At 66.1% G+C, this 43024-nt stretch carries 42 protein-coding genes, 1 tRNA gene and 2 pseudogenes (1 of these 45 running past the window's edge); 29 read left to right on the forward strand and 16 right to left on the reverse strand.

Translation table 11 applies throughout. From position 1 onward, the window contains the following. Positions 1–1134 carry the 3' portion of an FAD-dependent oxidoreductase gene (locus tag BGP17_RS08085; protein ID WP_286711615.1) on the forward strand. Its footprint begins 528 nt before the window's first position, so only the last 1134 of its 1662 coding nucleotides appear in the window; the start codon falls outside the window, past its left edge; the stop codon is at positions 1132–1134. A 16-nt stretch (positions 1135–1150) separates the two neighbouring features. Next, positions 1151–1423: a DUF3297 family protein gene (locus tag BGP17_RS08090; protein ID WP_167301262.1), complete on the forward strand. Its 273-nt coding sequence runs from the start codon at positions 1151–1153 to the stop codon at positions 1421–1423. 229 nt (positions 1424–1652) lie between these two features. On the opposite strand, the gene BGP17_RS08095 is transcribed toward BGP17_RS08090, so the two are convergent. The 3 genes from BGP17_RS08095 to BGP17_RS08105 form a co-directional block, all read right to left on the reverse strand. Continuing rightward, positions 1653–2420 (reverse strand): isocitrate lyase/PEP mutase family protein, encoded by a 768-nt coding sequence (locus tag BGP17_RS08095; RefSeq protein ID WP_208413773.1) that lies wholly within the window; start codon positions 2418–2420, stop codon positions 1653–1655. Between the two features lie 437 nt (positions 2421–2857). Further along, entirely contained in the window at positions 2858–3664 is an 807-nt protein-coding gene (locus tag BGP17_RS08100) for a LytR/AlgR family response regulator transcription factor (protein WP_086128202.1), read from the reverse strand. Further along, positions 3661–4698 (reverse strand): sensor histidine kinase, encoded by a 1038-nt coding sequence (locus BGP17_RS08105; RefSeq protein ID WP_086128473.1) that lies wholly within the window; start codon positions 4696–4698, stop codon positions 3661–3663. The genes BGP17_RS08100 and BGP17_RS08105 overlap by 4 nt, the downstream gene beginning before the upstream one ends. A 235-nt stretch (positions 4699–4933) precedes the next feature. Between BGP17_RS08105 and BGP17_RS08110 the strand changes: the two genes are divergently transcribed. Then, positions 4934–5488 carry an HD domain-containing protein gene (locus BGP17_RS08110; protein ID WP_380925878.1) on the forward strand — a complete coding sequence of 185 codons (555 nt, stop codon included), beginning with the start codon at positions 4934–4936 and terminating at the stop codon, positions 5486–5488. Between the two features lie 180 nt (positions 5489–5668). Here the strand turns inward: BGP17_RS08110 and BGP17_RS08115 are convergent, their stop codons facing one another. Next, positions 5669–8461: a TonB-dependent receptor gene (locus tag BGP17_RS08115; protein WP_286711617.1), complete on the reverse strand. Its 2793-nt coding sequence runs from the start codon at positions 8459–8461 to the stop codon at positions 5669–5671. Between the two features lie 169 nt (positions 8462–8630). Next, entirely contained in the window at positions 8631–10760 is a 2130-nt protein-coding gene (gene ligA / locus BGP17_RS08120) for an NAD-dependent DNA ligase LigA (protein WP_286711618.1), read from the reverse strand. Positions 10761–10835: 75 nt separating this feature from the next. Between ligA and BGP17_RS08125 the strand changes: the two genes are divergently transcribed. Then, positions 10836–11993, forward strand: a complete 1158-nt coding sequence (locus tag BGP17_RS08125) for an MBL fold metallo-hydrolase (RefSeq protein ID WP_286711619.1) — start codon at positions 10836–10838, stop codon at positions 11991–11993. A 92-nt stretch (positions 11994–12085) separates the two neighbouring features. After that, entirely contained in the window at positions 12086–12544 is a 459-nt protein-coding gene (locus tag BGP17_RS08130) for a hypothetical protein (RefSeq protein WP_167301267.1), read from the forward strand. Positions 12545–12591: 47 nt separating this feature from the next. Here the strand turns inward: BGP17_RS08130 and BGP17_RS08135 are convergent, their stop codons facing one another. Next, complete coding sequence (locus BGP17_RS08135; protein WP_286711620.1) at positions 12592–13161, reverse strand: DUF3617 domain-containing protein; 570 nt, start codon at positions 13159–13161, stop codon at positions 12592–12594. A gap of 53 nt (positions 13162–13214) precedes the next feature. Here BGP17_RS08135 and uvrB point away from each other — a divergent pair, with 53 nt between their 5' ends. The 4 genes from uvrB (at position 13215) to BGP17_RS08155 (ending at position 17849) form a co-directional block, all read left to right on the forward strand. Beyond that, positions 13215–15407: an excinuclease ABC subunit UvrB gene (uvrB, locus tag BGP17_RS08140; RefSeq protein WP_286711621.1), complete on the forward strand. Its 2193-nt coding sequence runs from the start codon at positions 13215–13217 to the stop codon at positions 15405–15407. A 171-nt stretch (positions 15408–15578) separates the two neighbouring features. Continuing rightward, positions 15579–16985, forward strand: a complete 1407-nt coding sequence (locus tag BGP17_RS08145) for a pentapeptide repeat-containing protein (RefSeq protein ID WP_286711622.1) — start codon at positions 15579–15581, stop codon at positions 16983–16985. Positions 16986–17073: 88 nt separating this feature from the next. Then, entirely contained in the window at positions 17074–17616 is a 543-nt protein-coding gene (locus tag BGP17_RS08150; RefSeq protein WP_167301271.1) for a hypothetical protein, read from the forward strand. 41 nt (positions 17617–17657) lie between these two features. Beyond that, positions 17658–17849, forward strand: a complete 192-nt coding sequence (locus BGP17_RS08155) for a hypothetical protein (protein ID WP_286711623.1) — start codon at positions 17658–17660, stop codon at positions 17847–17849. Positions 17850–18345: 496 nt separating this feature from the next. On the opposite strand, the gene BGP17_RS08160 is transcribed toward BGP17_RS08155, so the two are convergent. Next, the gene (locus BGP17_RS08160; protein WP_286711624.1) at positions 18346–19098 is read right to left on the reverse strand and encodes an energy transducer TonB; all 753 of its coding nucleotides are present in this window, start codon (positions 19096–19098) and stop codon (positions 18346–18348) included. Between the two features lie 124 nt (positions 19099–19222). Here BGP17_RS08160 and BGP17_RS08165 point away from each other — a divergent pair, with 124 nt between their 5' ends. After that, positions 19223–19540 (forward strand): hypothetical protein, encoded by a 318-nt coding sequence (locus tag BGP17_RS08165; RefSeq protein WP_167301274.1) that lies wholly within the window; start codon positions 19223–19225, stop codon positions 19538–19540. A gap of 3 nt (positions 19541–19543) precedes the next feature. Here the strand turns inward: BGP17_RS08165 and BGP17_RS08170 are convergent, their stop codons facing one another. After that, positions 19544–20608, reverse strand: a complete 1065-nt coding sequence (locus BGP17_RS08170) for an alanine racemase (protein WP_286711625.1) — start codon at positions 20606–20608, stop codon at positions 19544–19546. An 83-nt stretch (positions 20609–20691) separates the two neighbouring features. On the opposite strand from BGP17_RS08170, the gene BGP17_RS08175 reads away from it, so the two are divergent. The 18 genes and pseudogenes from BGP17_RS08175 to BGP17_RS08260 all read left to right on the forward strand — a co-directional run bounded on the left by BGP17_RS08175 (position 20692) and on the right by BGP17_RS08260 (position 32864). Beyond that, the gene (locus BGP17_RS08175) at positions 20692–22488 is read left to right on the forward strand and encodes an aminopeptidase P family protein (protein WP_286711626.1); all 1797 of its coding nucleotides are present in this window, start codon (positions 20692–20694) and stop codon (positions 22486–22488) included. Further along, positions 22455–22604, forward strand: a complete 150-nt coding sequence (locus BGP17_RS08180) for a hypothetical protein (RefSeq protein WP_167301277.1) — start codon at positions 22455–22457, stop codon at positions 22602–22604. The genes BGP17_RS08175 and BGP17_RS08180 overlap by 34 nt, the downstream gene beginning before the upstream one ends. A gap of 244 nt (positions 22605–22848) precedes the next feature. Beyond that, a tRNA-Thr gene (locus BGP17_RS08185) sits at positions 22849–22923 on the forward strand. 274 nt (positions 22924–23197) lie between these two features. Further along, on the forward strand, positions 23198–23605 hold the full coding sequence (locus tag BGP17_RS08190; RefSeq protein ID WP_286711627.1) for a hypothetical protein: 408 nt from the start codon (positions 23198–23200) through the stop codon (positions 23603–23605). 69 nt (positions 23606–23674) lie between these two features. After that, on the forward strand, positions 23675–24028 hold the full coding sequence (locus BGP17_RS08195) for an ArsR/SmtB family transcription factor (RefSeq protein ID WP_286711628.1): 354 nt from the start codon (positions 23675–23677) through the stop codon (positions 24026–24028). A gap of 17 nt (positions 24029–24045) precedes the next feature. Further along, positions 24046–24432, forward strand: a pseudogene (locus BGP17_RS08200) (arsenate reductase ArsC); the annotation flags it as partial. A gap of 66 nt (positions 24433–24498) precedes the next feature. Continuing rightward, on the forward strand, positions 24499–24975 hold the full coding sequence (gene arsC / locus BGP17_RS08205; RefSeq protein ID WP_286711647.1) for an arsenate reductase (glutaredoxin): 477 nt from the start codon (positions 24499–24501) through the stop codon (positions 24973–24975). Beyond that, on the forward strand, positions 24972–25649 hold the full coding sequence (locus tag BGP17_RS08210) for an aquaporin (protein WP_286711629.1): 678 nt from the start codon (positions 24972–24974) through the stop codon (positions 25647–25649). Before arsC ends, BGP17_RS08210 begins: the two co-directional genes overlap by 4 nt. Further along, the gene (gene arsH, locus BGP17_RS08215; RefSeq protein WP_286711630.1) at positions 25646–26422 is read left to right on the forward strand and encodes an arsenical resistance protein ArsH; all 777 of its coding nucleotides are present in this window, start codon (positions 25646–25648) and stop codon (positions 26420–26422) included. The genes BGP17_RS08210 and arsH overlap by 4 nt, the downstream gene beginning before the upstream one ends. A gap of 423 nt (positions 26423–26845) precedes the next feature. Further along, a complete protein-coding gene (locus BGP17_RS08220) occupies positions 26846–27595 on the forward strand; it encodes a LuxR family transcriptional regulator (protein ID WP_286711631.1) in 750 nt (249 codons plus the stop codon). Positions 27596–27677: 82 nt separating this feature from the next. After that, positions 27678–28304, forward strand: a complete 627-nt coding sequence (locus BGP17_RS08225) for an acyl-homoserine-lactone synthase (protein ID WP_286711632.1) — start codon at positions 27678–27680, stop codon at positions 28302–28304. A 9-nt stretch (positions 28305–28313) separates the two neighbouring features. Then, a complete protein-coding gene (locus BGP17_RS08230) occupies positions 28314–29198 on the forward strand; it encodes a phytanoyl-CoA dioxygenase family protein (protein ID WP_286711633.1) in 885 nt (294 codons plus the stop codon). Then, the gene (locus tag BGP17_RS08235) at positions 29195–29773 is read left to right on the forward strand and encodes a GntR family transcriptional regulator (RefSeq protein ID WP_286711634.1); all 579 of its coding nucleotides are present in this window, start codon (positions 29195–29197) and stop codon (positions 29771–29773) included. The genes BGP17_RS08230 and BGP17_RS08235 overlap by 4 nt, the downstream gene beginning before the upstream one ends. 93 nt (positions 29774–29866) lie before the next feature. Next, the gene (locus BGP17_RS08240) at positions 29867–29998 is read left to right on the forward strand and encodes a benenodin family lasso peptide (RefSeq protein WP_286711635.1); all 132 of its coding nucleotides are present in this window, start codon (positions 29867–29869) and stop codon (positions 29996–29998) included. Between the two features lie 79 nt (positions 29999–30077). Further along, the gene (locus BGP17_RS08245; protein ID WP_286711636.1) at positions 30078–30209 is read left to right on the forward strand and encodes a benenodin family lasso peptide; all 132 of its coding nucleotides are present in this window, start codon (positions 30078–30080) and stop codon (positions 30207–30209) included. A gap of 60 nt (positions 30210–30269) precedes the next feature. Then, positions 30270–30401 (forward strand): benenodin family lasso peptide, encoded by a 132-nt coding sequence (locus tag BGP17_RS08250; RefSeq protein WP_286711637.1) that lies wholly within the window; start codon positions 30270–30272, stop codon positions 30399–30401. Between the two features lie 79 nt (positions 30402–30480). Then, entirely contained in the window at positions 30481–31116 is a 636-nt protein-coding gene (locus BGP17_RS08255; protein ID WP_286711638.1) for a lasso peptide biosynthesis B2 protein, read from the forward strand. 341 nt (positions 31117–31457) lie between these two features. Further along, positions 31458–32864 carry an asparagine synthase-related protein gene (locus tag BGP17_RS08260; protein ID WP_286711648.1) on the forward strand — a complete coding sequence of 469 codons (1407 nt, stop codon included), beginning with the start codon at positions 31458–31460 and terminating at the stop codon, positions 32862–32864. On the opposite strand, the gene BGP17_RS08265 is transcribed toward BGP17_RS08260, so the two are convergent. The 7 genes and pseudogenes from BGP17_RS08265 to BGP17_RS08290 all read right to left on the reverse strand — a co-directional run bounded on the left by BGP17_RS08265 (position 32853) and on the right by BGP17_RS08290 (position 40625). Further along, a complete protein-coding gene (locus tag BGP17_RS08265) occupies positions 32853–34919 on the reverse strand; it encodes an Atxe2 family lasso peptide isopeptidase (RefSeq protein WP_286711639.1) in 2067 nt (688 codons plus the stop codon). The two genes, BGP17_RS08260 and BGP17_RS08265, sit on opposite strands and share 12 nt — an antisense overlap. Positions 34920–34960: 41 nt before the next feature. Then, on the reverse strand, positions 34961–37894 hold the full coding sequence (locus BGP17_RS08270; RefSeq protein WP_286711640.1) for a TonB-dependent receptor: 2934 nt from the start codon (positions 37892–37894) through the stop codon (positions 34961–34963). 98 nt (positions 37895–37992) lie between these two features. Then, complete coding sequence (locus BGP17_RS08275) at positions 37993–38745, reverse strand: FecR family protein (protein WP_286711641.1); 753 nt, start codon at positions 38743–38745, stop codon at positions 37993–37995. Between the two features lie 102 nt (positions 38746–38847). Beyond that, positions 38848–38997: pseudogene (locus tag BGP17_RS23865) on the reverse strand (FecR/PupR family sigma factor regulator); the annotation flags it as partial. Continuing rightward, the gene (locus tag BGP17_RS08280; protein ID WP_286711642.1) at positions 38997–39554 is read right to left on the reverse strand and encodes an RNA polymerase sigma factor; all 558 of its coding nucleotides are present in this window, start codon (positions 39552–39554) and stop codon (positions 38997–38999) included. The pseudogene BGP17_RS23865 and the gene BGP17_RS08280, both read right to left, overlap by 1 nt. A gap of 738 nt (positions 39555–40292) precedes the next feature. Further along, positions 40293–40427, reverse strand: coding sequence for a hypothetical protein (locus tag BGP17_RS08285; protein WP_286711643.1), 135 nt, complete (start codon positions 40425–40427; stop codon positions 40293–40295). A 39-nt stretch (positions 40428–40466) separates the two neighbouring features. Next, complete coding sequence (locus BGP17_RS08290) at positions 40467–40625, reverse strand: hypothetical protein (protein ID WP_286711644.1); 159 nt, start codon at positions 40623–40625, stop codon at positions 40467–40469. Positions 40626–41043: 418 nt separating this feature from the next. Between BGP17_RS08290 and BGP17_RS08295 the strand changes: the two genes are divergently transcribed. After that, the gene (locus tag BGP17_RS08295) at positions 41044–41787 is read left to right on the forward strand and encodes a TorF family putative porin (protein ID WP_286711645.1); all 744 of its coding nucleotides are present in this window, start codon (positions 41044–41046) and stop codon (positions 41785–41787) included. Between the two features lie 155 nt (positions 41788–41942). On the opposite strand, the gene BGP17_RS08300 is transcribed toward BGP17_RS08295, so the two are convergent. Then, on the reverse strand, positions 41943–42980 hold the full coding sequence (locus BGP17_RS08300) for an XRE family transcriptional regulator (RefSeq protein WP_286711646.1): 1038 nt from the start codon (positions 42978–42980) through the stop codon (positions 41943–41945). Positions 42981–43024: the final 44 nt, after the last annotated feature.

Below are 43024 nucleotides of genomic sequence, written 5' to 3' on the forward strand. Positions count from 1 at the left end.
CGCCGCAACGGGCTGCCCCATCGCCAGATCGACACCGAGACCGATGCCGATGCCGGCGGCTTCCTCGAATGCTTCCGGCTCGCTCCGGAGGACCTGCCTGTGGTGGTGGTCCGGGGCCAGGCGCTGCGCCGGCCGAGCAACGGCCAGGTGGCGGACGCGCTTGGCCTCACCGTCGAGCTCGATCCCGCCCATGTCCATGACGTCGCCGTGGTCGGTGCCGGCCCCGCCGGGCTTGCCTCCGCCGTCTATGCCGCCTCGGAGGGGCTCGACACGATCGTCGTCGAATCGATCGCGCCGGGCGGGCAGGCCGGGACCAGCTCCAAGATCGAGAATTATCTCGGCTTCCCCACCGGCATCTCGGGCCAGGCGCTGGCCGGACGGGCCCAGGTGCAGGCGCAGAAGTTCGGCGCGCGCCTGCTGGTCTCGCGCGGCGCGGTGGGGCTCGATTGCGCCGCAACGCCGTTCGTCGTGCGGCTCGACGACGGGACCGAGATCCGCTCGCGCGTCGTGGTGGTCGCCACCGGCGCCCGCTATCGCAAGCTCGACTTGCCGCGCTATGCCGAGCTGGAGGGCAACGGCATCTATTATGCCGCCACCAACATGGAAGCCGGGCTCTGCGCCGGGCAGGAAGTGGTGGTGGTGGGCGGCGGCAACTCGGCCGGGCAGGCGGCGATCTACCTCGCCCGCAGCGCGGGGCATGTCCACATCCTGGTCCGCGGCAAGGGGCTGGCCGAGACGATGTCGCGCTATCTGATCGACCGGATCGAGGCTTCGGACCGGATCACGCTGCACCCCTTCACCGAAGTGACCGCGCTGGAGGGCGAGCGGCACCTGACCGGCCTGGGCTGGACCGACCGCAAGAGCGGCGAGGCGAGCCGGCGCCGCGTGGGCGCGCTGTTCGTGATGATCGGCGCGGTGCCCGCGACCGACTGGCTGGACGGCTGCCTCGACCTGGATCCCGCCGGCTTCGTGCGGACGGGGAGCGGCGACACCTTCTTCTGCTCGTCCAGGCCGGGCATCTTCGCGGTCGGCGACGTCCGCTCGGGCTCGGTCAAGCGAGTCGCGTCGGGCGTGGGCGAGGGATCGGTGGTGGTCTCTTCGATCCACCGTTATCTTGAAAGCCTGCGCCAATAGCGGCAAAGGGCTGCCCATGAGTGACACGCCCCCGGACCGCCTGTCGGTCAACCAGAACAGCCCCTATTTCCAGCGCGAACTGCTGGAGCGCGGCATCGGCATCCGCTTCAAGGGCAATGAGCGCCGCGACGTCGAGGAATATTGCATTTCCGAAGGCTGGGTCCGCGTCGCGCTCGGCAACAAGGTCGACCGCAAGGGCAACCCGCTGACGATCAAGCTGGTCGGCCCGGTCGAGGCATGGTTCGAGCGGCCCGCCGAAGGCAGCGCGGAAGAAGGCGCCGAGGGCTGATCCGCAATCCTCCCTTGGGAGGTTCTTCGACTCCGCCGACGCACTTTCATCGATGACGCCGATGTTTGTGCTTATCCCTTGAGACAAGTAGCCCTTTCGTCATCCCCGCGCAGGCGGGGACCCAGGGTCTCTCTGCCGTATCGCCCGTGACTCTGGACCCCCGCCTGCGCGGGGATGACGATTATGGGACCACCCTTGTCTCAAGGGGGCAAACGCGTTCAGCACGAAGCTACGCCGAAAACGCCGCCCGGGCCGCATCCTCGAACGCCTTGAGCGCGGCCAGGTGCGGGAAGGGGCCGTGGCTGATCCGCGCGATGCCCGTCTCCGCCACGGCCCGGGCATCCGGGGCACCGGGAAAGGCCATGAAGTTCACCGGCAGCGGCACCGCCTTCGCCACCCGCTCGAGCAGCGCGAGATCGGCGAGGCCGGGGACGAAGAAGCCGCTCGCGCCGGCATCGGCATAGGCCTTGCCGCGCGCGATCGCCGCATCGGCCATCGCCGCGTCATGCGTATCGCCGGGCGCGATCAGGAAGATGTCGGTGCGGGCGTTGAGGAAGAAATCCGGGCCCACCGTCCAGCGGATCGCCGCGATGCGGGCGGCCTGTTCCTCGATGCCATGCAGGGCGCGCGCGGCAGTGCCGTGGCTGGCCACGATCTGATCCTCGAAATTGCAGCCGATCGCGCCCGTGGCGGCAAGCTTCTCGACATTGGCGGCAACCGCATCGGGATCGACCGCATAGCCGCCCTCGAAATCCACGCTCACCGGCAGCGCCACCGCCGCCACGGTGCGCCGCGCATTGGCCAGGGCGAGATCGAGCGGCAGCGCCTCCGCATCGTCATAGCCATGTGCGGTGGAGACCGAGGCGCTGCCCGTGGCGATTGCCCGGGCGCCGGCGCGCTCCGCCGCGCGTGCGCTGCCCGCATCCCATATGTTGAACAGGATCACCGGATCGCCGGGCACATGAAGCGCGGCAAAGCTCTGATACTTGGCGGACATGACGGAACCCCTCTTGTTCATGTATTGTTCTAGAAGGGTAACGGCGCCGCGGCAAGGGGGTCGTAGCGCCGTCTCGTAACCATGCTGACAAGATCTTGTCACTTGGCCCGGCGCCCACGGGCGCGGCGGATCCAGGCTCTGGACCTGTGCCCGTTGGGGATCCCCAGGAGGCAAGGATAGCCTCATGACCGTCATCCCCGCCTGCACGGGGATGACGATTGAAGGAATATCAGCCCTCGACCTAGGGTTAGAACCCGATCAAGGCCTTGATTTCGTTCGTCATCCCCGCGGAGGCGGGGATCCAGGGCCAAGGGTGGGGTGCGTGCGGCAGGTCCAGCCCTCTCCGGAGAGCGTTCGCGTGATGGCATCGATATCCCGCACTACCCCGGATCCCCGCCTGCACGGGGATGACAAGGTTTGCTGAACGAGTCTTGACCCTAGTGGACGAACCGCGCCACCACGTCGCGATAGGAGCGGCTCACCTTCACCTGCGCGCCCGAATCGAGCACGAGGAAGCATTCGCCATTGGTGTGCGGCTTGACCTGGCGGACCAGGTCGAGATTGACGATGGTCGAACGGTGCACGCGCTGGAAGCGGCGCGGATCCAGCCGCTTCTCGAGATCCTTCATCGTCTCGCGCAGGATCAGCGTGTTGTCGCCGGTGTAGATGCACATATAGTCGCCGGCGGCGTCGATCCGCTCGATCGTGTCGACGTCGACGCGGAAGATCTGGCCGCGATCCTTGATGTTGATCAGCTTCTCGAAACGGTTCGATGCCATCTCGCCGTCCATGGCCGAGGCGGCGATCTCGTCGACCGCTTCGGGAGCCACTTCGGCAAGCACTTCCTTCAGCTTCTCGATCTCCTCGACGCCGCGCTTCTCGCTGAGGCGCTGGCGGACGCGCTCGATCGTATCGGCCAGCCGGGCGGGTTCGACCGGCTTCATCAGATAGTCCACCGCCTGCGCCTCGAAGGCGCGGATCGCGTGATCGCTATAGGCGGTCACGAAGACGAACAGCGGCGGCTCGACTTCCATCAGCCCCTGGACGACCGAGAAGCCGTCGAAACCGGGCATCTGGATGTCGAGGAAGACAAGGTCGGGCTTGTGGGTCTTGATCGAACGGATCGCTTCGCGCCCGTTCGAGCATCTGTCGATGATCTCGACGTCGTCATGTTCCTGAAGCCTCAGCTCGAGCCCCTGGATGGCCAGGGATTCGTCGTCGACCAGAATAGTACGGATGGTCATGCGGCCTCTCGATTAGGTTCCTCGATCTGGAACGGTATCTCGATCTCAACGCTGAACCCCTTCCCTGGGTCCGAACGCGTCTCAAATCGATGGTCAGGCCCGAAAGCCTGGGCCAACCGTTCCTTGATATTGGCGAGCCCCACGCCGGTTGAAAGGGTCGGCCGCTGCTTGGCCTCGATCAATCCCGGACCCGTATCGGATACGGCGATCTGCACTCGTTCTCCGGCGAGCCGAGCGGAGACGGTGATATCGGCGCCCTCTTCCTGGGGCGTGACGGCATATTTGATCGCATTCTCGACGAGCGGCTGGAGCAGCAGCGAAGGCAGCCGCGCCTTGGCGACGCGCTCGTCGATGTCGAAATGCGGGCGCAGGCGCTCGTCGAAGCGCATCTTCTCGATCTCGAGATAGAGCTTCAGCGTCTCGGCCTCCTGGGCGAGCGTGACGTGCGCGGTGGGCTCGTTCGCCAGCGTGTAGCGCAGGAAGGAGGAAAGGCGGGAGAGCATGATGTTCGCCCGCTCGGTCTGCTTCAGCAGCACCAGCGTGGAGATCGAGTTGAGCGTGTTAAACAGGAAATGCGGGTTGAGCTGGTAGCGCAGCATCGCCAGCTGGGCATGGCTCGCCTGCACTTCCAGCGCCTGCATCTGATCGATCTGCTGCTCGACGATCAGATAGAAGTTGATCGCGAAATAGAGCGCGGACCAGCCAGCCAGCACGGTGAAGTTGATGAACACGGTGCCGACGACCAGATTGAACGAGATGTTCGGCGTCGGCATCTTGATGAAGGAATAGATGAACGCGTCGAGCACCGCATAGATCGCCGTCGCCGTGCCCAGCGTCGCCAGCGTCAGCAGGATGCCCGGGATGCGCGGCAACCGCCGGTAATAGCCGTAGAGCGTCGAGAGCAGCAGCGTGAGGCAATAGCCGATGATCGATTCGATGATCACCGCGATCACGCCCTCGACGCTGAAGCCGTTGGACAGCGACACCACGGTGCGCAGCAGCAGATAGCCGGTCCAGCCGCCGGCCTGGAGCATCCAGAAGGCGCGGTTCTTGTCCTCGAAGAACGGGCGCGACAGCGCGGCGGGCGCCGGCTGCTTCAACGGCTGGGCGAGGAACGGGGAGCTAGGATCCAGGGTAGCCACGCCCAAGCCTCTAACACCGCTGACAGGCGGGGGCAAAGAGGCGTAGGCTGGGCGCGCCGGCGCGAGACCGGGGCGATTGCGGAGAGCGAGGATGGATCAGGGCGGCGAACGCGCGAAATTCCACGCGATGACGGAAGGCACCGCCGAGGACTGGGCGATCATCGGCGGGGCGTTCCGCGGCTTTGCGGGCGGATTGCCCGATCGGATCCTGGGGCACCTCAAGCTGCTCGACGGCGATTTCGGCGGATTCGCGATCGACCGGCTGCAGCACTCGCTCCAGACCGCGACGCGCGCGCATCGCGACGGACGCGGCGAGAACTATGTGGTGATGGCCCTGCTCCACGACATTGGCGACACGCTGGGGAGCTACAATCATCCCGAGATCGCCGCCGCGATCCTGCGCCCCTTTGTCAGCGAGGAACTGCACTGGATCGCCGACAAGCACGGCGCCTTCCAGGGCTATTATTTCTTCCACCATCTCGGGCTGGACCGCGAGGTGCGCGAGGGGTTTCGCGGGCATCCGCATTTCGAGGCATGTGCGGAATTCTGCGAGCGCTATGATCAGGCGGCGTTCGACCCGACCTATGAAAGCGCGCCGCTCGCCTTTTTCGAGCCGATGGTCCGCCGCGTCTTCGCGAAGCCGCTGAACAGCATCTACGCACGGGCGCCCGAGGCAGCCTGAGTCCTTCCCGCCGGCAAGTGCCGCGATGCCGTCGCCCCCCCCCCCCGATCCGGGGATGGCCGATGGTCGAGTCGGACCGGCATCGCCGGCGCTTGCAATCGATACGCCCCCCAAACGAAAACCGCCGCTCCGTTTCCGGAGCGGCGGCTTCGTGTTCCCGTTCGGGAAGCGGATCGTGGCTTAGAAGCCGACGACCAGCGTGCCCATCACGGTGCGCGGGTAACCGATCTGGGTGAACGGCGGGTTGCCGTAGTTGGTGATCGCACCCGTCGTCGCGTTGAAGGTCGGGCCCTGGTTCAGCGCGCCGTTGCCGCTGTTGACCGAACCGACCCAGAACTCGTTGAACAGGTTGCGAACATTGACCTGGAAATAGGTCTTCTTGTTCAGGCCGGCCCAGGTGAGGTCGACACGCGCATTGAGGTCAACCAGCGTGTAGGCCGGGGTCTTGGCCGGGAAGATGTCGAAGGTCTGGACCGCACCGTTGACGGTGAGGGCCTGACGGATCGGCTCGTTGGTGTCGTAGATGTAGCGCGGACCCGTGCGCTTCACGTCGATGCCGAGCGACACCGGCTCGATGTCGACCGTCGCGCCGCCACCGAAGGTGTAGACGGGAGCGTTCGACTCGCGCTTGCCGGCGGTCGGGGCGTAGATGATCGTGCCGGCCGTGGTGCGGGCGACCTCGACGTTGTTCACGATCTCCGAGTGGAGGTACGAACCGAAGGCGTAGACGCTCAGCTCCTTGACGGGCTGGTAGGTCACCGAGCCGTCGAAGCCGTACTTACGCACGGTGCCGAGGTTGCGGTAGACCGACTTTTCCAGCTCGGGATCGTAGGACGAAGCCAGACGGTTCTTGTAGTTGGTGTACCACGCGCCGAACTGCGCCTGCAGCGTCGCCGAGCGATAGCGGATGCCGAGGTCGAAATTGTCCGTGGTCTCCGGCTTCGGCGTGGCGCGCTCCGAACCCTTCGGGAAGTAGAAGGAGTTGTAGAGGTTGTCCGTACCCGGGACCTGCAGGCCCTTCGAGTAGTTGCCGAACACGTCGACCTGCGGAGTCAGCGACCAGGTGTAGCCGACGTTCGGCAGCACGCGGTTGTAGTTCAGGACGCGCTGCTGCGGCCCCTGCGTCGCGAAGGAGCAGGTGGTCACGCCGGTGGTCGCCGGCGGCACCGGCGCCGCAGTGACGCAGGTGGCGCCCGAAGCGGCGGCGGCGCTCGGCGTCACCGTCTGGATCGGGGTGCCGGCGAGGAAGCCGGCGACCTGCGAACCGCACTCGATGAAGCCCGAAGCGCTCGACGTGGCGCAATAGTTGGTCAGGTTGCGGCGCATGAACGGCGCGCGGACGCCCGCATTGATCTTCAGCGTGCCGTCGAAGAACTCGCCGCGATATTCGGCCGCGACCTGCTGCAGGATCGCGTACGACAGACGGTCGCGCTTCTGCAGGGAGTTGCCGTTCGCGTCGAGGATCGGGTTGTTGACCGGGAAGACGTCGAAGGGCTTGCCGTTGAGCTGCAGATAGCCGAGCTCGCCGGTCTGACGGTGGCGCGCACGGTCATAGGTGTAGGCGATACGGACGCTCTGGTCGGGCGACAGGTCGTAGCGCAGCGACGCGATGACGCCGATGCGGTGCGTCTGGGTCTGGCTGGGGGCCAGGACGCGAACGGTGTCGAGCGTGTCGCCGTCGCCGTTTAGGTCGCGGCCGGCATAGGGCGTGCCGCCCCAATAGCCCGGCTGGCAGTTCACCGTGCCGCTGTTGGCGGTGGTGTTGCAGTTCGCGCGCGCCGGCGTGCCGGCCGGGTTGAGGTCGAAGCTCGACTCGTTCGCGACGACGGTGCCGCCGCCGTTCGCCTTGACGAACTGGTAGCTCGGGTCGACCGTGAGGACGAGGCCGTCAGACAGGGTGAAGCGCGACTGGCCGCGGATGTTGCCGGTGTTCGACGGGTTGAAGCGCTCGTCGAAGGTCGAGCCGCAGCTGTTGGCGACGTCGGCCACGCCCGGGCGGGCCACCGTGTTGATGGTGCAGGCCGGGACGTTGTAGAACGCTTCGCCGTTGTTCATCGGGTAACGGTCGGTCGCGTTCACGCCGGTGTTGCGCACGCCATTGGAGATGACGACCTGCTGGCCCGCGGGGCAGGGGTTGGTCGTGACGGCGCAGCCGACCGCGCGCTGCACGGTGTCCCAACGCAGCGGAACCGAGCCCTGGAAGTTGTTGCGGTTCTCGTTGTAGTGGCCCGCGATCGCAATGAAGTCGCCGCTATCGCCCAGCGGCTGATAGATCTTGGCGTTGAACTGCTGCTTGTTGATCTTCGAGTTCGGGTTCCAGCGCTGATAGTTGCGCGACTGGCTCGCCGCGAACCACGCACGGGTGCCGGCCGAAGTGAACTCGCCGGTGTCGACGAGGCCGAAGGTGCGGAAGAAGCCGTACTGGCCCACCGAACCGACCAGCTTCACGCCGAAGTCGCGGCTGGGGACGCGCGTGCGGTAGTTGACGGTCGAACCGGTCGCGCCGGCGGTCGGCGAGTCGACGTCGGTCGAGCCGAGGTTGACGTTGACCTGCTCGATCAGTTCCGGATCGATCTGCTGGTTCGAATAGATGGCGTAGTTGCCCGAATCGTTCAGCGGCACGCCGTCGAAGGTCTGGCTGATGCGCGTCGAGTCGAAGCCGCGGATGCTCATCGAGCCGCCCGACGAACCATAGGGATCGTTATTCTGGAAGCTGACGCCCGGGAGCTGGTTGATCAGATCATTGACGCTGGCGCCCGGCGCCTGGCGTTCGATGAATTCCTGCGTGAGGACGCCCTTGGCCCGCGAGGTGTCCGGAATGATGATTCCGTTCACGCCATTGTCGGCACGGCCGCCGGTCACGACGATCTCGGTCTCGCCCTCGAAGTCCTGCGTACCGGTGGACTGCGCGAACGCCGCCCCCGGGACCATCAGCGCGGCAAAAGCCACGCCCGCAAAAAGCTTGGTGCGCATTAGAGGTGTTTCCCTTTCGGTGTGTGCTTATCGTCTGCACTGAACGCGGTGCGGTTCACCGTCGTCGCCGCCCATGCGATTAATTTATGTCGGTCCTGTGACAGTCAATCCGAGTCCTGTGGGGCAGGCCGGTTAATCTGCGATTCAGGATTGTTGCGTTGCAAAAAAGTCACTCCACTATGGCGACGATCTGCAACCATTCGCTCTCCGAAATTACGCGGATTCCGAGTTCTGCGGCCTTTTTCAGCTTCGAACCCGCGCCGGGGCCCGCAATCACCAGATCGGTCTTCGCGGACACCGATCCCGCGACTCGCGCACCCAGCGATTCGGCCTGAGCCTTGGCCTCGTCGCGACTCAGCGCCTCCAGCGTGCCGGTGAAAACCAGCGTCTTTCCCGATACTTCCGATTCGCGTGTCTCGACGATGAAGGGCGGCGGGGCGACTTCGCCCAGAAGGTCTTCCCACACCGCGCGATTGTGCGGCTCGTGGAAGAAATCGGCCAGGGCCTGGCCGACGGCGCCGCCGACATTCTCGACTCCGATATGCTCGGCGATCGCCTTGTCGAGCCGCGCACGGTGTTTCGTCTCGGTCTCACCGATCTGTGGCGGCGTTGCATCGCGCAGCGCGATGACCTCGTCGGCGAGCGCCTGGAGCGCCGGCAATGTTGCATAGCGTTTCAAAAGGTCTCGTGCCGTGATCGCCCCGATATGGCGGATGCCCAGGCCGAAGAGCAGCCGCGCCGCATCGGGTGCGCGCTTGGCTTCGATCGCGGCGAGCAGCGCGTCGACCGACTTCTCCTGCCAGCCTTCGCGGCCCAGCAGTTCGGCGCGATGGGGGGCGAGGCGGAAGATGTCCGCCGGCTCGACGATCCAGCCCAGGTCGAGCAGCTCGATCAGGGTCTTCTCGCCCAGCCCCTCGATGTCGAGCGCGCCGCGGCTGACGAAGTGCTTGAGGCGCTCGAGCCGCTGGGCCGGGCAGATCAGCCCGCCCGTGCAGCGTATGTCGACTTCGCCTTCCTCGGCCACGGCTTCCGAATGGCAGATCGGGCAATGGCTGGGGAACAGGAATGCCGGCCGGTCCTCGTCGCGGGTCAGGTTCTCGACGATCTGCGGGATCACGTCGCCGGCGCGCTGGAGCACGACCCGGTCGCCCGGGCGCACGCCCAGGCGCGCGATCTCGTCGGCATTGTGCAGCGTCGCGTTGGTGACGACGACGCCGCCGACGGTAACCGGCTCCAGCCGGGCGACCGGCGTGAGCTTGCCGGTGCGGCCGACCTGGATGTCGATGCCGCGCAATAGGGTCTGGGCGCGCTCGGCGGGGAATTTGTGCGCAAGCCCCCAGCGCGGGGCGCGGCCCACAAAGCCGAGCCGGGCCTGCCAGTCCAGCCGGTCGATCTTGTAGACCACGCCGTCGATGTCGAAGGGCAGGTCGGCGCGGACCGCCTCGATCTTCCCATATTGCGCAAGCGCGGCCTCGAGGTCGACGGGGCCGACGAACAGGTCCGAAACCGGGAAGCCCATCGCGGCGATCGCGCGGATCACTTCCGCCTGGGTCTCGCCGGGCAGCGCGCTGGTCTCGCCCCAGCCCCAGGCGAGGAAGCGCAGCGGGCGCGCCGCAGTGACGGCGGCGTCCTTCTGGCGCAGCGATCCGGCGGCGGCATTGCGCGGATTGGCGAACTGGCGCGCTTCCTTGCCGGCCTCCGCCGCCTCGGCGAGCAGCCGGGCGTTGAGGGCAGCGAAATCCGCCTTCGCCATGTACACCTCGCCGCGCACCTCGAAGACCTCGGGCGCGCCGGCGATTTCCTGGGGCACGTCGCCGATGGTCCGGGCATTGGCGGTCACGTCCTCGCCGATCTGGCCGTCGCCGCGCGTGAGCGCCTGGACCAGCCGGCCCTTCTCGTAGCGCAGCGCGCAGGAAAGGCCGTCGATCTTGGGCTCGGCGGTGAGTGCGATCGGCTCGGCATCGCCCAGCGCCAGGAAGCGGCGGACCCGGCCGAGGAAATCGGCGACGTCCGCGTCGTCGAAGCCGTTGTCCAGGCTGAACATCGGCCGCGCATGCGCCACCTTGGCGAGCCGGCCGGACGGTGCGGCGCCGACCAGCCGCGACGGCGAATCGGCGCGGACCAGATCGGGGAATGCGGTCTCGATCGCGGCGTTGCGCCGCATCAGCGCGTCATAGTCGGCGTCGCTGATCTCGGGCGCGTCCTCGGCATGGTAGAGGCGGTTGTGGTGCGCGATCTCGCCGGCGAGCTTCTCCAGCTCGAGCGCGGCTTCCTGGGGCGTCTGGGGCAGCGGGTCCATGCCGCCGGGGTTAGGCTGGGCGCCGCATCGCGATCAAGCTTGAAGACGTGCGGATGCGTAACGACATGATCGGCAATGCGCCCGATCCGGATCGTCCTTGCCATCTTGTTCTGGATCGCGGTCGCGCTGTGCCTTGCCGCGAGCGTCGCGCCCTTCTTCCTCGATCGCATCTATTATCGCGGCCCCGTCAGCGGCCATTTCGACGGGCGGCGCTTCTTCAATCCCGACGGCGACGCGCTCGACATCTCCGCCGCCCGCCGCAACAGGCTGCTGTGGCAGCAGGTCTTCGGCGACCCGACCCGACCGAAATGGCCCGGGCATGTCGCGGCGACCCCGGCCAAGCCGCCGGCGCGCGTGGACGGCGGCGAGATGCGCGTCACCTGGATCGGGCACGCCACCGTGCTGGTGCAGGCGGACGGCGTGAACATCCTCACCGATCCGGTGTGGAGCGATACCGTCGGACCGTTCGGCATCGGGCCCAGGCGAGTGGCGGCACCGGGGGTGCGCTTCGAGGACCTGCCCAGGATCGACCTCGTCCTGGTCAGCCACAATCACTACGACCATATGGACCTGCCGACGCTCAAGCGGCTTTGGGATCGCGACCGGCCGCTGATCGTGACGCCGCTGGGCAATGACGCGGTGATGGCCGGAGCCGGCGTGAAGGCGACGGCGCTTGACTGGGGCCAGGGGGTGGCGGGGCGGTTCGGCGCGGCGGTGACCGTCACGCGCAGCCACCACTGGGGCAGCCGCTGGTTCGCCGATCGCAGCCGTGCGCTGTGGTCGAGCTTCGTGGTGCACCTGCCGCACGGCAATTTCTTCTTCGCGGGCGACACCGGGCTCGGCGACGGCAAATGGCCGGCCGAGGCGGCCGCGCTCGGCCCGATCCGCTTCGCGGCGATCCCGATCGGCGCCTTCCGCTTCGACGAGGGGCAGATGGCGAGCGGCAGCCATGTCGGCCCGCGGGACGCGATCCGGGTGTGGGACGGGCTGGGCCGGCCCGATGCGCTCGCGGTGCATTGGGGCACGTTCCGCCTCTCGCGCGAAGGCTATGCCACGCCGCCCTTCATGTTGCGCGGCATGCTGCGCTGCGCGGGCGAGGATCCGGCCCGCTTCGCCGCGCACCGGATCGGCGAGAGCTTCATGGTGCCGCCGCTGGGCGCGCCGCCGCCCGCACCCGACTATGCGGCGCTCGGCCATTGCATCCAGGCCGGCCGGTTCGACGCGCTGCGCTGACGCGCCGGATTCGGTACACCCTCGCCCTTCAGGTGCTTGAAGGGACTCGGTGCCCGGGTTTATCTTCCGGCGAATCCGGGAGGGGTCCCCCAGTGAACAACCGCGCGACGGGCGCCGTGCGACGCTATGATACGACGATCGACCGCGCCGGGCTTGCGCTCGGCGTCGGGAGCGCGTTCGCGGGCCTGATCGTGCTCGGGCTGCTGCTGCTCGGCGGCAAGCGCGATCCGATCAGCCTGGTCAGCGGCTGGCTGATCGGCAGCCTGATCGCCGGGATCGCGATCACCGCGGTGGGCGGCCCGCTCTGGCTGGTGATGCACGTCGCCGGCTTGCGGCGCGCCCGCCATGCCGCGCTGGTCGGCGCGGTCACAGCGCTCGCCATCTTCGTCGGCGCCCAGACCTATGGCTTCGGGCTGTTCGAGATGCCGCCGATGGACAATCGCGCGCTCTTGTTCCGCTGGATCAGCGCCGTGGCGTCGAGCGCGATCCTGGCGCTGTTCGCGGCGGGAATCGGCGCCCTGATGTGGCGCATCGCCTATCGCCGCGAATAGCCGCCGCGGGAACTGTTCCGCATATCCGCCGGCGCGCGGCGCATGCGTCAGGCCTTGCATTCCCCGAGGCGCTTGCCGGTGAGCCGCACGGTCATCGACGTCGCCTTGGTCTGCCCGGTCGGGGTCTGGCGCTGAGTCATCGTCAGATCGAACGCGGTCGGGGTCTGGGTGCCGCTGAAGCTCGCCTGCGCCTTGCCCATGGGCGTTTCGCATTCCATCGCGGCATCCAGCTTGCCGCCGACGAAGCGATATTTCGAGAAGCGGCAGCCGGATGCCATCGCGCCGAGCCTGGAGATGTCGAGCGGCTTGAGCTCCTCGGCCTTGCGGCAGCCGCGCTCGGTGCGGGGCGGTTTGCCCACATCTTCCTTCATCTTGGCGGCGATCGCCTCGGGCATCGCCCCCGGCTCCAGCGCGACGAGCTGCATCCCGGTTTCCCACTGGCCCGGCTGGCTGGGCGTCTTGGCATCCGCCGCGGTGGCCTGCTTGGCGACTTCCTCGACGCCGGCATTTTCCAGGCGGATATCGCCGGTCTTGCGCGCGCTCTCCTCGGTCGAGGGCCCCTGATTGCAGGCGGCGAGCGGGAGCAGGGCTCCAGCGGCGAAGATCGTCAGGCGCATGATGTTCCCCCCGGGGTTGGCGTATGTGCCAGCCACACCCCATATTCCCCGCGATGGCAATCCAGATTCGCACCAGCCTGGCCGAGCCCGAGACCGGGCAGAGCTTCGTCCCGCACCGCCCGCAGCGCCCGGAGAAGTCCGAGGGCGGCAAGCCGTTCAAGCTCGTCAGCGAATACCAGCCATCGGGCGACCAGCGCTTCGCGATTCCCGAATTGGTCGAGCAGGCCCAGGCAGGCGAGCGCGACCAGGTGCTGCTTGGCGTCACCGGCTCGGGCAAGACCTATACCATGGCGAAGGTGATCGAGACGCTGCAGCGCCCGGCGCTGGTGCTCGCGCCCAACAAGATCCTGGCGGCCCAGCTCTATGGCGAGATGAAGAGCTTCTTCCCCGAGAATGCGGTCGAGTATTTCGTCAGCTATTACGACTATTACCAGCCCGAGGCCTATGTGCCGCGCTCGGATACCTACATCGAGAAGGAAAGCTCGGTGAACGAGGCGATCGACCGGATGCGCCATTCGGCCACCCGGTCGCTGCTCGAGCGCGACGACGTGATCATCGTGGCGTCGGTCTCCTGCCTCTATGGCATCGGATCGGTCGAGACCTATTCGGCGATGATCTTCGACCTGAAAAAGGGCCAGGTGGCCGACCAGCGCGAGATCATCCGCAAGCTCGTCGCACTCCAGTACAAGCGCAACGACGCGGCGTTCGCGCGCGGCAATTTCCGGGTGCGCGGCGACAGCCTGGAGATCTTCCCGTCGCACTATGAGGACAGTGCCTGGCGGATCAGCTTCTTCGGCGACGATATCGAGGAGATCACCGAGTTCGACCCGCTGACCGGGGCCAAGGTGGTAAGCCTCGACTATGTCCGCGTCTTCGCCAATTCGCACTATGTGACGCCCGGGCCGACGATGAAGCAGGCGATGGAGGGCATCCGCCACGAGCTGACGGAGCGGCTCAAGGAGCTGGAGGCAGAGGGCAAGCTGCTCGAGCACCAGCGGCTGGAGCAGCGGACGAACTTCGACCTGGAGATGATCGCGGCCACCGGCAGCTGCGCGGGCATCGAGAATTACAGCCGTTTCCTCACCGGCCGCCTGCCTGGCGAGCCGCCGCCCACCCTGTTCGAATATCTGCCGGAGAACGCGCTGCTCTTCGTCGACGAGAGCCACCAGACGATCGGCCAGATCAACGGCATGTCGCGCGGCGACCATCGCCGCAAGGTGACGCTGGCCGAATATGGCTTCCGCCTGCCCAGTGCGATCGACAACCGGCCGCTGCGCTTCAACGAATGGGAAGCGATGCGCCCCCAGACCGTCTATGTCTCGGCGACGCCCGGCGGCTGGGAGATGGAGCAGGCCGGCGGCGTGTTCGTCGAGCAGGTGATCCGCCCCACCGGTCTCATCGATCCGCCGGTGGAGATCAAGCCGGTCGAGGAGCAGGTGCAGGACCTGATCCAGGAATGCAAGGCGACCACGGCCAAGGGCTATCGCACCCTGGTGACCACGCTTACCAAGCGCATGGCCGAGGACCTGACCGAGTATATGCACGAAGCGGGGGTGAAGGTCCGCTACATGCACTCGGACACCGAGACGCTGGAGCGCATCGAGCTGATCCGCGACCTGCGCATGGGCGTCTATGACGTACTGGTGGGCATCAACCTGCTGCGCGAGGGGCTCGACATCCCGGAGTGCGGGCTGGTGGCGATCCTCGATGCGGACAAGGAAGGATTCCTGCGCAGCGAGACCTCGCTGATCCAGACGATCGGCCGCGCGGCGCGCAACGTGGAAGGGCGCGTGATCCTCTATGCCGATCGCATGACCGGCAGCATGGAGCGCGCGCTCGCCGAGACCGGCCGCCGCCGCGAGAAGCAGCAGGAATATAATGCGGAGCACGGCATCACGCCGGAGACGGTGAAGAAGAATATCGGCGACATCATCGCCCATGTCGCCTCGAAGGACCAGGTGACGGTGGAGATCGACGCCGATCGCCCGCACATGGTCGGCCACAATCTGCGCGCCTATATCGAGGAGCTCGAGAAGAAGATGCGCGACGCGGCGGCGAACCTCGAATTCGAGGAGGCCGGGCGCCTGCGCGACGAGATCCGCGCGCTGGAGGCCGAGGAACTGGGCCTGCCCGAGGACCAGCGCAAGGCGCCGGTGATGGGGCGCAGCAACGAGGGCAAGCCGGGAACGCGCAAGACGCGCTACGGCAAGGTGCAGAAGAAATGGGGCGGCGGCAGCCGGCGCTAGCCTGAGAGCCTGAACGCGTATCCGATTCTCCGTCGTCATCCCCGCTTGTGCGGGAATGGCGGCGATGACAGGCGTCCGACTTGAATGCCGATATGGCCCCGGGGCCTGCGCTGGACTCCTGAGCCCGTCGCGATAATCCTGCCATGCGATCGCGGGTGGAAAGGGGAGCGGATGGCCGGATGGAGGAGGCGCGTCTCGCGCTGGTGGCTGGACGACCTGTTCGGCCCGCGGCACGAGGTCCGCTTCGCGCTTCGGATCGGCACGCGCCTGGCGTGGCTGCGGTTCCGCCTGTGGCTGCGCCGGCCCCGGGGGATGGGGCTGCGGCGCCATTGGCCCAAGCCGGTCGCGCTTGCCCTGGTCGGCATCTTCGTGCCGCTCGGCATCGCCACCATCCTCTCGTTGCTGTTCCCGCAGGAGGCGCGCGGCGTCGCGGCGGCATTCCACCGGCTGTTCACCGATGCGCAGGCGCCGCGGCTCGAGTGGCGGGAGGCCGCGCAGATCCTGCTGCTGCTGATCGGCGTGCCCTCGGCCTTCCTGCTCTGGCTGTTCCGCGACCTCAACGTCAACGCGACGCTCGACAACCAGCGCAAGGACGTGAACCTCAAGGAATTCCAGGAGATCCAGATGCGCGCGGCCGGCGCCATCGACGAGAAATTCCCCGCCGCCGCGCGCGAGACGCTGCAGATCGCGGCGCTGCACCAGATGCGCGCGTTCCTGCGCGGCGAATATGGCAAGAGCTTCCAGCGCCCCGCCTTCGAGCTGCTGCGGGCGCGGCTGGTCGCCAGCGCCGAGGCGACCGGCAGCAGCATCGTTGGGAACTGGCTGCAGGATTGGCGCGAGCGTTTCAGGCGGCTCGAGGGGCGCGACGTGACGCGCGCCGTCATCGAAATGAAGCGCGAGATCGCCGGCGCACGGCGCAAGCTTCGCCCCTGCGCCATCGCGGCCGCGGAGCAGACCATATTGAGCGAGGAATGGGAGGCGGTGCTCCGGGGCGGCCTGCCGCTCGCCGGATCCGCCTTCGATCGCATCCAGCTGGGCCGCAAGACGGTGCTTTCCGGGGCGAGCTTCGTCGATTGCCGCTTCCGGCTGGCGCGGCTGCGCTACGTGCATCTCGAGCGCGCCGAGCTGTCCGGCGCCTATATGGAGGGAGCCTATCTGCGCGGTGCCCATCTCGAGCAGGCCGCCTTCTTCTATGCCTATCTCGAATATGCGTCGTTCGTGGGCGCCAATCTCGATCGGGCGCTGCTCCAGGGGGCCAGCGCCGCCGGCGCGCGGTTCACCAGCGCCTCGCTGCGCTTCGCGACGCTGTCCGATGCGGATCTGCGCGGCGTGTCCTTCTCGAACGCCGATCTGCGCGGCGCCGATTTCCGGGATGCCGAGCTTGCCGGCGCAAGCCTGCGGCGCGCGCGCCTGGAAGGGGCGAAGCTTGCGGATCAGGATGCGAGCCTGGTGGGCAATTGCACCGGCGCGACGTTCGATGCCGCCACCGAATTCGCATTCGACTGGTCGTCTCTCCCCGAAAGCGAATGCGAGGCGGCGCGCCAGCCCTGGATCGCCAAGGGCATGAAGCGGGTCTGAAGGGTGCTGCCGCGGTAGAACGAAGCGACAGGCCGTTTCGTCGCCGTAGCGGTTGAGCCGCCCGGGCACTTCCCGCATAAGGCCGCGCATGCGACGCCAGCTGCTCGTCTTCGCCTCCGCGCTCGCCATCGCGGGCTGTTCGGAAACGCCGCGCGTGGTGCCGCCGCCCGCGCCCCCGCCCAGGCCCGTCCCTGCGCCTGCTCCCGCGCCGGCTCCGGCGCCGTCGCCCGTGCCCCAGGGCCCGGACTGGCGCGACTGGCCGCTCACCCCCGGCGACTGGGTCTATCGCCAGGACGGGCGCGGTTCGGTCGCGTTCTTCGGCGTGGCCGGGGGCGAGGCCGAGCTGATCCTGCGCTGCGACGCCGGCCGCGGCCGAGTGGTGCTTTCGCGCAAGGGCGAGGGTGTGGCGAGCGTCACCGTGCGCACCACCAGCACGCTCCGCCAAATCGCGGTCCAGCCGCTCTCCGGCGCGGCACCGCGGCTGGCCGCCGAGTTCGCCCCGGCGGATCCGCTGCTCGACGCAATGGGCTATAGTCGCGGGCGATTCCTCGTCCAGGGCAACGGCCTGCCCACGCTGGTGGTGCCCGCCTATGCCGAGGTGCTGCGCGTCGCCGAGGATTGCCGCGGATAGATCGGCCGCCCGCGCGCGTCGATGGCGCGAGGAGAGGCGCGATGATCCGCAAGCGCCAGTCCGGCGAATGCCGGCGCTATTCGCGCAAGCCGGACTCCGACATGCACCGGCGCGAAGCCTTGGGTATGGGAGGGGGCGTGAGTCGCCGGGCAGGTTCCCGGCTTTGCGGCCCAGAATTCCAGAATCGCTCAGAAAAAGATTTTATACAAGACTTGTTCTGCGACTCGCAGTGATTCAAATAGTTGGCGTGCCCTTTGAGGGTGCGTGCTTCTTCAACTAGCGAAAGGAGGTGATCCGATGTCTCATGGTTCAGCAATGGGGTCGGTTCAGTTCGTTCGGGAGACGCACCGCTGAGCAGACGGACGCGATCGGAAGCCCTCCGATCGTAAGGCGCGCGGGAGGTATCCTCCTCCAATCAACGGCGTCAGTCCGAAGCAAAGCGGTCCGCATGGTCTCCCGGGCTGGAGCTTCCGGCCGCTGACCATGTCGGAGGTCGCCGGGTCGTCGGGAGACGCCCCGGCGGCCTCTTTCATTTTATGGGCGCCTCGAGCGCGCGCCTGAAGCTTCGACTTGAGCCGAACGGCTGCGCACCGGTCCACCGGCCGCTGCAACGTGCAAGCGCCGGCCTTCTGTGTTCGCATGCCGGTCCGGCAGGGGGCCGGGCGCAGTGCAAACCCATATGGTTCGTGATGTTGGCCCATTTGTGCCACGCCTGCCGGGCGGGCGCGTTCAGGGCGAGGGTGCGCGATCCGGCCGGTCGTACAATTCCCACACCTGCTCTCCGGTCACCGTGTCCGCATAGGGCCTGCCGTTCGCATCGCGGCTCGGCGCGTAGCGGAAGCGTTTCCTGATCAGCCGACAGGTTGTCTCGTCGAGGTCGGCATTGCCGCTCGATCGCGTCACCTGGCAATCGGTCACCCGCCCGTTCACGCCCACCGTGAAGCGCAGGCCCACCGTGCCGCTCGCGCCGGCCTCCGCCGCGGCCTTCGGATAATCGCGCCCGGTGATCCTGCCCTCGAGCAGCCGCAGCACCGTGCCGCCCCCGCCGCCCGATCCGTCGCCGTCGCCGCCCGCTCCCGAGCCGGTGCCGGACCCGCCCGCGCCGGTGCCCGGTCCGGCGACCGGCGCATTGCCCGAATGCGCGTCACTGCCCTGTGCCGGGATCGTCGCGGCGGGAAGCGGCTGGGGCAGGGGCGTCTTCACCGGTGCGGCCACTTCGCTGGCGCGGGACACCAGGTTGGGTGGCGCGGCCTTGCCGGCTTCCCGAGGCGCGTGCGGCTTCGGCTTGGGTGCGACTCGCGGTTCCGGCGGGGGAGGCGGGGGCAGCGCGAAGGCGACCAGCCGCATCGCCGGCGCGGGGACGAGGTGCAGGTTCACGCCCAGCCCGCGCATCAGCATCCAGACGAGCAGCGCCACCAGCGCCAGCGCGCCGAACGCGCTGCCGATCCGTTCGCGCGGGGTCGGGATGCCGGCGCCTGTCATGCCGCGGACAATGCGCCGGGCACCGCGAACGATCCCGATGAACGCCCTGTTGTTTTCGGTTCATGCAACCGCCGGCCATCCGGCAAGTTGTCTGCACATTGGATTCGAAGAAGGGATGGAAATCATGCGCAAGCTCATCGCGGCCACTGCCGCCCTCGCACTGGCCATGCCCGTCGCGGTCGTTCCGACGGCGCCTGCCCAGGCCCAGTCGCACTACAAGGGCAAGTCGTCCAAGTCGCGCACCTATTACAAGAAGTGCCGCCGCTCGACCGGCACGGCCGGCCTGGTCGGCGGCGCTGCGGTGGGCGTACTCGCCGGCCCTGCGATCATCGGCCACGGCCTGCTCGGCGCCGCGGTGGGCGGTGTGGGCGGTGCGCTTGGCGGCCGGGCGATCGATCGCAGCATCACCGCCAAGAAGCGCTGCCACTATGTCCGTCGATAGATGCTAGGTGGAGCGGCCGCGCGCGGTCACCGGCCAGGCGCCGGTCACCGTGCCGCCCTCCGCCAGGTGGTAGACGTCGTACAGATTCACCGTCGGGTCGCAGTGCGGCGGAACCAGCGTGACGCGTTCCGCCAGGCCCGGCAGATCCTCGCCGATCAGCGCACCCTGCTCGTCGCCCATGAAGGCGTATCGCGCGGTGCCTGACGCGGGCACAGGCACCCCGGCATCGGTGGCGAAAGACTTCAATCCCGCATCGATCGTCACCATGCCGGGCGTGTTCGCGCTGACCACGGTGCAATCCACCCAGAGCGCCTGCTCGAAGCGCGGCCCCGCCAGCTCGCAGTCGCGATATTCGCGGTCGAGGAAGATATAGCTCCCCACTTGCAGCTCGGTGAGTACGCCCAGATCGGCGTCGATCGCAAAGGTGCCGGTGCCGGCGCCGGTCACCACGGGAATAGCGAACCCCGCCGCCGCCAATGCCGCCAGCACGGTGCGCAGATAGGCGGTCCTTTCCGCGATCGCCGCTTGCCGATCCGCGAAACGGGCGATGTGCTGCTCGGACCCGCAATAATATTGCACGCCGCCCAGCGTCAGCCCGGCCTCCGCGATCGCCTGCGCCAGCGCGACGGCGGCCTGGGGCGAAGTCACGCCGGTGCGGTGCTTGCCGGGGTCGACATCGACGAAGATCGTCGCGCCGCAGCCCGCCAGCGCGCGCACTGCCTCCGGATGGTCCGCCACCGCCGAGAGCCGGATCCTCGCTGCCAGCGCCGCCAGCCGTGCGATGCCGCCGCGGGTCACCACGGGCGAGGTGAGGTGGATGTCGCCCACCCCGTCCGCCGCGAGCGCTTCCGCCTCGCCCAGCTTGGCGCAGCATATGCCGACCGCCCCGGCCGCGATCTGCCGCCGGGCGATCTCGCCGCTCTTGTGCGTCTTGGCATGGGGCCGCAGCGCCAGGCCGCGCGCCCTGGCGAAGGCCGCCATCGCGGCGATGTTGCGGTCCATCGCCGCGACGTCGAGCAGCAGCGCGGGCGTGGCCAGGTCGGCGCGGGGCAGGGGGAAGGCGCTCATCGGCCAGGCGATAGCGCAAGGTGTGACTTTTGCCGAATAACGGCGCAAAGCAGCCCCATAGAGTCCAGCTAAGAGTAGAAACGATGTCCAGCTATGCCGACCGCCTCAAGGCCCTGCGCGAGCAGTTGAAGCGCGACCGTCTCGACGGTTTCGTGGTGCCGCTCACCGACGAGCACATGTCCGAATATGTCGGCGCCTATGCCCAGCGCCTTGCGTGGCTCACCGGCTTCCAGGGCTCGGCCGGCACCGCGGTCGTCCTGCCCCAGGAGGCGGCGATCTTCACCGACGGACGCTATACGCTCCAGGTCCGCCAGCAGGTCTCGGCGGCGGATTGGGAATATGTCGGCGTTCCCGCCACCAGCGTGTCGGGCTGGCTCGGGGCGCATGCGCCGGACGGCGGCCGGATCGGCTATGATCCCTGGCTGCATACCCGTATTTGGGTGGAGGAAGCGCGCAAGGCGCTGGCCGAGAAGGGTGCGGAGCTCGTCGCGGTGGATACCAACCCGATCGACGCGGTGTGGCCGGACAAGCCGGCGCCCAGCGCCGCGACGCTGGCGGTCCAGTCCGATGCGGCCGCCGGCAAGTCCTCGCCCGCCAAGCGCGCCGAGATCGCCGACTGGCTGGCCGAGCGCAAGGCGGACGCCGTCGTGCTCTCCGCGCTCGATTCGATCGCCTGGGCGTTCAATATCCGCGGTACCGATGTCAGCCACACGCCGGTGGCGCTCGCCTATGCGATCGTCAATGCGGACGGCACCGCCGACCTGTTCGTCGCGCCGGAGAAGATGAGCGACGCGGTGCGCCAGCATCTCGGCAATGCGATCCGCATCCATGATCGCACCGCCTTCGCCCCTGCGCTCAAGGGCTTTGCCGGCAAGCGCGTCGCCGCCGATCCGGGCAGCGCGGTCGCCGCCGTGTTCGATGCGCTCGATGCCGGCGGCGCGAAGATACTGGCGCTGCGCGACCCCGTGATCCTGGCCAAGGCGATCAAGAACCCGGCCGAGATCGCCGGGCAGAAGGCTGCCCAGGCCCGCGACGGCGCCGCGCTCTCGCGCTTCCTGAAATGGTTCGAGGAAACCGCGCCCCGGGGCGGCCTCACCGAGATGTCGGCCGCCGACAAGCTGCGCGAATTCCGCGAGGCGACCGGCGTGCTCAAGGACCTGAGCTTCGACACCATCTCCGCCACCGGCCCCAACGGCGCGATCCCGCACTACAAGGTGACGGACGAATCGAGCCTGCCGATCGAACTCGGCCAGCTCTATCTCGTCGATTCGGGCGGCCAATATGCGGATGGCACCACCGATGTGACGCGGGTGATGCCGGTGGGCGAGGCGAGCGACGAGATGCGGGACCGCTTCACGCGCGTCCTGAAGGGCCATATCGCCATCGCCACCGCGATCTTCCCCGACGGCACCACCGGCGCCCAGCTCGACAGCTTCGCGCGGCGCCCCTTGTGGGAAGTCGGCCTCGATTACGGCCATGGCACCGGGCATGGCGTCGGTTCGTACCTGTCGGTGCACGAGGGCCCGCAGCGCATCGCCCAGCCCTATTATCCGGGCGGCCAGAGCCTGGAGCCGCTGCGCGAGGGCATGTTCCTGTCGAACGAGCCCGGTTACTATAAGGCGCAGGAATTCGGCATCCGGATCGAGAACCTGGTGCTGGTGGTCAAGCAGTTGATTTCGGGTGCGGAACAACAGATGCTCGGCTTCGAGACGCTGACCTTCGCGCCGATTGAGCGAACGCTGATTAAACCATCTCTGCTAACCGTGCAGGAACTTGCCTGGCTCAATGCCTATCATGCTGAAGTCCTGCGGATCCTGGGTCCGCAGCTGGGCGGGGACGAGTTGGCATGGTTAGAAGCGAAGTGCGCACCTATCGGGTGATGTGGTTCCTGGCGGGTGCGGTCACGATGGCGGTATATCTGCTCGGGCCGCACGCGATCGCGCGCAACGCCTATGATGCCGCGGACCGCGTATCGCTATGGGTGGCGTCGCTCTGAGAATCGGGGCCCTGGGAATCCGGGCCCTGGGAATCGGGCGGGTCGCCGGCAGTGGCCTGCGCCCGTGCCTGCGTCTTGCGTTTCCTCAGATTGGCCCGCAACGCCTCGGCCAGGCGGGCCTTCTTCTCCGCTTCGCTCATCTTCCTGCGATAAACCGTCCATGGGCGGGTTGACAATCGGTCCCGCCCAAGCACATAGGCGCCTCCCGCTTGGGACCCGGCACTGCCGGACCGTTCGAGCGAGTGCTGCCGTAGCTCAGTGGTAGAGCGCATCCTTGGTAAGGCTGAGGTCGTGAGTTCAATCCTCACCGGCAGCACCAGATTCCCTCTGGCGGATCAATGGGTTAGCGCCGCCCCTTCACGGGGCGGCAAACTCCCCTCCTGAAACTGGAAGCGTATCGGAAGCAGTGGAATTCGCAACGCAGGATGGCGTGGCGAAGAATTTGCGGCTTTCGGCGGATTTTCAGCCCAAATTCCATGGTGATCGATCGCATCGATTCGGGGGCTCAGCGACCGGGCCTGTTCGGTCTAATCTTCACACTCGTCTCTGATCACCCATCGATCATAATTTCATGATTCCATATTTCCTTTATCATGGAAGTATGGAATCAATGGATCTCCATTCGGTGGGAGGATCAAGTGAAAATCAGAATTGCGCTTATGGCCGCGCTCGTGGCTTCCGCTTCCGCACAGGCTGCCGAACCCACGGGCTCAGGCGCGCCGATCGAGATCAGCGCCTCGGGTGAAGGCACTTGGTATGTACGGTGCGATGTCGAGAGCGCCATCAATCCGGGGCTTCGCGAACTCAACAAGGCGCGCCCTGTCTATCGCGACGGCCGGATGCAGAGCGCCACCTGTCACTACGAGTCGAACAAGCGCGGGCTGACGATCAGGATCGTGGGCGCTGGCTGGGATTGCCCCTTCAAGGGCGCGGCCGAGGGCGACTGCACTTTGGTCGATAATCGAGGCAGTGGAGAATTCCGCATCAAGCGGTCGAAATAGGAATGTCGGCGAGCGCCTTCGCTCAAAGGCGCTCGTTGATGAATGCGATATTTCCGGTATGGTCGAATCATGGAACTAAAAAACGCAGTCGCGGCACTATCGGCACTCGCCCATGAGGGAAGATTGAGTGTTTTTCGAATGTTGGTGCAGGCCGGTCGCGAGGGAATCGCGGCCGGTGAGATCGCGCGCAGGCTCGATTTTCCGGCCAACACGCTGTCCTCCAATCTGAACATTCTCAGCAACGCGGGGCTGATCGACAAACGGCGCGAGAGCCGGTCGATCATCTATTCCGCGCGCTATGAGAACATGACCGAGCTGCTCCAATATCTGCTCCAGGATTGCTGCGGCGGGTCGCCGGAAATCTGCGCGCCGCTCGCGGCGCTGGTACTGGATAGCCGCTGCGCGGCGGAGGGCTGCGCGTGACCGACACCAGTTTCAACGTGCTGTTCCTATGCACCGCCAACTCGGCGCGCTCGATCCTGTCCGAGGCGATCTTGAACCGCCTCGGCGGCGAACGCTTCCGCGCTTTCTCGGCGGGCAGCTTTCCTCGCGGTGAAGTAAACCCCGTGGCGCTCGAGGTGCTGCAATCGCTCGGCCACGACATCGCATTGTTCCGTTCGAAGAGCTGGGATGAATTTGCGGTCACCGACGCACCGCGGATCGATCTTGTCGTCACCGTCTGCGACAACGCCGCCGGCGAAATCTGCCCCGCATGGCCAGGTCATCCGCTGACCGTGCATTGGGGCATCGACGATCCGGCATCCGCCGATGGCCTCGGCAAGCAGGAGGCGTTCCTGCGCGCCTATGGCTATCTGGCCGCGCGCATCGGACAATTGATGGCGCTCCCGGTGGAAACCATGGATCGTACCGCGCTCAGGGCGGCGCTAAAGGCCATCGGCCAAAGCGAAGGCGCTTCGGGGCGCGCGCAAACGCCAACCGATGTGATCATCTATCACAATCCCGAATGCGGCACGTCGCGCAACACGCTCGCGATGATCCGCAATGCCGGGATTGAACCGCACGTCGTCGAGTATCTCAAGACGCCTCCGTCGCGCGCGATGCTCGAACAGCTGATCGAGCGTGCGGGCATCACGCCGCGCGCGCTCCTGCGCGAGAAAGGCACGCCCTATGGCGAGCTGGGCCTTGGCGATCCCGCGCTTGGCGACGCGGCGTTGATCGATGCCATGATGGCGCATCCGATGCTCATCAACCGCCCGCTGGTCGTGTCGCGGCTGGGCGTGAAACTCTGCCGCCCCTCGGAAGAAGTCCTCGATCTCCTTCCGGCGTCGCAGCGCGGGCCGTTCTTCAAAGAAGACGGTGAACAGGTCATCGACGAGACGGGCAATCGTATCCCCGCGCACGCTGCATGACCCCCGGTACGCGCGCGATATTCGCCGAAGCTATCGGCAGCCTCTTCCTGTTCGCCACGGTGATCGGGTCGGGCATCATGGCCGAGGATCTGTCCGGCGGGAATGTCGCCATCGCGCTGCTTGGCAACACGCTGGCGACCGGCGCGATCCTGTTTGTCCTGATCACCATGCTGGGGCCGATCTCGGGCGCGCATTTCAACCCCGCCGTGACGCTGGTCTTCCGCCTGAAAGGCGAGATCGGAATCGGAACCGCGTTCGCTTACCTGATCGCGCAACTGGTCGGTGGTATCCTCGGCGTCTGGCTCGCGCATTTGATGTTCGACCAGCCGATCCTTGAGCTTTCCGAGAAACTGCGTTCGGGCGTCGGTCAATGGGCAGCGGAAGGCGTCGCGACGTTCGGCCTGCTGCTCACGATCCTTGGGACGATCAAGGCAAGGCCACAATGGGTGCCCGCCAGCGTCGCGCTCTACATCACCGCCGCCTATTGGTTCACGGCCTCGACCAGCTTCGCCAATCCCGCGATCACGATCGCGCGTTCGTTGAGCAACAGCTTTGCGGGCATCGCGCCGGGCTGCGTGCCTGCATTCATCGCCGCGCAGCTCGCGGGCGCGCTTCTCGCCTATGGCGTGAGCCAAATGCTGTTCGCGGGGAACGCACGGGGAGTACAGGAATGAACCGACTGCGGACCTTGAGCGATCCCACGTCCTTTCCGGCGCTTAAGCCGGAATTCGTGAATCGCGTGCCTGCGTTCGGGCTCGGTGCGCTCGATCCTCCGCCGAGGATCTTGCTGCTCTACGGGAGCCTGCGCGAACGCTCCTATTCGCGCCTCGTCGTCGAGGAGGCCGCGCGGCTGCTCCAGCTTTTCGGATGCGAGACGCGCATTTTCGATCCGTCCGACCTACCCCTCCCCGATCAGGCGGCGGGCGACGATCACCCAGCGGTCCACGAGCTGCGCGAGCATTCGATGTGGTCCGAGGGCCAGGTCTGGTGCAGCCCGGAACGGCACGGCCAGATCACAGGAGTCATGAAGGCGCAGATCGATCACCTGCCGCTGGCCTACCAGGGGATGCGCCCGACGCAGGGGAGGACGCTCGCGGTGATGCAGGTCAGCGCGGGTTCGCAATCGTTCAACAGCATCAACACGCTGCGCGTTCTCGGGCGCTGGATGCGGATGTTCACGATCCCCAACCAGTCGTCGGTTGCCAAGGCGTTTCAGGAATTCGACGAGGCCGGGCGCATGAAACCGTCCAGCTACTATGACCGGATCGTCGATGTAGTGGAGGAACTGGTGCGCTTCACAGTTCTGCTGCGACCGCATGTCGATCAGCTCACCGACCGCTATTCTGAACGGGTGGAAGCCAACCGCCCAGTCGATCTCAAGACAGATCTATCGGCTATCGCGCTCGATCAAGGCTGCTGTTCCGATCCGGGAGCGCGTCGCTCGTGAACGATTGTCCGGGCTAACTCCGAGGCCGATGCACTTATATGCCCGAAGTCCAGGTGATTGACTGCTCAATGTGTCGACACTCTGAATGGCAAACACCTACCTGAACGGTGGCATTAACAACTAAGCTCAAGCGCATTGAAGCTTACACTTCCTGGAAGCCATAGTTGTTGGCGGAAACATGCATGTCGGTGAATGTCGAACGCTGACAAATCGCGAACATCGGGCACACTCAACTGGCGAACTTGTCTCCTTAGGCCAGCACTAACTATAGTTGCTTGTTTACATTGGGACATTTTGGCGCGATCTAGATGCCGCAATCGCTCGACCGACTCCCTTGAGAAGTTGTTCGGACATGAGCCCGTTGAGGGGCGTATCGAGGGCAAAGCGGGTTGAGGTCCGCACCCGCGTGCGGCCGGGGTGGTCATGCCGCGTTTCGAGGTTGCCGAAGTCTTCGTGAACCATGCGCGCTCTGCGCCGACGCGAGAAGCGTTGTACGATGCGCTGATCCAGTGCTGCTCGGACATGGGGGTTCGTTACTTCGCACTGACCCATCACATCGACTTCGGAAGGGAAGCTGGACCGGCGGTCCGACTTCACAACTATCCGCCGAGCTGGGAGGAATGGTTCGACGAACGGGGGCTCGGCCGCACCGATCCCATCCACAGGGCCTGCAACCTTGCCAGCGTAGGCTTCGCCTGGTCCGCTGTCCCCGACATGATCAAGCTGACCCCGGATGATCGGTGCGTGCTGGAGCGCGCCTATGAGATCGGAATCGGCCAAGGGTTCACGATCCCCGCGAGCGTGCCCGGCGAGGCGCTCGGATCCTGCTCTTTCGCCGTAGACGCGGGCCAGGCCTTTCCCGACGAGTTCCAGTTCGTGTGCCAGCTGATCGGCGCGTTCGCCTTCGAAGCGGCCAGGCGCATCTCCGGATCGCGGGACGTCCAGGCCGATCAGTCTCCCATCCTCACCGACCGGCAGCGTGACTGCGTACTCTGGGCGGCGCGGGGCAAGACCGACTGGGAAATCTCTGTCATTCTGGGCGTCGGTCATGAAACGGTGATCCAGCATCTGAAGCATGCCCGCGAGCGCTACGGCGTCCAGAAACGCGCCCTCCTCGCGGTGCGGGCGCTGTTCGACGGACTGATCAGCTTCTCCGACATCCTGAAGCACTGACGCTATCCCCATTTCTTGGAATATCGCCGACCGGCACTGATCGGGATGCTTGGCCCCTCGTCAATTCGAGGGGTTTTGCGCCATGGTTCTTCTCATCGATTCCACCGTCGACACCGTCGCCGACACCGCGTTCCGGTCGATGTTCGCCGCGCGGAAGAGCGTCTTCATCGATCTGCTCAAATGGGACCTGCCGGTCCTGGACGGGCGCTATGAGATCGACCAGTTCGACGACCAGCACGCGCGTTACCTGATCCTCACCGACAGCGCGAACGAGCATCTGGCGTCGGCCAGGCTTCTGCCGACGACGCGGCCTCACATCCTGGACGGTCTCTTCCCCGCGCTGTGCGCCGGCGAAATCCCACGAGGCCCACGGGTCTGGGAAATTACGAGATTCTGCCTGGGACGACAGCTACGCTCAACCGAGCGACGCCAGGTCCGCAATCAGCTCGTCTCCGCGCTGACCTCACATGCGCTCGTTACCGGCATCGATACCTATACGGGCGTCGCCGAGATGGCGTGGCTGCAGCAGATCCTGAGCTTCGGCTGGCAATGCCGCGCGCTCGGCGAACCCCTTGCCAACTGCGGCTGCCTGCTCGGCGCGCTCGAGATCACGATCACGCCCGACACACCGACTGACCTGGCCGCAGGCGGCGTCTGGTCGCCCCTTACCGCCCACGAAATGCCGGCGCGCCGCGCCGCCAACGCCTGAGGTATCGCCATGACCAATGATCCGACCGCCAAACCCGCCGGCTGCGATGCCGCGCTCGAGCTTCTGAAGACCCAGGGCTGGTGCGTCATCCCGAACGCGCTGCCGCTTCAGACGATCGAGGCGCTCGGTGCGGACCTCGCGCCGATGTACGAGGCGACGCCCTTCTGCAAGGGCGATTTCTATGGCGGCCGGACCAAGCGGTTCGGGAGCCTGCTGAAGCGTTCGCCGCATGCCGCCGCGCTGGCCATGGACGCGTTGATCCTCGCCGTCAGCGAGGCGGTGCTTTCGCCATGGTGCGACACGCTCCAGCTGAACCTGATGCAGGCGATCGCACTGCACCCGGGCGCCCCGGCGCAATTCCCGCACCGCGACCAGGATATGTGGCAGGGCGTGAAGGGCGAGGTCGAGTATCTCGTCAACGTGATGTGGCCGCTCACCCGCTTCACGGTCGAGAATGGCGGGACGATTATCTATCCGGGCAGCCACGGGGATGAGGCGCTCAAAGAGGAAATGCCCGAGCGCTCGATCGTCGCGGAATTCGGGCCGGGCGACGCGTTCCTGTTTCTGGGTTCGACGCTGCATGGCGCAGGCGCGAACCGCAGCGGCGACGTCCGCAAGGCGGTCGTGGTCAGCTACTGCCTTGGATGGCTCAAGCCCTATGAAAACCAGTGGCTCGCCTATCCGCCAGCGATAGCTCGCGGCTTCTCGCCGGAGCTCGCCGCCCTGGTCGGCTACCGCCAGCACCGCCCCAACCTCGGCAACTACGAGGGCGTATGCCCTTCGCTCCTCCTCACGGGAAACCTGCCCGACCATATCGGCGCGGTGGACGCACTGCGGCCTGACCAGGCCGAGGCCGTCGCCGCGCACCGGATGGGCCAGGAGGAAGCCGCATGAGCCCGCTCCAGGCGATGGAGCGGAGCTACGCGACGCTCAAGCAGATGCTGCGGGAGGGCCGGTACCCGCCCGGCGCGCGCCTGGAAGCGAACCGCATCGCCGAAGAGCTGGGTGTCAGCATGACGCCGGTACGCGATGTCCTGCAGCGCCTGGTGGGCGAGCATCTCGTCGAAGCGAGCGCCGGCGAAGGATTTCATGTGCCGCGGCTCGGCGAGGCGGCGCTCCGCGATCTCTACGAGTGGCATTCGGCCCTCGTCCTGATGGCAGTGCGTACCGCTCGCAATCCGCTCGCCATGGATGAGCCGGAGGATGAGGCAATCGCATCCAGGACAGCGCTGCTGTTCGAGCGCATCGGCGAGATGGCACCCAATCGCGAGATACGGCTCGCCATCGCGAGTGTTGGTGATCGCCTGCATCCGTTCCGGATGCTCGAGTCGGAAGTTTTGGAGCCGCTGCTCGGCGAACTCGACGAGCTTGCCGAAATCGACAACGGACTTCCGCAAGCAATCCGGCGCTATCATCTTCGCCGAATGAAGGCGGTCCCCGACCTAATTCGACGCCGTGAGGCCGCCTGACAGGATCTTCGATTATAATCCTATTATAAACTTCTTATAACCGCCAGCTTGGCGAATCTTCTCTTGGTCGCATCTCGCGACAGGAGAATGATCATGGACCGCGAACCCAACGAAACCATCGACCTGATCGATCTCGGCGTCGCCAGCGTCGAGACCCAGGGCGCCCTCGACGGCAAGTACGACGTCGTCGGCCTCATCCCGCGCGAAGGCCTGTCGGACGACTGATCCGCAGCGCCGGTCCGGCCATGCGCCGGGCCGGCGCAATCAGTTCACCCGCTTTCCAACGCAAGACGGAGTTGCTCCCATGCAAACCGAACATGACCTGGCTGTCGATCTCGTCGATCTCGGCGCCGCCAGCGTCGCGACCCAGGGCGCGATGACCGGCACCTTCGACGTCATCGGGCTCATCGAGCACGAGGGCCTGTCGGACGACTGATCCGCAAGCGCGGGCCCGGCTCCGCGCCGGGCCTGCGATCCACCGAGACGGAGATTTCCCATGAAGAACGAAGAGAGCCAGGTAATCGACCTGATCGATCTGGGGCCCGCAAGCGTCGAGACGCGGGGCAGCTGCACCGGCATGTTCGAGATCGTCGGGTTTGTCCTACCCGAAGGCCTTTCGGACGACTGACCGTCAGCGGCGTTCCGCTCTGCACGAGCTGGCGCCGCACCACTGAAAGGTCCCGGCAACCGGAATGCTTTGGCGTGTATTGCCCCATGCGACCGCCTGCGTCGCATCCGACAAGCTGTTCCTGCTCGATATCCGGCAGGACCGGTATTTTCGCGTGCCTGCCGCCGCATCCGGCGAGATGCTCGCCTGGCTCGACCGGAACTATGCCGGCGTCGTCCCCAAGGCCGTGACCGACACACTGCTTCGCGCACGCATTCGCCGCCAAGGCGACCCTGAGCCGACCAACGTTCTCAAGGAACGCGTCACCATCCCCGCGAACCTCGTCCAGCCCGATGCGCAGAGCGCCGCGACCGGGCATCCCATTCGGGTCGCGATGAGCGTCGCCGGCATGCGGCTGTCGCTGCGCGCATTCTCGCTCAACCATATCCTCACGGGCATTCAGACCCGTGGCCCGCTACCCCGGCGCGGACTGGGAGCGCTCGCCGAGGCGCATGCGTTCGAGCGTGCCCGGCGCATGGTGCCGATCGCCCGGAACTGTCTCCTCGATTCGCTTGCGCTCGAGCGGTGGCTCGCACGGCGCGGAATGGGATCGCAACTCGTATTCGGCATCGCGCCAGAACCGTTCGCGGCGCATTGCTGGCTGCAGACGCCGGAGGCGATCCTCAACGACAGCTTCGATCATGTGTCGGGCTTCACGCCGATCCTCGCGATATGAACCGAACCGCCTATCTGGCCTGCGTGGCGAGACCGGCGCCGCACGCAGCCGAGCGGTTGCGCAATGTTGCCGAGCGTCTGCGATCGCCCGCGATGGTCGAACTGGTCGAATCGCACGGCCTTCTTGTCTGCGGCGACCCCAGTGCTGCGCAGCTGGCGCTGCCAACCGGTGACGGTATCATCCTTGGTCATCTGTTCGACCGGAAGGATAGCACGCGAGTCACCGACCCGGCGAAACTCGGTGACATTCCCATCGACGAATTCGTGAAGGCCTATTGGGGAGGCTATATCGCGATCCGCGCACTCGAGGATCGGGTCGAAATCTTCCGCGACCCCTCGGGGATGGTGCCCTGCTATCACGCCGAGATCGAGGGCGTGCATGTCCTGACCGCGGGACCGGACCTTCTGTTCGGGCCGGGGCTGATCGAGCCTGTGATCGACTGGACCATCGTCACCCAGTCTCTCGTCTTCCGCGACTTCCGGCCGGCGCGAACCTGCCTTCGGGGAGTGAACGAACTGCTCCCAGGGGTGGTGCTCGACCTCGGCGACCGGGGCGTTTCCACGCGTTGCGCCTGGTCGCCCTGGGCCTTCGCTGATCCCGAGGCCCGGATCACCGACCCTGCGACCGCGATATCGACCCTGCGCGAAGTTGCGACGGCGACGCTAGGCGCGTGGGGCGCGTGCTTCGAGCGGCCGCTTATAGAGATCTCCGGCGGCCTGGATTCCTCGATCGTCGCCGCCGGGATGCGCACCGAGCAATCGGGCGTGCACTGCCTGACCTTCGGCCCGGCACCCGGGGACGCGAGCGAGTTGCCCTGGGCGAGGGCCGTCGCCGAACACCTGGGATATCCGCTCACCGAATTGGTCGCCGATGCGACAACCGTTGATATCCGTCACAGCGATGCGCGCGACTTGCCGAGGCCCTGCGCGCGCGCCTTCTCCCAGGCGCTCGATCGTCCGATCCAGGCGCTGGCGGCCGGGCTCCACACCGATGCCTTCTTTGGCGGCGGCGGCGGGGACAGCATGTTCTGCCTCACCCATTCCGCGTTTCCACTGATCGACCGCCTTGCTGCCGAGGGGCTGGGCAAGGGCGTGCTCGAAACCGCGGGCGACATCGCACAGCTCACACGAACCAATATCTGGAAAGTGCTGGCCACGGCCGCCCGCCGCTGGCCGCGGAGCCATTCGGCGATGCCACCGCCGATGACCAACGGCTTCCTGGCGCCCCATGTACGCGAGGCACTGCCATGGCCGGAGGGCAATCCCTGGCTCGCCTCCCCTGCCGGAATCCCACCGGGGAAGCGCAAGCATGTCTGGTCGATCATCGGGATCCAGAACCAGCTCGAAGGCTATGGGCGCGAGGCCGTGGCTCCTTTTCTCTCGCCGCTGATGTCTCAGCCGATCGCGGAGGTCTGCATCGCCATTCCGAGCTGGTACTGGTGCGCAGGCGGCAACAACCGCACCGTAGCACGCGAAGCCTTCCGCGATCGCCTGCCCGCATCCGTCATCGATCGCCGCACCAAGGTGTCGTTCAGCAGCCTCGCCTACCGGATGATCCGGGCAAACATGGCCATTCTACGCGATATGCTCCTGAACGGCTCGCTCACGCGGCAAGGGCTGCTCGACCGTGACCGTATCATCGCCTTCCTTGGCGGTACGATGGCGGACCCTGAGGCGCTTCCGGAACTCATGGCGCTCGTAGAGGTCGAAGCATGGGTCCGCCACTGGGAAGGCCGGTCACTTCGCTGACGCCGCCCGCAGGGCCTTCCACCGAACAATCTCGGCGGCCCGCGCGGGGTCGGTAGATTCAATGCCGAGCAGCCAGAAGTCGAACCAGGCGATGTTGCGCTCGTAGATGGCCAGCCGGTGCGCCGGATGGCTCTTCGTGTGCCATTCGTCGGGATAGACATACATCTCGACCGGCGCGCCATGCGCCTTGAGCGCGGCAAAGGCCTCCTGGGCGATCCGGAATTCGCCATCCGGCAAATTCATCAGCAGCGGCACCCGGAGATGGTCGGCATTCACGGCGATCGACTGGGCCCGCCAGAATTCACGGCCATCCGCGCCCGCAGGCGGATAGCCCACCCCTTGCACGACGGTGTTGCCGTAGCCCGGGCCCGCGCTGAACACGACGTTGGGGTCATCACAGCAGGACGACATGATCGCGGCCTTGAAGCGCGTCGAGTTGTTGAGCGCGAACTGGACGGTGCTCGCGCCGTCGCTCAGGCCAGTGATCCCGATCAGATCGGGGTTGACGACGCCCTTGGCGATGGCGGTGTCGATCCCGGCTTCGAGCGCGGTGAGGATCCGGCGCCGTCCCGACCAGTTCCGGACCTTGACGCGCTGGGCGGCGTCGTCGTTGGCCTTGGAGGCTGCCTCGGGCGCTTCGGCAGGCCATTGAAAATTGAGCACGGCATAGCCGCGCGCCGCGAGTAGCTGGATGGGATATTCGTCCCCCTGTCCGCCGCGCTGGAAGCCCTTTGAGATATACTGGACGATGATGAGGGGGTGGCGCTCGCCGATCTGGTGGGTCGGCGGAAGCGTGAGATCGCCATAAGTCCGCACACCGTCGTGGTCGGTCCAGGTGAGCCGCTCGACCTTTCCCAGGCGCACGGTCGCAAACTCGGGGTTGGGTTCGAAGATCGTCGTGCTGCGGCCGGTCGCCGGATCGATCCGCACCAGGACGCGCGGTCGGGTGGCGGTTTCGCGGGCGCAGATCAAGGTTGCACCGGCCTGAGCGCATCCGGGCAGGAAATCTTCGGTCTCGAACAACCGGCGCGGCCCCCGTTCGGCACCGGGACGCCAGCTGTAGATCGCGCTGCGGCCACCATTGTCGGCATTGCCGCCGCGCAGGATGAGCAGCGTATCAGGCGCGATCCACCATAGCCCGGCGATCGGCTCGCGGCAGGCGTCGCCGGTGCAGGCCACGGCCTTCCCGCCCACTTCGACGCGCAGCAACGTCGGACCGCGGGGCAAATCGGCACGCTCACTCGCTACCCAGGCTCGGCCTCCGGACCGGGAGGTCGCGGTGGCCCCGGCATCCGCCGGAAATCCCCCCGCCGCTTCACCCTTCATCGCGGCGGCTTGGTCAGCCGTCACGATGCGGTTTTCCCCGGTTGCGAGGTCGAATGCGTTGATCTCGGTTGGTAGTGGCAGCCGGGGCGTCGGCCGCGAGAAGGCGACCGACCAAAAGCGATCGTCATACAGATAGCCGGACCGGCCTTCACGTTCGATCTCGGCGACTCCCGCATTGAACGACCGACGCGTCGTGAACAGCAGGGTTCGGCCGTCCTTGCTCCACGCGAGACTGCGCGGCTCGGTGGCGAGATCGGTGATCTGCTTCGCGGGCGCGCCGTCGAGGCCTACCCGCCAGATCTGGGTCTGGCCCTTGTCCCGGCGCAGATAGGCAAGCGAGCGTCCATCGGGCGACCAGATTGGCGGCTCGGTGACCGGGAGGCCCGAAGGCACACCCGTCACGCCGTAGGGGTCGGTCATTGCCTGGATGAACTCACCCCCGACATCGAGCAGGCGAGGCGGTGTCCTGCCATCCAGCGTCGCCAGCATCACGCCGAAACAATAGCTGTCGCTGTCGGGATCGGCACGCCGCAGGATCAGCGCCGCATATCTTCCGTCCGGCGAAAGGCTGAACGACGGTCTCTTCGCGGTGTCGAACATCATCCCGAAGTCGCGCAACTCGATCAGATCGCGCGCCCCGATCCCCCTTTGGCCTGTTGCCGCCTCGGGGGGAGGCGGCAACAGGCGCTCGCTGCAAGCCGAGGGCGTTGCGTGCGCCACCCCGGTCATGCAGGCGAGCAAGGCGAGGGCAGTGGTGCTGAGCAGTTGTCTCACCACGACTTGGTGACCTGCAAAGCGACGAAGCGGCCCATCGGATTTGCATTCTCGCCGTCGAACCCGACCGCGAGCGTGCCCACGACATAGCTCACATAGGGCGGGTCGGAGTCGAACAGGTTGCTCGCGTTGAGTGCGACCCGAAGCCCCTTGAACGGACCCGATGGCTGCTGGAAGGAATAGCTCAGATTGAGATCGAAGGTCGTCCAGGACGACACGCGCTGCGCGGGGGTCACCGTGAGGTTTCGATAGCCGTCGGCATAGTTGACGAACAGCGCCGCACCGAACCCGCCCTTGTTCCAGGTCGCGCGCCCACGGACCCTCAGGTCAATGGGGTTGCCGACCGTATCGACCACATCGACGGGCGCCGACGTGGCGGTCAGCTGCTGGTTGATCCCGAAGATATAGGTCGCGTTCGCGCCGATCGTGGCGTTTCCGCCGCCCAGCCCGAAATCATATTGCAGATCGAAATCCAGCCCCGACTGCTTAACGATCGACAGGTTGCGGGTCCGCGCGTCGGCGATCGCCACGATCGGCGCGGTGCTGGGGATGCCGGCCAGATCGAGATAATAAGGCGAGGCGAACAGCTCGGCGATCCGCGCCGCCGACGGATTGAAGGTCAGGATCGGCGCATAGATGTCGCGGTTGATCAGATAGTTGGTCACGCTCGATGCGACCGACGCGATCCGGTCGCGATAATTGACGCTGAACCAGGTCACGCCGGCCCGCAGCCCGGGCAGTGCAGTGGGCTTCAGGTCCGCCCCCAGCGTCCAGGTCGTGGCACGCTCGGGCCCGAGGTCCGGATCATTGCCGCGGATGACCATGATGTTGGACATGCCGGTCGGCGACTGGGGATCGACCACCGGATAGGCGAACTGCCCGAACGTATCGGGGTCTTGCCGCAGCTCGGTCACCCCAGGCGCGCGAAACGACTTGCCGTAGCTTCCGCGCAGCGTGACGCCGCCGAAAGGCTCCCAGGCCATGCTGACCTTCGGGTTCGTGGTGCTGCCGAAGTCGCTATAATGCTCGGTGCGAACCGCCGCCGAAAGGTCGAGACGGCGGAACATCGGTATCGCCATCCCTTCCGCGAATACCGGGATGCGCAGCTCGGCATAGGCGCCCTTGACGATGCGGGGTCCGGGGAGCGGCGTCAGCGCGTTGGCGCGCGGCGCCAGCGTCGAGGTGTAGGAGATATTCTCGCGGTCGCGGTAGCGGTCCTCGCGATACTCGCCGCCTACGGCGAGGCGCACTTCACCCGCCGGAAGTGCGAAGAGCGGACCGTCCGCGCGGACCGACGTCGACCAGACCTCAGCATCCCAGCGGCGCTTGTTGTAGCCGCGGATCGACTCGATCGTGGCAGGGTTGGTCGAAGGTCCGTCGCCGAGCAGATTATAGGCGGTTGCCGGGTTGGTGTCGGCAAGCGCGAGCGCGAGGCGCGCTGAGTTGACGCGGTTCAGATAGTCGTAGCGCTCGTCCTGCGTGCCCCAGGTGCCGTGGGCATCGACCGACCACTCGCCCAGCGTGAGCTCGAGGCCCGCGGTTCCGCCATAAGCCTGGACGTCCCCCCGGTATCGTTCGTTGCCGAGGTCTCGCACGAAGCTGTAGTTCACGCCGATCGGCAGGCGCGTGCCGATCGGATCGACATAATAGGGGTTGGTGACTGGAACGGTGCGGCGCGTGTCGCTGCCACTGCGGACCGCGACGTCGAACTTGCGCCAGGTCGCAAGGCCCCGCGCATAGAAGCGCAGGTTGCTGGTCAAATCTTGGCTGAGCGACACGAACAGCGAATGCCGCTGCTGTTGCGGGAGGATGTCGACGCCGTCCCAGCCATCGCCGCGGTTGATCGCGCCGCGGGTCAGCTGCGCCGCGGTCAGGCCGTTGCCGAACTGTCCGCGAGGGATCGCGAAATTGACGCCGCCCGCGACGATGGTGCCGGGGCTCGAATAATTGCCGCGATAGTCCCCGCCGCCAAAGGGCCGCAGGTCGTCGGTGATGTAGGGCCGGTCGTCGGCGGAGAGATTGTCGCGACGGTAGAATTCATAGGCGATCACGGCATTGCCGGAAGACCATTTGACGCCGAACAGCTGGCTGAACTGATATTCCTGCGCGTCGCCGTCAGCCGTCCCGATCCGGAAGCTGGTTTCGGCGCCCCTGAAATTGTTGCGGGTGACGACGTTGACCACGCCCGCCACCGCGTCGGAGCCGTAGATGGCCGAGGAGCCGTCCGGCACGATCTCGACGCGCTCGATCGCCGACGCGGGGATCACCGACAGATCAGAAAAGGTGCCCGAGAATCCGCCAAGCGGGGGCCGGTCGCCATTGATGAGGACCAGCGTTGAACCCTGGCCAAGACCACGCAGATTGACGCCGACACCGCGGCTGACGTTGCCGTTGCCAGCGCCCGTGATCAGCCCGCTCATCCCTTCGATGGCACCACCGCCGAAGTTCTGCGGGATCGACTGGACGATCTGCTGCGTCGTCGAGAAGCCGTTCTCGGCCATTGCCTTGCGGTCGACCGTGATGACCGGGACGCCGACCGGCCCGCTGCCGCGGATGCGCGTGCCGGTGACGAGAATTTCGCCCTCGCCCTCAGCAGGTGCGTTTCCCTCCTGGCTGGTATCGTCGCGCTGAACGACCAGCGTGTTGCCGACGAACACCACGCGCAGCCGGCTGCCGCGAAGCAACAGCGAGACCGCAACCTCGGGACGGAATCTGCCCTTCAGCGCCGGCGCCTGATGACCCGCCACCAGTTCGGTCGGCGCGATGACTTGCGTGCCCGACTGCTGCACGATCGCGCGCAGCGCTGCGCCCAGATCCTGGCTCGGAATGTCGAATTCGCGCGCATTGTCGGCCTGCGCAGACGCCACCGGCGCAACCATGACCATCGCCGTGCCGGCCAATGCCAGCGCACCCATTTTCCCCATCCGCATCTATCGCTCCCCATTTTGGCGCCGCCGATTTGGCGGTCTGGGGTGCGAGACGAGGTTTGGCGGAAAACCCGCCTAAAATAATTCCGGGGTCGTTCAGGCTATGGGCGGCGAAGGATAAGGTCGCCCTGCGGCGAGCGTTCGACGCGCAGCGAGAAGGCGGCGGCCAGCGCAGCGGCGAGCTCGTCGACCGGAAGCGGCCGGAAGCCCCCCGTCACGCGCTGGCCCGCGAGCGACGGGTCGCCCAGGCGGATCTTGCGCGCCGAATAACGATTGGTCTGCTCGAGCACGTCACCCAGCGGCACGCCGTCGAAATCGAGCATGCCCGAGACCCATTGCTGCAATCCCGGCGGTGCCTTGACCACCTGGGGCTCGCGCGACCGGTCGGTGAAGCACTCGCCGGGCGAAAGCCGCGTGACGGCGGCGACGCTACCCGCGGGCGCAAGGCCGCGCACGTCGACCGAACCGCGGAACAGGCTGACCCTCACCCCTCCCCGTTCGAACCCGACATCGAACAGGGTGCCGAGCGCGGTGACGGTCCGGCCGCCCGCCTCGACCCGGAAGGGGCGCGCCGCATCATGGGCGACATCGAACCGGGCACGCCCGCGGACGAGCCGAACCAGGCGCAGATCGCCCGACAAACGGACCTCGATCGCGCTGTCGGTGTCGAGCGTCACCGTCGATCCGTCCGCGAGTTTCACGGCGCGGATCTCGCCCACGCGAGACACTGTCGGCTCGGCGGCTGCGACCAGCGGCGCCTCCGGCGCCCCACTCGGCGCGCGCACGAACCAGAATCCCGCCAATACCACCAGCAGCACGGCGGCCGCCGCGAAGGCAGGGCGTGCTGCAGGCATTTCCCAGATCGGAGGTCTGCGCTCGGGAAGTCGCCGGTTGCGCCCCATCTCGGTGTCCGCCAGTCCCCCGCTATCAAGCCATTGCCCGCCGGCTTGCTCGAAAGCGTCGCGATGCGCAGGGTCGGCGTTGCGCCACCGCTCGAACTCGGCACGATGCGCTTCGCGATCAGGGCCTCGCATCCGTGCCCACCAAATGCCAGCCTGCTTGGCGACGGCGGGGCTTGGGCTATCCGTCGGTCCGGAACCCGGCATCAATCCTTGCCCGCGTATTGAATAAGCATCGTCATTGCCTTGGCCATCTGCTTCTCAACGCCCGAGACGGACATACCTGTCCGTTCGGCGATTTCGTTATAGCTAAGGCCGTCGAGGCGATGCGCCATGAATATTTCCCGAGTCTTGGGCTTCATCCGACGCATTACCGCCTCGATGCGCACGAGACTATCGCGTGCTTCGAGTCGTGACACTTCATTCGCCACCGAAATGGCGTCTTCTTCGAACGGGACGTGCAACAGCTCGCCCCGGCCCGCCGCGCTCTTTGCACGGTCGCGCAGCAGGTTGCGAGCCACTTGCCGCAGAAAAGCCCGGGGCCGCGCGATCGGTTCGCTTCGTCCCTGCTCGCTTTGCGCGACGCGGAGAAAGACCTCCTGCGCCACGTCGCCGGCGTCCTCGGGATTGGACCGGTAGCGCGTGATGAACCGGACCAGCGCGTGGCGCTCATTTCGGTAGATCATCTCGATCCCGAGCGGGCTCCCATTACCGTCGTCGGGGTCGCTGAACGCGGGAATGGTCGAAGGCGCGGGTGGCGACATCAAGCGTCCCCGCACCAGCAAAGATGTTCTTCGGCCACCAACGCCACCGCCCCGTCTCCCACAAGCGAGGCCGGCCGGCAGAAGCCGGGTGTTGAGAACAAGTTTGAGGACTTGCGCCGACGCCTTTAGCCGCGAACGGCCTGAACATGCGCGTCGGCCACCCGGCCGCTAGTGCCTGGATAGGGATCCCAAACGAGGTTCTCACGCCTCGGCGCCACACTTTGAGCGGCGCATTCCAAGACTAGGATTGGAACGGTTCAAAAGGCAAGCCAATCGCAAAAGCAAGGAATCGCAACCACTTCGGACAAATCTTCGCGGTCACTGCGACCTAAAAGTCGCACGCGCCGCAGGCGCCACAAAAAGCCGCACCCTTGCAGGCGGACGGCCGTCGCGGCGGCGTGCGCGCGGGCCTGTGGGCCAGCCGCCGCCGTGACCCCCGGCCGGTCGCAAGCGTGCCACGCGGGTCAAAGAAGCGCGGACCCTGACGCCTTCGCAGAAGGCGCAGCGCACGCACCGCTGGTCCCCCTCATTCAAAGCGGTAACCGCCGACGCGAAGTGCCCGCCCGTCGCCATGACCATCGCTAACTGCCCGCGCCGGCCGATGAGCTTGAGGATATCGCCCGGGCTGAGCCAGTCGCCGATCCAGCGGAGCATCATGGCAATCACGACCGCCATCGTGCGATCGTCGGTCAGGAATATCCCGCGGCGGTCGGTGGTACCTGAGGTGGTAGCCAGCGTTTACTTTCCGAGGAACCGCTCTCCAATCCGGTCAAGATCGTCGAAAACTGCCTCCGCGGCTTCAAGCGTCACGGCGCGGTCGGGGCGCCATTCGTTGAAACGCTCCATGAGCATCTTCTTGTCGGTGACCGGCAATTGGCTCGGGTCCTCGATGCGATCCGGCAGACGATACAGCTAGCGGTACACAGGCGAGCGAGCCCGCGCATAGGCTATCATGTCGACGAGGCGGCTCGTCTGGCGAACCGCGAGCGCCTCGCGCCCCTGGCGCTTATCGCGCCAGGCGGCCCAGATCAGGCCAACGCCATGCTCGGTCTTGATCGTTCTCGGGTTCACACCTCCGGCCAAGCGCCATACCTACATCCTGTAGCCACTATTGAATCGAGCCACGATGTCCGCCATGCTCTGGGGTCTTGGTTTCGACATCGCGGCCATCAAGACGATACTCGCTCTGCAAGAGATGAAGTCCGGCATAACCCCGCGTGCATTCAGTTCAGTATTCACGCACCCGTCGAGCACACGTCACGGGCTTTGCATATCGACGCGCGCTGAGCAGGCTCCAATCTTATGCAGCAGCGTCAGGTTGTTGCCGCAGCGCAACAGTCTGGGCCAGAATCGTCGCGGATCGGCATTGCGGTTGTGCACTGCGGCATAATTCGACAAACTGGGTCAGCTCAGCTTCATCGCTTCGAGAAAATGAAGAGCGAGACGCGAGCCGCAGGAGAACAGATCGGCACAACAAGGAGTTAGCCAAATGCGAATGTCTGTTCTCGCTACAGCAGCGATCACTATTCTCTCGATCTCGACACCCGCCTTCGCGCAGGAAGAAACCGAAGCGCCGCCCGCCGTCACAGTTTCAGGCGGGGCTACGGTGGTAAGCGATTATCGGTTTCGCGGAATCTCGCAATCGAACAAGCGCCCTGCGATCCAGGGCACCTTCACCGTCAGCCATGAGTCCGGCGTCTACGCTACGGTATGGGGCTCCTCGATCAATGGTTATATTGCGAGCAACAGCTCGGAATTAGACCTGATCGCCGGTTACAAACACACCTTTGGCAGCACGACGGTCGATGTGGGGGTGACCTATTATGTCTATTCGGACTCCCCCATTCCCAACACTGATTTTGCCGAGCCCTATGTGGCAGTCTCGCAAACGCTTGGGCCTGTCACCGGCAAGATCAGCGCCGTCTACGCCCCGAAGCAGAACGCGCTGACGCTCAACGGCGTCACGAAGGAGGAGAACTTCTATCTCGCCGGCGATGTGTCCGCGGGCATTCCCGGCACGCCGGTGAGCGTCTCCGCCCATCTCGGACACAATTTCAGTCCAAGCTATCTGACCTTTGGTCAGAAATACACCGACTGGAGCCTGGGAGCTTCATACACCTGGAACCATCTCACGCTCGGTGTTTCGTACGTCGATACCGACGCGGACATTTTCGTGGGCAGCCGCAACATCTCGAAGGGTGGCGTGGTGGCCTCGCTCGGGGTCTCCTTCTAAGGCGCGCCTTGAACCGCAAAGGGCTGCAGGTTCGCCTGCAGCCCTTGTCAAATTGGCGACAGTCACGCTGCAACTCATGTCCAGCGTCGCCTACGTTCAATGTCGTGCCAGCGTTTCAAGGCGCGCAGGCATTATCTTGGTGCTTCGCCTGGACCTCAACCGGCAAGCTGCCTTCGGACGTCGCGGCCCCGAATGAGCCCGTCGGGCAATTCCTCATCGCCAACGGAGAGTTGGATCCGTCCGAGCACTATCGCGGGACCAACTCCCAAGCGCTTGGCATCTGCCGCGATGGCTTGTGAGGTCCAGGTATATTGTGATTTGCAGGATTGCCATTGCCGGCCTGGGATAAGTGTTTCGCGCGCGAACACGTCCGCTTCGTCTTCAAAGTCTTGGCGCGAAGCGGCCCCCCGCTCGTAAAAAATCGCGTCATATTGACCTGTCGCGATATGGAGAATGATATGGCTGAGCTGGTGCATTAGCGCCAGCCAGAACGACTCGATGCGATAATCGCGCACCGTGAGCGCAAGGACCGCCACGTCATTCGCAGTGCGCAACGCGGCGCCGTCCACCTGCATGCCCGGCAGCGCCGGCTCCACCAGAAACACGATTCCGGCGTCGCGGAGATACCCCTCGATCCGTTTCACGCCGCCCCGAACTGCGCTGAAACCTATCAGCGTACGAAGCCAGTCGTGGCTGGCCGTCGCGGGACGGAAAGCGGTGGCGGGAGGTCGCGCGTCCGCCAGGATCATGACCCTCGCTTCCCACGCCAAAAGTGCCGGTTCGTGCGGAATATCGCGCGAACGGCTATATCGCCGACGGAGCGGGGCGTGCGGTCCGTATGCCCGTTCGAAGAATGCGGCGAGTTGCTCGGGCGCTTCCTTCAACGCCTTGATTAGAGTACCGCGATATGCTCCGAACCATCCGCGCCGGTACATTTCGCCGACGGGGAAGGATGCGGCGTTCGATAGATCGACCGGACTGATTTCCCGGTTTCCGGAGAGCTTCGGCGTCAGACTTGTCTCCAAGCACAATGCGTCGGCAATCATCTCCAGGCGCCGAAGACTGATCGACTGGTAGCGCTCAGCCTCGTAACGCTGGATCTGCTGCATCTTCATGCCGAGGAATTCCGCCAAATCTTTTTGAGTCTGACGTGCTCCCCTGAAACTCCTCCAGTTTGAGCTAGAGTCCTTCATTGAGGAGGACGGAGATGAAGCGCAGCAGGTTTAGCGAGGAGCAG

The organism is Sphingomonas sp. 67-41 (assembly GCF_001899725.1).
Lineage (GTDB): Bacteria > Pseudomonadota > Alphaproteobacteria > Sphingomonadales > Sphingomonadaceae > Sphingomonas > Sphingomonas leidyi.

Coding starts and splice junctions, on each gene's coding strand:
- BGP17_RS08155 (WP_286711623.1), top strand. CDS start 17,658: ATGATCCGCAAGCGCCAGTCCGGCGAATGCCGGCGCTATTCGCGCAAG.
- arsH (WP_286711630.1), top strand. CDS start 25,646: ATGAACCGACTGCGGACCTTGAGCGATCCCACGTCCTTTCCGGCGCTT.
- BGP17_RS08240 (WP_286711635.1), top strand. CDS start 29,867: ATGGACCGCGAACCCAACGAAACCATCGACCTGATCGATCTCGGCGTC.
- BGP17_RS08190 (WP_286711627.1), top strand. CDS start 23,198: ATGGAAGTATGGAATCAATGGATCTCCATTCGGTGGGAGGATCAAGTG.
- BGP17_RS08100 (WP_086128202.1), bottom strand. CDS start 3,664: ATGACCATCCGTACTATTCTGGTCGACGACGAATCCCTGGCCATCCAG.
- BGP17_RS08110 (WP_380925878.1), top strand. CDS start 4,934: ATGACGGAAGGCACCGCCGAGGACTGGGCGATCATCGGCGGGGCGTTC.
- uvrB (WP_286711621.1), top strand. CDS start 13,215: ATGGCAATCCAGATTCGCACCAGCCTGGCCGAGCCCGAGACCGGGCAG.
- BGP17_RS08170 (WP_286711625.1), bottom strand. CDS start 20,608: ATGAGCGCCTTCCCCCTGCCCCGCGCCGACCTGGCCACGCCCGCGCTG.
- BGP17_RS08220 (WP_286711631.1), top strand. CDS start 26,846: ATGCCGCGTTTCGAGGTTGCCGAAGTCTTCGTGAACCATGCGCGCTCT.
- BGP17_RS08135 (WP_286711620.1), bottom strand. CDS start 13,161: ATGCGCCTGACGATCTTCGCCGCTGGAGCCCTGCTCCCGCTCGCCGCC.
- BGP17_RS08150 (WP_167301271.1), top strand. CDS start 17,074: ATGCGACGCCAGCTGCTCGTCTTCGCCTCCGCGCTCGCCATCGCGGGC.
- BGP17_RS08145 (WP_286711622.1), top strand. CDS start 15,579: ATGGCCGGATGGAGGAGGCGCGTCTCGCGCTGGTGGCTGGACGACCTG.
- BGP17_RS08275 (WP_286711641.1), bottom strand. CDS start 38,745: ATGCCTGCAGCACGCCCTGCCTTCGCGGCGGCCGCCGTGCTGCTGGTG.
- BGP17_RS08210 (WP_286711629.1), top strand. CDS start 24,972: ATGACCCCCGGTACGCGCGCGATATTCGCCGAAGCTATCGGCAGCCTC.
- ligA (WP_286711618.1), bottom strand. CDS start 10,760: ATGGACCCGCTGCCCCAGACGCCCCAGGAAGCCGCGCTCGAGCTGGAG.
- BGP17_RS08250 (WP_286711637.1), top strand. CDS start 30,270: ATGAAGAACGAAGAGAGCCAGGTAATCGACCTGATCGATCTGGGGCCC.
- BGP17_RS08295 (WP_286711645.1), top strand. CDS start 41,044: ATGCGAATGTCTGTTCTCGCTACAGCAGCGATCACTATTCTCTCGATC.
- BGP17_RS08125 (WP_286711619.1), top strand. CDS start 10,836: ATGCGCCCGATCCGGATCGTCCTTGCCATCTTGTTCTGGATCGCGGTC.
- BGP17_RS08280 (WP_286711642.1), bottom strand. CDS start 39,554: ATGTCGCCACCCGCGCCTTCGACCATTCCCGCGTTCAGCGACCCCGAC.
- BGP17_RS08115 (WP_286711617.1), bottom strand. CDS start 8,461: ATGCGCACCAAGCTTTTTGCGGGCGTGGCTTTTGCCGCGCTGATGGTC.
- BGP17_RS08165 (WP_167301274.1), top strand. CDS start 19,223: ATGCGCAAGCTCATCGCGGCCACTGCCGCCCTCGCACTGGCCATGCCC.
- BGP17_RS08270 (WP_286711640.1), bottom strand. CDS start 37,894: ATGCGGATGGGGAAAATGGGTGCGCTGGCATTGGCCGGCACGGCGATG.
- BGP17_RS08245 (WP_286711636.1), top strand. CDS start 30,078: ATGCAAACCGAACATGACCTGGCTGTCGATCTCGTCGATCTCGGCGCC.
- BGP17_RS08175 (WP_286711626.1), top strand. CDS start 20,692: ATGTCCAGCTATGCCGACCGCCTCAAGGCCCTGCGCGAGCAGTTGAAG.
- BGP17_RS08090 (WP_167301262.1), top strand. CDS start 1,151: ATGAGTGACACGCCCCCGGACCGCCTGTCGGTCAACCAGAACAGCCCC.
- BGP17_RS08095 (WP_208413773.1), bottom strand. CDS start 2,420: ATGTCCGCCAAGTATCAGAGCTTTGCCGCGCTTCATGTGCCCGGCGAT.
- BGP17_RS08300 (WP_286711646.1), bottom strand. CDS start 42,980: ATGAAGGACTCTAGCTCAAACTGGAGGAGTTTCAGGGGAGCACGTCAG.
- BGP17_RS08180 (WP_167301277.1), top strand. CDS start 22,455: ATGGTTAGAAGCGAAGTGCGCACCTATCGGGTGATGTGGTTCCTGGCG.
- BGP17_RS08230 (WP_286711633.1), top strand. CDS start 28,314: ATGACCAATGATCCGACCGCCAAACCCGCCGGCTGCGATGCCGCGCTC.
- BGP17_RS08260 (WP_286711648.1), top strand. CDS start 31,458: ATGGTGCCCTGCTATCACGCCGAGATCGAGGGCGTGCATGTCCTGACC.
- BGP17_RS08225 (WP_286711632.1), top strand. CDS start 27,678: ATGGTTCTTCTCATCGATTCCACCGTCGACACCGTCGCCGACACCGCG.
- BGP17_RS08265 (WP_286711639.1), bottom strand. CDS start 34,919: ATGACCGGGGTGGCGCACGCAACGCCCTCGGCTTGCAGCGAGCGCCTG.
- BGP17_RS08160 (WP_286711624.1), bottom strand. CDS start 19,098: ATGACAGGCGCCGGCATCCCGACCCCGCGCGAACGGATCGGCAGCGCG.
- BGP17_RS08195 (WP_286711628.1), top strand. CDS start 23,675: ATGGAACTAAAAAACGCAGTCGCGGCACTATCGGCACTCGCCCATGAG.
- BGP17_RS08235 (WP_286711634.1), top strand. CDS start 29,195: ATGAGCCCGCTCCAGGCGATGGAGCGGAGCTACGCGACGCTCAAGCAG.
- BGP17_RS08105 (WP_086128473.1), bottom strand. CDS start 4,698: ATGCTCCAGGCCGGCGGCTGGACCGGCTATCTGCTGCTGCGCACCGTG.